General features: G+C 30.9%; 53 protein-coding genes and 1 pseudogene (1 of these 54 running past the window's edge). 25 read left to right on the top strand and 29 right to left on the bottom strand.

The annotated features are described in order from the left end of the window. Positions 1-41, bottom strand: the 5' end (the start) of a protein-coding gene (locus tag HXZ69_RS01955) for a 3'-5' exonuclease (protein ID WP_038334216.1). The gene continues 718 nt to the left of window position 1, outside the view; only the first 41 of its 759 coding nucleotides appear in the window; its start codon is at positions 39-41; its stop codon lies beyond the left edge, outside the window. Beyond that, a complete protein-coding gene (locus HXZ69_RS01950; protein WP_286473582.1) occupies positions 38-778 on the bottom strand; it encodes a CDP-alcohol phosphatidyltransferase family protein in 741 nt (246 codons plus the stop codon). The genes HXZ69_RS01955 and HXZ69_RS01950 overlap by 4 nt, the downstream gene beginning before the upstream one ends. Before the next feature lie 105 nt (positions 779-883). Here HXZ69_RS01950 and HXZ69_RS01945 point away from each other — a divergent pair, with 105 nt between their 5' ends. Next, positions 884-1,984 (top strand): putative type IX sorting system protein PorV2, encoded by a 1,101-nt coding sequence (locus tag HXZ69_RS01945; protein WP_286494835.1) that lies wholly within the window; start codon positions 884-886, stop codon positions 1,982-1,984. A gap of 17 nt (positions 1,985-2,001) precedes the next feature. Here the strand turns inward: HXZ69_RS01945 and HXZ69_RS15280 are convergent. The 3 genes and pseudogenes from HXZ69_RS15280 to HXZ69_RS01935 form a co-directional block, all read right to left on the bottom strand. Then, positions 2,002-2,163: pseudogene (locus HXZ69_RS15280) on the bottom strand (DUF4130 domain-containing protein); the annotation flags it as partial. A gap of 122 nt (positions 2,164-2,285) precedes the next feature. Then, positions 2,286-2,714: a hypothetical protein gene (locus HXZ69_RS01940; RefSeq protein ID WP_286494833.1), complete on the bottom strand. Its 429-nt coding sequence runs from the start codon at positions 2,712-2,714 to the stop codon at positions 2,286-2,288. Between the two features lie 96 nt (positions 2,715-2,810). Continuing rightward, positions 2,811-3,626: a hypothetical protein gene (locus HXZ69_RS01935; protein ID WP_038335805.1), complete on the bottom strand. Its 816-nt coding sequence runs from the start codon at positions 3,624-3,626 to the stop codon at positions 2,811-2,813. A gap of 125 nt (positions 3,627-3,751) precedes the next feature. Here HXZ69_RS01935 and HXZ69_RS01930 point away from each other — a divergent pair, with 125 nt between their 5' ends. The 3 genes from HXZ69_RS01930 (at position 3,752) to HXZ69_RS01920 (ending at position 5,724) form a co-directional block, all read left to right on the top strand. Then, positions 3,752-4,165 (top strand): DoxX family protein, encoded by a 414-nt coding sequence (locus HXZ69_RS01930; protein WP_180904370.1) that lies wholly within the window; start codon positions 3,752-3,754, stop codon positions 4,163-4,165. Beyond that, positions 4,162-4,863: a peptide deformylase gene (gene def, locus HXZ69_RS01925; RefSeq protein ID WP_219034603.1), complete on the top strand. Its 702-nt coding sequence runs from the start codon at positions 4,162-4,164 to the stop codon at positions 4,861-4,863. Before HXZ69_RS01930 ends, def begins: the two co-directional genes overlap by 4 nt. Before the next feature lie 75 nt (positions 4,864-4,938). Then, a complete protein-coding gene (locus HXZ69_RS01920) occupies positions 4,939-5,724 on the top strand; it encodes an alpha/beta fold hydrolase (protein WP_125349375.1) in 786 nt (261 codons plus the stop codon). A 42-nt stretch (positions 5,725-5,766) separates the two neighbouring features. On the opposite strand, the gene trmD is transcribed toward HXZ69_RS01920, so the two are convergent. Then, positions 5,767-6,453: a tRNA (guanosine(37)-N1)-methyltransferase TrmD gene (gene trmD, locus HXZ69_RS01915; RefSeq protein ID WP_286494832.1), complete on the bottom strand. Its 687-nt coding sequence runs from the start codon at positions 6,451-6,453 to the stop codon at positions 5,767-5,769. Positions 6,454-6,705: 252 nt separating this feature from the next. Here trmD and hemB point away from each other — a divergent pair, with 252 nt between their 5' ends. Further along, complete coding sequence (gene hemB / locus HXZ69_RS01910) at positions 6,706-7,701, top strand: porphobilinogen synthase (RefSeq protein ID WP_038334133.1); 996 nt, start codon at positions 6,706-6,708, stop codon at positions 7,699-7,701. Between the two features lie 55 nt (positions 7,702-7,756). Here the strand turns inward: hemB and HXZ69_RS01905 are convergent, their stop codons facing one another. Continuing rightward, positions 7,757-8,119 carry a hypothetical protein gene (locus tag HXZ69_RS01905; RefSeq protein ID WP_219034601.1) on the bottom strand — a complete coding sequence of 121 codons (363 nt, stop codon included), beginning with the start codon at positions 8,117-8,119 and terminating at the stop codon, positions 7,757-7,759. Positions 8,120-8,235: 116 nt separating this feature from the next. Between HXZ69_RS01905 and ffh the strand changes: the two genes are divergently transcribed. Beyond that, positions 8,236-9,597 (top strand): signal recognition particle protein, encoded by a 1,362-nt coding sequence (gene ffh, locus HXZ69_RS01900; RefSeq protein WP_219034600.1) that lies wholly within the window; start codon positions 8,236-8,238, stop codon positions 9,595-9,597. A 644-nt stretch (positions 9,598-10,241) separates the two neighbouring features. On the opposite strand, the gene HXZ69_RS01895 is transcribed toward ffh, so the two are convergent. After that, positions 10,242-10,406, bottom strand: coding sequence for an NUDIX domain-containing protein (locus HXZ69_RS01895; RefSeq protein ID WP_219035308.1), 165 nt, complete (start codon positions 10,404-10,406; stop codon positions 10,242-10,244). Positions 10,407-10,455: 49 nt separating this feature from the next. Here HXZ69_RS01895 and HXZ69_RS01890 point away from each other — a divergent pair, with 49 nt between their 5' ends. The 4 genes from HXZ69_RS01890 to HXZ69_RS01875 are packed head-to-tail and all read left to right on the top strand — an operon-like array spanning position 10,456 to position 17,089. Continuing rightward, complete coding sequence (locus HXZ69_RS01890) at positions 10,456-13,077, top strand: TonB-dependent receptor (protein WP_286494829.1); 2,622 nt, start codon at positions 10,456-10,458, stop codon at positions 13,075-13,077. Positions 13,078-13,104: 27 nt separating this feature from the next. After that, positions 13,105-14,433, top strand: coding sequence for a DUF4876 domain-containing protein (locus tag HXZ69_RS01885; protein ID WP_286494828.1), 1,329 nt, complete (start codon positions 13,105-13,107; stop codon positions 14,431-14,433). A 12-nt stretch (positions 14,434-14,445) separates the two neighbouring features. Continuing rightward, entirely contained in the window at positions 14,446-16,044 is a 1,599-nt protein-coding gene (locus HXZ69_RS01880; RefSeq protein ID WP_286494827.1) for a DUF6850 family outer membrane beta-barrel protein, read from the top strand. Between the two features lies 1 nt (position 16,045). After that, complete coding sequence (locus tag HXZ69_RS01875) at positions 16,046-17,089, top strand: cytochrome-c peroxidase (RefSeq protein ID WP_286494826.1); 1,044 nt, start codon at positions 16,046-16,048, stop codon at positions 17,087-17,089. Between the two features lie 166 nt (positions 17,090-17,255). Here the strand turns inward: HXZ69_RS01875 and HXZ69_RS01870 are convergent, their stop codons facing one another. From HXZ69_RS01870 to HXZ69_RS01855, 4 genes are all read right to left on the bottom strand, one after another. After that, entirely contained in the window at positions 17,256-17,729 is a 474-nt protein-coding gene (locus HXZ69_RS01870) for a TolC family protein (protein WP_286494825.1), read from the bottom strand. Next, positions 17,726-19,873: an ABC transporter permease gene (locus HXZ69_RS01865; protein ID WP_286494824.1), complete on the bottom strand. Its 2,148-nt coding sequence runs from the start codon at positions 19,871-19,873 to the stop codon at positions 17,726-17,728. Before HXZ69_RS01865 ends, HXZ69_RS01870 begins: the two co-directional genes overlap by 4 nt. 5 nt (positions 19,874-19,878) lie before the next feature. Beyond that, positions 19,879-20,589, bottom strand: a complete 711-nt coding sequence (locus HXZ69_RS01860; RefSeq protein ID WP_286494823.1) for an ABC transporter ATP-binding protein — start codon at positions 20,587-20,589, stop codon at positions 19,879-19,881. 117 nt (positions 20,590-20,706) lie between these two features. Next, positions 20,707-21,948, bottom strand: coding sequence for an efflux RND transporter periplasmic adaptor subunit (locus HXZ69_RS01855; RefSeq protein WP_286494822.1), 1,242 nt, complete (start codon positions 21,946-21,948; stop codon positions 20,707-20,709). Between the two features lie 191 nt (positions 21,949-22,139). Between HXZ69_RS01855 and HXZ69_RS01850 the strand changes: the two genes are divergently transcribed. The 3 genes from HXZ69_RS01850 (at position 22,140) to HXZ69_RS01840 (ending at position 27,296) form a co-directional block, all read left to right on the top strand. Next, positions 22,140-23,486, top strand: coding sequence for a sigma-54-dependent transcriptional regulator (locus HXZ69_RS01850; RefSeq protein WP_286494930.1), 1,347 nt, complete (start codon positions 22,140-22,142; stop codon positions 23,484-23,486). A gap of 65 nt (positions 23,487-23,551) precedes the next feature. Next, entirely contained in the window at positions 23,552-24,808 is a 1,257-nt protein-coding gene (locus tag HXZ69_RS01845) for a sensor histidine kinase (protein ID WP_286494821.1), read from the top strand. 85 nt (positions 24,809-24,893) lie between these two features. Beyond that, positions 24,894-27,296, top strand: a complete 2,403-nt coding sequence (locus tag HXZ69_RS01840) for a heavy metal translocating P-type ATPase (RefSeq protein ID WP_286494820.1) — start codon at positions 24,894-24,896, stop codon at positions 27,294-27,296. A 60-nt stretch (positions 27,297-27,356) separates the two neighbouring features. On the opposite strand, the gene HXZ69_RS01835 is transcribed toward HXZ69_RS01840, so the two are convergent. The 3 genes from HXZ69_RS01835 to fumC form a co-directional block, all read right to left on the bottom strand. Continuing rightward, positions 27,357-27,785, bottom strand: coding sequence for an RES family NAD+ phosphorylase (locus HXZ69_RS01835; protein WP_286494819.1), 429 nt, complete (start codon positions 27,783-27,785; stop codon positions 27,357-27,359). A gap of 2 nt (positions 27,786-27,787) precedes the next feature. Beyond that, positions 27,788-28,222: an Xre family toxin-antitoxin system antitoxin gene (locus HXZ69_RS01830; protein WP_038334185.1), complete on the bottom strand. Its 435-nt coding sequence runs from the start codon at positions 28,220-28,222 to the stop codon at positions 27,788-27,790. Positions 28,223-28,350: 128 nt separating this feature from the next. Further along, positions 28,351-29,748, bottom strand: a complete 1,398-nt coding sequence (fumC, locus tag HXZ69_RS01825; RefSeq protein WP_180904387.1) for a class II fumarate hydratase — start codon at positions 29,746-29,748, stop codon at positions 28,351-28,353. A 136-nt stretch (positions 29,749-29,884) separates the two neighbouring features. On the opposite strand from fumC, the gene HXZ69_RS01820 reads away from it, so the two are divergent. Further along, positions 29,885-30,091, top strand: a complete 207-nt coding sequence (locus tag HXZ69_RS01820; protein WP_038334195.1) for a hypothetical protein — start codon at positions 29,885-29,887, stop codon at positions 30,089-30,091. A gap of 50 nt (positions 30,092-30,141) precedes the next feature. Here HXZ69_RS01820 and HXZ69_RS01815 read toward each other — a convergent pair whose 3' ends face one another. Beyond that, positions 30,142-30,594 carry an SRPBCC family protein gene (locus HXZ69_RS01815; protein ID WP_115000556.1) on the bottom strand — a complete coding sequence of 151 codons (453 nt, stop codon included), beginning with the start codon at positions 30,592-30,594 and terminating at the stop codon, positions 30,142-30,144. Positions 30,595-30,698: 104 nt separating this feature from the next. Between HXZ69_RS01815 and pafA the strand changes: the two genes are divergently transcribed. The 6 genes from pafA (at position 30,699) to HXZ69_RS01785 (ending at position 37,246) form a co-directional block, all read left to right on the top strand. After that, on the top strand, positions 30,699-32,345 hold the full coding sequence (gene pafA, locus HXZ69_RS01810) for an alkaline phosphatase PafA (RefSeq protein ID WP_286494818.1): 1,647 nt from the start codon (positions 30,699-30,701) through the stop codon (positions 32,343-32,345). A 406-nt stretch (positions 32,346-32,751) separates the two neighbouring features. After that, entirely contained in the window at positions 32,752-33,813 is a 1,062-nt protein-coding gene (locus HXZ69_RS01805; RefSeq protein ID WP_286494817.1) for a linear amide C-N hydrolase, read from the top strand. A 54-nt stretch (positions 33,814-33,867) separates the two neighbouring features. Beyond that, positions 33,868-35,037 (top strand): porin, encoded by a 1,170-nt coding sequence (locus HXZ69_RS01800; protein WP_286494816.1) that lies wholly within the window; start codon positions 33,868-33,870, stop codon positions 35,035-35,037. A gap of 70 nt (positions 35,038-35,107) precedes the next feature. Further along, on the top strand, positions 35,108-35,884 hold the full coding sequence (locus HXZ69_RS01795; RefSeq protein WP_286494815.1) for a hypothetical protein: 777 nt from the start codon (positions 35,108-35,110) through the stop codon (positions 35,882-35,884). Between the two features lie 21 nt (positions 35,885-35,905). Beyond that, positions 35,906-36,343 (top strand): copper resistance protein NlpE, encoded by a 438-nt coding sequence (locus tag HXZ69_RS01790; RefSeq protein ID WP_286494814.1) that lies wholly within the window; start codon positions 35,906-35,908, stop codon positions 36,341-36,343. Between the two features lie 69 nt (positions 36,344-36,412). Next, the gene (locus HXZ69_RS01785) at positions 36,413-37,246 is read left to right on the top strand and encodes a sulfurtransferase (protein ID WP_286494813.1); all 834 of its coding nucleotides are present in this window, start codon (positions 36,413-36,415) and stop codon (positions 37,244-37,246) included. Positions 37,247-37,308: 62 nt separating this feature from the next. Here the strand turns inward: HXZ69_RS01785 and ctlX are convergent, their stop codons facing one another. The 5 genes from ctlX to HXZ69_RS01760 form a co-directional block, all read right to left on the bottom strand. Further along, complete coding sequence (ctlX, locus tag HXZ69_RS01780; RefSeq protein WP_286494812.1) at positions 37,309-38,256, bottom strand: citrulline utilization hydrolase CtlX; 948 nt, start codon at positions 38,254-38,256, stop codon at positions 37,309-37,311. 1 nt (position 38,257) lies between these two features. Beyond that, entirely contained in the window at positions 38,258-39,172 is a 915-nt protein-coding gene (locus tag HXZ69_RS01775) for a dimethylarginine dimethylaminohydrolase family protein (RefSeq protein WP_286494811.1), read from the bottom strand. Positions 39,173-39,250: 78 nt separating this feature from the next. Continuing rightward, positions 39,251-40,228: an amidohydrolase family protein gene (locus tag HXZ69_RS01770; protein ID WP_125349365.1), complete on the bottom strand. Its 978-nt coding sequence runs from the start codon at positions 40,226-40,228 to the stop codon at positions 39,251-39,253. Between the two features lie 466 nt (positions 40,229-40,694). Beyond that, positions 40,695-40,976: a hypothetical protein gene (locus HXZ69_RS01765; RefSeq protein ID WP_038335788.1), complete on the bottom strand. Its 282-nt coding sequence runs from the start codon at positions 40,974-40,976 to the stop codon at positions 40,695-40,697. Positions 40,977-41,019: 43 nt separating this feature from the next. After that, positions 41,020-43,254, bottom strand: a complete 2,235-nt coding sequence (locus tag HXZ69_RS01760; RefSeq protein WP_286494810.1) for a RelA/SpoT family protein — start codon at positions 43,252-43,254, stop codon at positions 41,020-41,022. A gap of 361 nt (positions 43,255-43,615) precedes the next feature. Between HXZ69_RS01760 and HXZ69_RS01755 the strand changes: the two genes are divergently transcribed. Next, on the top strand, positions 43,616-45,523 hold the full coding sequence (locus tag HXZ69_RS01755; RefSeq protein WP_115000246.1) for an AMP-binding protein: 1,908 nt from the start codon (positions 43,616-43,618) through the stop codon (positions 45,521-45,523). Positions 45,524-45,620: 97 nt separating this feature from the next. Beyond that, positions 45,621-47,492, top strand: coding sequence for an Nramp family divalent metal transporter (locus tag HXZ69_RS01750; protein WP_038335783.1), 1,872 nt, complete (start codon positions 45,621-45,623; stop codon positions 47,490-47,492). A 57-nt stretch (positions 47,493-47,549) separates the two neighbouring features. Here the strand turns inward: HXZ69_RS01750 and HXZ69_RS01745 are convergent, their stop codons facing one another. The 4 genes from HXZ69_RS01745 to recG form a co-directional block, all read right to left on the bottom strand. After that, the gene (locus HXZ69_RS01745) at positions 47,550-48,068 is read right to left on the bottom strand and encodes an ankyrin repeat domain-containing protein (protein WP_286494809.1); all 519 of its coding nucleotides are present in this window, start codon (positions 48,066-48,068) and stop codon (positions 47,550-47,552) included. Positions 48,069-48,129: 61 nt separating this feature from the next. Beyond that, positions 48,130-49,653, bottom strand: coding sequence for a catalase (locus HXZ69_RS01740; RefSeq protein ID WP_180906765.1), 1,524 nt, complete (start codon positions 49,651-49,653; stop codon positions 48,130-48,132). Positions 49,654-49,893: 240 nt separating this feature from the next. After that, the gene (locus HXZ69_RS01735; RefSeq protein WP_181816300.1) at positions 49,894-50,058 is read right to left on the bottom strand and encodes a hypothetical protein; all 165 of its coding nucleotides are present in this window, start codon (positions 50,056-50,058) and stop codon (positions 49,894-49,896) included. 178 nt (positions 50,059-50,236) lie between these two features. Continuing rightward, positions 50,237-52,342 (bottom strand): ATP-dependent DNA helicase RecG, encoded by a 2,106-nt coding sequence (recG, locus tag HXZ69_RS01730; RefSeq protein WP_286494808.1) that lies wholly within the window; start codon positions 52,340-52,342, stop codon positions 50,237-50,239. Between the two features lie 111 nt (positions 52,343-52,453). On the opposite strand from recG, the gene HXZ69_RS01725 reads away from it, so the two are divergent. Further along, a complete protein-coding gene (locus HXZ69_RS01725; protein ID WP_115000253.1) occupies positions 52,454-53,047 on the top strand; it encodes a thioredoxin family protein in 594 nt (197 codons plus the stop codon). Positions 53,048-53,117: 70 nt separating this feature from the next. Next, positions 53,118-53,678: a TlpA family protein disulfide reductase gene (locus HXZ69_RS01720; RefSeq protein WP_115000255.1), complete on the top strand. Its 561-nt coding sequence runs from the start codon at positions 53,118-53,120 to the stop codon at positions 53,676-53,678. 65 nt (positions 53,679-53,743) lie between these two features. On the opposite strand, the gene HXZ69_RS01715 is transcribed toward HXZ69_RS01720, so the two are convergent. Then, positions 53,744-54,295 carry a DUF1697 domain-containing protein gene (locus tag HXZ69_RS01715; protein ID WP_115000257.1) on the bottom strand — a complete coding sequence of 184 codons (552 nt, stop codon included), beginning with the start codon at positions 54,293-54,295 and terminating at the stop codon, positions 53,744-53,746. Between the two features lie 140 nt (positions 54,296-54,435). Here HXZ69_RS01715 and HXZ69_RS01710 point away from each other — a divergent pair, with 140 nt between their 5' ends. Beyond that, on the top strand, positions 54,436-55,008 hold the full coding sequence (locus HXZ69_RS01710; protein WP_115000259.1) for a TMEM175 family protein: 573 nt from the start codon (positions 54,436-54,438) through the stop codon (positions 55,006-55,008). Here HXZ69_RS01710 and HXZ69_RS01705 read toward each other — a convergent pair whose 3' ends face one another. The 3 genes from HXZ69_RS01705 to HXZ69_RS01695 form a co-directional block, all read right to left on the bottom strand. Then, positions 55,009-56,073 (bottom strand): NAD(P)H-dependent flavin oxidoreductase, encoded by a 1,065-nt coding sequence (locus HXZ69_RS01705; protein ID WP_221854445.1) that lies wholly within the window; start codon positions 56,071-56,073, stop codon positions 55,009-55,011. 6 nt (positions 56,074-56,079) lie between these two features. Further along, positions 56,080-56,379, bottom strand: a complete 300-nt coding sequence (locus tag HXZ69_RS01700) for a DUF3861 domain-containing protein (protein WP_221854444.1) — start codon at positions 56,377-56,379, stop codon at positions 56,080-56,082. Positions 56,380-56,506: 127 nt separating this feature from the next. Continuing rightward, entirely contained in the window at positions 56,507-57,256 is a 750-nt protein-coding gene (locus HXZ69_RS01695; RefSeq protein WP_286494806.1) for a GLPGLI family protein, read from the bottom strand. Positions 57,257-57,671: the final 415 nt, after the last annotated feature.

The raw sequence follows: 57,671 nt of genomic DNA, 5'->3' as shown, positions 1-57,671 counted from the left end.
GTTTCTAAATCAAAGAAACAGATATTTTTAGTTAATTTCATTTTGTAATTTCTTTTCTAAAAATGATTGAGATAAGGATGTACAATAAGATGATTAGCGGAATTGCAGCAACTTGCAACCAAGCCACTAAACCTAATGTAATGATTAAGAAAATATATTTATAATAATTTTCTGCCCAACTCAATCCTTTAAATTTTAAGGCAAATAATGGTAAATCGACAATTAATAAAACACTAAATACAATAGAAACGGCAATTAATAAATACGGATCAAGAGATGGATTTATAATTTGTCCATTATTGTAATAGATAGAAAATAATGAGAAAATAAATAAGGTATTTGATGGTGTTGCCAAACCTTTGAAATACGTTGCTTGATCTTCATCTAAATTAAATTTTGCTAATCGTAACGCCGAAAAAGCAGGAACTAAAAAAGCAAATAATGAAATTGCAGCAATTTTTAAATTCTCATTTTCATAAATAAAATCAGTTGAAAAATGATTAAACATCGAAAATAACATCAATCCTGGTACAACACCAAACGAAATACAATCTGCCAAAGAATCCAATTCTTTTCCAATCGGGCTACCAATATTCATTAGTCGTGCAACCATTCCGTCCAAAAAATCAGCAACTAATGAAATCAACATCAAAACCATCACAATTGTAACTGTGGTAGTTGTGATTTGAGCATTGCTCGAAATCATGAAAATGGCTGATAATACACCACATGAAAGATTAAGTAGTGTTAGAAAATTTGGAATTGTAAATAATTTCATAAATGAATTTTTCATCGCAAAAATACAAACAAAAATTAATCTGAATCCTTTTTAAACACAATAAAACCACTATTTTTGAGTTTTTATATTCGTAATTCATCAATTTTGAAAAAGACATTCCTTATATTATCTGTTCTGGCAAGTCAATTTGCTTTTTCTCAAACCACACGCAAATATTCGAACGAGTTTTTGAATATTGGTGCAGATGCGCGCTCGTTTGCAATGGGTAATGCGGTTGTGGCGAATATTGGAAATGCAAATGCGGCTTATTGGAATCCTGCTGGATTAACGGAAATTACCTATGATTGGGAAGCTGCAGCAATGCATGCTGAATATTTTCAGTCGATTGCAAAATTTGATTATGCGGCGGTTGCAATTCCGTTGAGAGAAAGTAATTCTACGATTGCATTTTCGTTTACACGTTTTGGTGTTGATAATATTTTGAATACAACAGAATTGATTGATAATCAAGGAAATATTAATTACGATAAAATCTCTAAATTTTCTACAGCAGACTATGCTTTAACAATGTCTTATGCGGGAAATGTCTTTAATAATAAAGATATTCAGTTTGGTGCAAATGCTAAAATCGTTTATCGACATATTGGGAAATTTGCGCAAGGATTTGGTTTCGGTTTAGATCTTGGTTTGCAATATCGTACCGATAATAAAATGTATTTTGGTTTGATGGCACGAGATATTACAACAACTTTCAATGCGTGGAGTATCAATAAACAAAAGGTAAAAGAAATCACGATTGACGAACCAAATAATGAAGGTGAGCCAACAATTTTGAATGATTTACCTGGAGAGAATATCGAATTAACAATGCCTAAATTGCAATTTGGAGTTGGAAAACGTTTTGATTTTAATGAACGAGTTTCGTTATTGGGAGAGGTTGATATGAATATCGAATTTCAACAAACGAATGCCGCAATTTCTGGAAAAGGATTTTCGATTTCGCCACAAGTTGGTCTTGAATTAGGTTATGATGACATGGTTTTTGTACGTGGAGGATTGAACAATTTACAGAAGATTTCGCAATTTGATGGAAAAGATAAAACTCAAATTCAGCCAAATGTTGGGGTAGGTTTCAAATACAAAGGAATCTCGATTGATTATGCTTTGACAAACTTTGGAGACAGCGGTTTAGGATTATATTCTAACATTTTCTCAGTCCGTTTCGAGATGGATAAATGGAGATAAATAAGTTTTACTCATAATTATATTGATAGGTATATTTTTCTGAATATTGATATTTTATACTCTGTCAAGTGTTTCCAAAAGCGTTTTGGCATCATTTGGATTAGTAACATAGAATTTTTCCTTGTTTCAATTGTTGTCCAATTAAAATAAGACTTCCACAATTCTTGGTATAAATTCTCTTTTACATCAAAATAATAATTAAAGGTAAAACATTATATTTTGGATCAGTTTTCGCAAAAAATAAATCTTAATTAATCTTTTCAAAACGAATAAATATCGCTGAAAAAGTTTAACAAAAAATTTAATCGTACTCCAAATTGATTAAAAGTTCAGTTTTTAATCGGCTGATAAAATTACAATCTAATTCAGCAAGAAGAATATCAATTAATTGAGACAAAAAATCGCGGTGAATATAGTTAAATACAAAGGTTTTTTCATTTGTCATAAAATAAAAATCAAAATGACTAAAATAACCTGAAATTGATTTAATCTCTAGTGTTGGAAGTTCTTCGGGTTGAAAAAAATCACTTAATTTTGCACGATAATCATGCATTTTTTTGATAGAATTTGAATTAATATCAACATATTCCAAATTTAAATCTTCAATTTCATCTGAATAAAATTGAAACAAAAATTCATTTTTAGGATAATCATTTATGTACAAATTGAAACGATTATCTTTTTGGTATAACTGAAAAAGTCGATTAAATTCTTGCACATTATTGATCATAATAGATGAAGTTAAATAATTGATTTGAATAAATTTAAAAACATTTAGTTAAATAATCAAATAAAAAAGAGCCAAATTAACTTGGCTCTTGTATTTCTAGTAACGTATTGTTCTTGTTGTATTTGAAATTGGTTGATCAATATCTTTGACGAATTGTGTTCGTTTGACCCAATTTTTATGATTATCATATTGATATTTAATCGTGGAAATATTCTTTACTTTTCCTGCTTCATCAATCACAGTTTCTTCAATAATATTATTGTTTTCATCAAATTTGCGAATATATTTATTGACTTGTTTATTGTCTTTGTCCACATAATTTTCCTCTATAGGATTGCCTTTCGCGTCGTTTTTATAATTCAACGTATAATTTCCTTGGTTATATTTCACCAATGTTTTGACTAAAAATCCATTTTGATATTGAAACGTTTTTTCGATAAAAACATCAGAATCTTCCAATAAATTAGTTTCTCTTTCGTAAGTTACATTCTGATTTTGGTCTAATTTGTATTCAGTTTTAGAAACATTGACATCATTTTCGCTTTTCGTGACAATGTAACCGTCTGTTGTATATTCATAATCAAAATTGAAAACTAAACTTTCGTCATTGTTTTTCATTTCTCTCGAAATCAATTTATTCGATTCATTATAATTAAATATTTCAGCAAAAGTTTTATTTCCAGCTTCATCAAAATAATCACGTTTTGTCGGATTACCATCTTTATTATACGTTGATTTTGTGTAATATTCCGTTTCATAACCTTCAATAAACTTCATGCGAATACGTGCTTTTTGCATCGATTCTTCGATAAAAGTTGGATTTCCTAAAACATCATTTTGTTGTAATTCAGATTTTTGAGCAAATGCAAAACCTGAAAATAATATGGTAATTAAAGCAATGTTTTTTAACATATGTTGTATTTTTTTTTTTCTTGAATAGAAAGATTAACCAAAATTAATTCAAAAATGTAAATTTCTTGATCTATTTAAAGGTGAACGTAAAAACTAGAACTTATATTTGAAAAAAAAATAAAAAAATGAGCACAAAATTTAAACTTTTAGGAAATCAACCAGCATTTATCGATTTATCATTGTTATTAGTACGTTTAGCTGCTGGTGGATTTATGTTTACACACGGATTCGGAAAATTGCAAAAATTAATCAATGGAAATTTCGAATTTGGAGATCCAATTGGACTTGGACCAGAAATTTCTTTAGGTTTAACTGTTTTTGCGGAAATACTTTGTGCTTTTTTAGTTTTGGTCGGATTATTTACTCGTTTGGCGGTAATTCCACTAATCATTACAATGTTAGTTGCTGTATTTATCGTGCATGCAGATCATGATTTTGGTAAAAAAGAATTGGGATTATTCTACTTAATCAATTATTTAGTTATATTTTTATCAGGCGCAGGAAAATATTCTTTAGACAAATTGATACTTAAAAAATGATAAAAACATTAACCTATAGTTTATTGATTTGTTCTTCTGCATTATTTGCTCAATCAAAAAATATGAAAAACATTGTTTATACGCCATTAGCAAAGGCAGAATTAACATTAATAAAAGAAAAGAAATCCTATGATCCTTTTCGTGTTTTATTAACAACTTCGGATGCAGATACAAAAATCTTAAAATCAACTTCTATTGATATTGATCCAAAAGATCCATTAATCAAATTATTGGCCGATCGTATGTATGCAACGGTTCAAGACGAGGCAAGTAAAGGTGTTGGTATTGCAGCTCCACAAATTGGAATTAATCGCAACGCGGTTTGGGTGCAACGTTTTGACAAAGAAGGCGAACCTTTTGAGTTTATTATCAATCCAAAAATCACGTGGTATTCGGACATTGTTCGTCACGGTCGCGAAGGTTGTTTGTCTATTCCTGATATTTTCGGAAAAGTGTATAGAAGCTTGGTTCTTCGATTGGCATATTATGATTTGGATGGAAATTTTCATGATGAAACAGTTGAAGGTTTTACAGCGGTTATTTTTCAGCACGAATACGATCATTTAACAGGAACGTTATTTACAGATCGAATGAAAGAGCAAGAAAATCTAAATTACGTGAAAGCTGAAGTGATGAACGATGTTTTTTACTTGAAAAAGACTAGTTCTTTTACAGATGACGACGACGATGAAGATTAAAAATTTCTTAAAACCTAGAAATTATTATGCTTGGCATAGTTTTTAGTTTAATTTTGCAAAAACTTATTTAGAAAATTGTTAGCATACACTACATATAATCATCCAACGAGCACAGAATGGGTGACTTTTGTTCATGGAGCAGGAGGAAGTTCTACGATTTGGTTCAAGCAATTGCGTGAATTTCGCAAACATTTCAATGTTTTGTTAATGGACTTGAGAGGACATGGACGTTCTAAGAAAAACTTGAAAGCGCTTTTCGAAAAACGTTATACTTTCAAATCAGTTTCAAAAGATGTGATTGATGTTTTAGATCATTTAAATATCGATAAAACACATTTTGTTGGGATGTCTTTGGGAACGATTGTGATTCGACAATTGGCAGAAGATTATTCGGAGCGATTCAAATCAATGGTGATGGGAGGCGCAATTATGAAAATTAATTTTCAATGTCAATTTTTGATTAACGTTGGAAATACATTCAAACATATGTTGCCTTATTTAATCTTGTATCGAATTTTTGCTTTCGCTATCATGCCAAAGAATACGCACAAAGAGTCAAGGCTATTATTTATCAATGAGGCGAAGAAATTGTATCAAAAAGAATTTTTGAAATGGTTCAAACTTACTGCGGATGTCAATCCATTGCTAAAATGGTTTCGAAAAGTTGAATTGAATATTCCGACTTTATATGTGATGGGAGCAGAAGATCATATGTTTTTGCCTTCGATTCAGGAATTAACAAAAGCACATACCAAACATTCAGAATTGATTGTTATCGAAGATTGTGGACATGTCGTGAATGTCGATCAACCACAAATTTTTAACGATAAAGTAATTGAATATATTCATCGAATTAAATAAAATAAACTAAAAAAAGCTTCCAATTGGGAAGCTTTTTTTAGTTTATTTTGATCTTTTTTCTAACAAATCTGGGCGACGTTCTTTTGTACGTTCAACTGCTTTTTCATACAACCATTCTTCAATTTTAGGAAAGTTACCCGAAAGTAAAACATCAGGAACTTTTAGACCTTTATATTCGGCTGGACGCGTATAAATTGGTGGCGCTAACAAATCATCTTGAAACGAATCTGAAAGGGCAGAAGTCTCATCACCAATTACGCCAGGTAATAAACGAATAATAGAATCAGCCAAAATAATTGCGCCAAATTCTCCACCAGAAAGCACATAATCGCCAATCGAAATTTCTCTTGTAACATACATATCTCGAATACGTTGATCGATTCCCTTATAATGTCCACAAATCATCATAAGATTTCCTTTCAATGACAAATCATTCGCAATTGTTTGATTCAACGTTTCACCATCTGGTGTCAAATAAATAATTTCATCATAAGTACGTTCATCTTTCAATTTCGAAATCATTTTGTCCAAAGGCTCACACATAATCACCATTCCAGAAGTTCCTCCATACGGATAATCATCTACATGACGATAACGTCCTTTTCCAAAATCTCTCAAATCGTGAACATGAATTTCAGCTAAACCTTTGTCTTGTGCACGTTTCATAATCGAAGCAGAAAATGGACTAACTAATAATTCGGGTAAAACAGTGATAATATCTATTCGCATACTGCAAAGATATTTGTTTAGCTACGTTTGCGCAAGTTTAAATCTATTTTTTGAATTTGATTGTTTTAACTGAATTTATAAATTCTTCTTGTGATCCCACAAGAAATTAATCCAAATAATATGATGAATGACAAATATTTTAATTGATTATTCAAATGATTGATTTTCTTTTAAAATTAATAAATACAATTGATATTATTCATTAGCCTTATTCAAATGAAATCGAGTAAATTTGTCTAAAATTTTAATCAAATGTTTTTATATAACAGACATAGACGACTACGCAAAAATGAATCAATTCGTAGTATGATTCGCGAAAATCATTTGTCACCAAACGATTTTATTTTACCAATTTTTATGGCTGAAGGAGAAGGTGTGAAGGAAGAAATTGCTGCAATGCCAGGTATTTACCGCCAATCACTTGACAATACTGTAAAAGAAGTAAAAGAAATTTGGGATTTAGGTATAAAATCAGTTAACATATATTGTAAAGTTAGTGATAACTTAAAAGATAACACAGGTAAAGAGGCTTGGAATCCAAACGGATTGATGCAAAATACAATCAAAGCAATTAAAGATGCTGTTCCAGAAATGATTGTAATGCCTGATGTTGCCTTAGATCCATATTCAATTTATGGTCACGACGGAATCATCAAAAATGGGGAAGTTATTAATGACGAAACTGTTGATGCTTTGGTAAAAATGACGTTATCTCATGCAGAAGCTGGTGCCGATTTTGTTGCACCTTCTGATATGATGGACGGTCGAATAGGAGCGATGCGCGCTGCTTTAGAGGAAAACGGTTTTCATAATGTAGGAATTATGACGTATGCTGCGAAATATGCATCGTCTTTTTATGGACCTTTCCGTACTGCTTTAGATTCTGCACCAGTTGATTCTCAAGAAATTCCGAAAGACAAAAAAACCTATCAAATGGATTACCATAATTCACAAGAAGCGTTACGCGAAGCAATTGCAGATGTAGAAGAAGGTGCAGATATTTTGATGGTAAAACCAGGAATGGCTTATTTAGATATTGTGAAATTAGTGAAAGATAATTTACAAGTTCCAGTTTCTGTTTATCAGGTTTCAGGTGAATATGCGATGATAAAAGCTGCTGTAGAAAAAGGTTGGTTAGATAATGATAAAGTTATTTTAGAGTCTTTAACTTGTTTCAAAAGAGCAGGAGCAGACCTGATTTCAACTTACTTTGCAAAAGAAGCTGCGCGATTATTAAATGATCAATAAATTAGTTCAAAATAGAAATAAAAAACCACTTCATTTGAAGTGGATTTTTTATGCTTTAAAGCGAATAATTAACCATTTTCGCTGTAAATTGTTGTTTTTCTAATGTAGATAGAAAATATTTTTGTTCAGCTTCAGCTTGTTCTTTTTTCTGATAATTCTTTTCGTAACCCGTTTGAATTTCTTTTAAAGAACCAATCGTTCCATTTTTCAATAAATAATTCTGAAACTTTGTATATCTATCTGCCAATTTGCCGTAGATATCTTTGTTATCGATGTTTGCTTCATAAACATCTGTCACATAAACTTCATTATCTTGTCCATAAGCGATGGAAAAAAAATAATAAGTTTGGTTATTCTTTGTTTGACTGAAAACCACCCCAGTAACAAAGAATAAAAATAGTACTAAACCTTTTTTCATTCAACCAAAATTTGAGCACGCAAGTTAATCATTATAACTTAATTAAAACCCTTGTTGTGTGATTTTATATTATTCGGTATAATTTTTTTATATTTGTGTCCTAAAATTGACTCAAAATGTTTCAAAATCTTCAGGATAAATTAGATAAAGCATTACATACCTTAAAAGGAAAAGGACAAATTACAGAAATTAACGTTGCAGAAACCGTAAAAGAGGTGCGTAGAGCCCTTGTTGATGCCGATGTTAGTTATAAAGTTGCAAAAGATTTTACAAATACGGTAAAAGAAAAGGCTTTAGGTGAAAACGTAATTACGTCGCTTAATCCTGGACAATTAATGGTAAAAATTGTTCATGATGAATTAGCAAAATTAATGGGAGGTGAGGTTACTGAACTGAAAGTAGACGATAATCCGACAATTATTTTGATTGCTGGTTTGCAAGGTTCTGGTAAAACAACTTTTTCTGGTAAATTAGCTAATTTCCTAAAAACTAAGAAAAACAAAAAAGTATTATTAGTTGCTGGTGATGTTTATCGTCCAGCTGCCATCAATCAGTTACAAGTTTTAGGAGAGCAAATTGGTGTAGATGTTTATGCTGATTTAGAAAACAAAAATCCTGTAGAAATTGCTCAATCAGCGATTGCACAAGCAAAACAAAATGGAAATAATGTAATTATTGTCGATACAGCTGGTCGTTTGGCGATTGATGAGCAAATGATGGATGAAATTCGTCGCGTTCACCAAACAGTTAATCCTACCGAAACTTTATTTGTTGTAGACTCTATGACAGGTCAAGATGCGGTGAATACTGCAAAAGCTTTCAATGAAGTATTGAATTATAATGGAGTTGTTTTAACAAAATTAGACGGTGATACACGTGGTGGAGCTGCTTTAACGATTAGAACTGTTGTTGATAAGCCAATCAAATTTATTTCTACTGGTGAGAAAATGGAAGCTTTAGATGTTTTCTATCCAGAACGTATGGCGGATCGTATTTTGGGAATGGGTGACGTTGTTTCGTTAGTAGAGCGTGCTCAAGAGCAATTTGACGAAGAAGAAGCAAAACGTTTGCAAAAGAAAATTGCAAAAAATAGCTTCGATTTTGATGATTTCTTAAAACAAATTCAGCAAATCAAACGTATGGGTAATATGAAAGATTTGGTTGGAATGATTCCTGGAGCTGGAAAAGCGTTGAAAGATGTAGATATTGACGACAATGCTTTTAAAGGGGTTGAAGCGATTATTCACTCAATGACGAAAAAAGAGCGTAAAAATCCAAATATTATCGATAATTCTCGTAAGAAAAGAATTGCAGCTGGTTCTGGAACATCTTTACAAGAAGTGAATCAATTATTGAAACAATTCTCTGAAATGGGAAAAATGATGAAATTTATGAATTCTGCAAATGGTAAAAAGATGATGGAAACAATGTCTAAAAATATGCCTGCAGGTGGATTCCCAGGAATGCCAAAAATGTAATAATAATACAATAATTTATAGTATATTAAAACCTCTAATTGTTAGAGGTTTTTTTATTTTAAACTAAATATATTATGTTAAATAGATTTTTCTTAATAGTTATTTTTTTCGGAATTTTTATAAACTGTCTTAATGGAGCTAGAGAGAAAGATGGTATAATAGTATATTATAATTATACAAAAGATGATGAGCTAGAGTGGAAATTAAATGACTATGAATACACATATTCTATAAACTTTATTTAAAAAGTAAATATAGAAATTAATCAATTTGATGATTATGCGGAAACAGAGTATGGAGGTTCATATCAATTTAAATTAGAGAAGAAAGACATAAAATTGTATAAAAGTTTACAAAATAAATTATCAAAAATTATTTTTGTAACAGACACAATAAAAAATAGTTATTATGGACATATTATAGTTTTAAATAGTTTGCAAATTATATTGTTCTAAAATATATTCCTAATCTAAAACCTTCAAAGTTGTATAGATAATCCCAAATAATAGGTAGACGACATTATTCAACTTTACATAATATATATTATAATAATAATATTTCATAGAAATATTATTATTAATAATCTTTATTATGTTAAATAAAGTATTTTATTAAGCTCTTTTATATATCCATTATTTATAATTTTAAATGTTGATTTCCCTAACAACAGTTTCTTCTACTAATTCATTTTGTTCTAATCTTCCTCCAGGCAATTCCCATTCGTTTCTATTGTTTTTAACTAACAAATATTTTCCATTAATTATAACGATTCCTTTTACAGAAATTGGAATTAAATATTCTTTACTCATTTTATTAAAATTTGGTTTTGTAAATGCCCAACGAATTTTAACTGGTACTGTGACGGATGAAAATGGTCAAAAATTATCTAACGTTCAGGTTCAGGATCCTCAAACGAAACGATGGACACAAACAAATTCGGATGGCTTTTTTACAATAGAATTAACGAACGAGAATACTAATTTGTCTTTTTCTCAAAAAGGAAAAGAAACACAAGAAATTGTTGTAGATTCTTCAGAAAATAACGTTTCGATTGTGTTATACAATCAAACTTTACGTTTGGAACAAGTTGATATTTTCCCAAAAAAAAAGAAAGAATATTCCGAGATTACGCTTGGTAAAGAAGCAATAGAAAATGTGCAAGCGTTTTCGTTAAACGAAGTTTTGCAACAATTACCAGGACAAGTAACAATGGATTTTAATAATAACGAGTTCAAAAATGTTGTTTTTAGAACTGCGATTTCTTCAAATAATTTGGGATTATCAGGAAGTTTGTCAAGTAATACAAATAATGATCGCAAAGATTATTTTCAGAATAAAGCGTTTGGGACGTCGATTGTAGTCAACGATATTCCAATTTCGAACAATGAAAATATGCAAGCGTTTACTTCCTTATCTGGTGGTGGTTTCAATGATTTTAATAACCCTAGTTATGGTGTTGATTTACGTCAAATTACAACTGCTAATATCGATGAAGTAAAAATTATTCAAGGAATAGCTCCTGCAAAATATGGTGATTTAACTTCAGGATTAATCATCATCAATTCTAAAGTTAGTGCAACTCCCCTACGCGCTTCCATTTCGATGTTAGATGCGACGACTGAATATAATATGTCAAAAGGTTTTAAAATTAATGATAGAAATTTCTTGAGTTTGTCGGGTAATTATTTGGCTTCTAATGAAGATGTTCGCGATAATTTAAAATCCTATAATCGTATAACAACAAATGCGGCGTGGAAATCATCAAACAAAATCAATACATTGGTTAATACTTTAGAAGGAAGTTTCGCAATCAATAATGATAAAATAAAATATGATCCAGATGATATTTCGGATCCTAAAATAAAGAATGACAAGTTTTCGATTCGATTATCTAATAATCTGAAATGGAACTTGAAAAAAGATTGGATTGATGCTTTGAATGTTGATGCAAATATCAGTTATGAAAAGCAAAATTCGAAAGAAGAACGTTGGAATAATGTCGCAACTGCTGCGGTTACAACTTCTACGGAAAATGGAATTTCGGATGCGATATTTTTACCAAATCAATACACGTTTGTCAAAAATGTAGAAGGAATTCCGATGTCTACTTTCTTAAATATAGAAGGTGTGAAAAATTACGAATCTAAAAATAATTGGAACCATACTTTTTCTGTTGGTTTATCTTCTCGATCAAGCTCTAACAAAGGTCGAGGGACATATACGGACGAAAATACAACGCCTAATTATTATACATTAAGCGGTGCAAAAGGTGGTTTAGGTTATCGTGATTATAATTTCAAAAATACCAAAACGCAATGGCAATTATCTGTCTATGCAGAAGATAGAATTGTGAAATTTGGCGAAAATGACAATGTTTTCAAATTAGATTTAGGATTTAGATTCGATAATCAGTATGGAAATAACACATTTCAACCGCGTATAAATACATCTTATGCGTTCAATAAAGTGTTTAGAATTCGTGGTGGATACGGTATTGCTTCTAAAGCACCTTCGTTAAATCAGCTATTCACGGGAGATCGAATTTATGATCGTTTATTGGGTGATGGAATTTATTATGTCAACAATAAACAATATGGGTGGATTGAAACGTTTCTTTTGGAAGGAAATAACTTAAACTTGAAACCAAGTAGATCTTACAATTCAGAAATTGGTTTTGATGTTAATTTACCTTTTGGATCATTAAATGTAACAGGGTATTATAATCAATTGAAGGATGGAATTTCAAGAGTTGATCATGTAGCAACTTTAGAAGGTTCTACAATTAGTGTCGACACATCTACTTCTAATCCAACTTATTCTGTTATTGGGAAAGAAGCCTATCAAATTATTTATAATACTTTGGAAAATAATTTAGAATCGACAGATAAAGGTATTGAAATGTTTATGAATTTTAACCGAATCAAACCTCTAAATTTAGATATTTCAGTGAACGGTTCGTATACAAAAACTACAAATAATAAGCCTGTTTATGAATATGAAGCTTCTACAAATGTTTTAGCAAAAGAGAAATATGCTGTCTATTATAATCCAAAATCGAATGATGAAGCTTTGATGTTTGGAACAAATTTTAATTATCATTTAAAAAAAGTTGGATTGATTTTATCTCTTCGTACAGAACATATTTTTATTCAAAATCACGGTAAATACAACAATAGAAATCCAATTGGTTACTTAGATGAAAATTCTGTTTATCACGAAATTCCTGTCGAAGATCGAGGAAATACAGAATTATACGGACATTTGATTAAAGCTCCACAAAAAACATTAGCAGAATTACAAAATTCATTGCATAATTTTCATTTACGTATTTCGAAAGATTTCTTAAATGGATTCAAAGTATCTGTTTATACAACAAATGTTTTTGGTTTAAAACCTACTTATATCAACGATTCTGGTGAAAGAATTGTTTCAAAAATCGCAAAATTTTCATTGGGAGGTAAAATTGAATATACTTTCTAATTCTAAACAATTTCAAAAAAGATTATTATGTTAAAAAAATATATACTTCTCACTCCTATTTTAGCAAGTTTATTATTTAATTCTTGTTCTGATGATGATTTTGGAAATTCAGCGGTTCAACCCGTTACATTTACAACAAAGGTTACTTTTGATAGCGATTTTGATGCTTCAAAATTACCTGTAAATGCGAAAACAATTCTAAAAAATATACAAACCGGAATGACGTATGAAGCGGTTACAAATAATAATGGTGAAGCGGTTTTTCCACAATTAATACCGGGAACATATTCAGCAAATGTTAGTTTTTCCTTGACTCCAGCAGAGTTTGAAAATTTATTTGGATATGATGCAGGAACGGAAGACAATATTGAGTTTAATGGATCTGCGCAAAATGTGAGTGTAAATTCATCAAATATTTCAATTGGAATCGAGTTGAATTCTGCTAAAATTATTGGAGGTTTAATCTTGAAACAAATCTATTACGGAGGTTCTGATATCAAAGAAGGCGCTTTGTTTAGAGATCAATTTATTGAGATTTACAACAATTCGAATGAAGTAATTTATGCAGATGGTTTAATTTTTGGGCAATTATTTGGCGCAAATACAGTCGAATCTCAACCATATTCCCAAGCAAATGGACAATTAGATTGGTCCAAAGGTGAAGGAAATACAAAAGGTGCAGAAGCAAATACAGGTTATGTGTATGTAGCGAATGCGGTTCGTATTCCAGGAAATGGAACGACTTATCCAGTTCAACCAGGACAAAGTATTACAATTGCGCAAACGGCGATAAATCACAAAGGAAATTACACCGATGCAAATGGTAAAGTAATCGAAATTCTAAAACCAGAGTTGACGGTCGATTTATCAAATGCAGATTTTGAGGTAAATATGACGAGCTATTTAGGTTCTCAATATTCATATGATATTCAAAATCCTGCTGTTCCAGATTTAGATATTGTTTGGTGGGCAAATGGAAATAAAGATTTATTGTTAGACAATTTAGGTCGTCAAGCTTATATTCTTTTTAGAGCTGATGAAAATGATTTAAATGGTTTTGGAAAAGTTAAAAATCCATCAAATAAAACGACGTATCAGTATTTACAATTGCCGAATGATTTTATTTTAGATGCTGTAGAAACAACACAAGACATGGGAACTAAATTGGTTCCGAAAAAATTACAGAACAAACAAGATGCTGGTTACGCCTACTTAACAGCAGGATCTTATACATCAACATCTATTATTCGTAAAACTCAAAAAACAATTAATGGTCGTATAATTTTGAAGGATACAAACAATTCGACAAACGATTTTGTAAACATCAAAGCTGAACCAAAGATTTTTGCGCAATAGAAATTAAAAAACATGAAATCAATTGATTTAACAACATACGATAACAAATTATTGAAAATTGTTTCTTTTGCTTGTTTACTTTTAGGAAGTACATCATTTGCGCAAGAAAATGATTCGATAAAAGTGACTTCTAACGAAGCTGAACAAGTTATAAAAGATTTGAATTGGCAATTACCTGTTGCAACGCATTCTTTACCGATTAAAGATTATACGCATACGGGAATTTATTTCAGTCATAAAAACAATCAATTTGCGCGTAAACAAACAGCCGAAGAAACAAATCGTTATGGTTTTTTGAGCGAAGGTTTGTACACAACTGAAAATGGTTTTAGAATTTTTGGAATGATCGATTTACAGAAATTCAATGAAAAAAATCTATCATGGAATCTTTCTGACGAGCGCACAGATGAGCAACAAGTGCTTTCTCCACAATATTTCTACGTTCCGCGTGCAGCAGATTGGGATAATCAGCAATATTTAATTCGTGGTGGAGTTTCGAAAAATTTTGAAAACTTAACATTAGCTGCAAAAGCTGAATTGAATGTCAACAAAATGGCGCGTAAATTAGATCCTCGTCCAGAGATTAAAAACAATCAATTAGTTGGAGAAATTCAAGTTGGTTATGAACTTTTTGAGGGACATCAGATTTTTGTGTTAGGTTCATATGGTCGAAAAGATAAAGATTATAGTCTAAAGTATAAAGGTAGAAATCAAGATGTAGAAGAAAATTCGAATACCTATTTGCGTTACATGGCTGGTTATGGTCGCGAAATTAATAATCCATTGAGAAATAAAATAGATAACGAAAAAACAATTTACGAATATTTTACACGAAATATCATTTCTAAAATCGGTGGTGGATATCAATTTAATTCAGACAATACAAAGTTGATTTTAGGTTACAATTACCAAGAAAATCAACAGCGAATGTATGATAGCAAAACAAAAGAAGATAAGTTCTTTATCTATGTTTGGGATATCAACGAGCATTTTGCTTATGCGAATTTTATGACAAAATTTGATAACAATACAATCAATACACGTTTAGATTTTTCGAGAAAAGATGGTGAAAATTACGATGTTTCTATCGGTGGAATGAATTATCAAAATCGTTTACAAAATCTAAATTTTGATGTTAACTTAGCTAATCGTGATGTTACGAAAATGAATTATTTTCTTGGATTCAAAACAAGCTATAATCAGAACAAATATTACGATGCTTTAGCTATTTATGACATGAAAATTAAATCGTTAGATGTTGGTATTTATGGAAATAAAGATTTAATGTTGAATGATAATTCGAAAATAAATATTGGTTTAGCTTTTAATTATTATGCTTTATTGGATTCTTATTTTGATTATACAAAAATGACTGGAATCAACGAAGATACTTTCTATGACAATGTAGCGGCTTATGATTATGCGTACAATACAACCAATCATTTTGATGCTTCAACTTCTATTCGCTACATTTTACCTGTAAAAAACAATAAAACAATCGAAGTATATACGCAGTTAAAAGGTATATTTGCAACAAATAAGAGCAATTTTACCGAAATCAATACAGATAATACGTATTTAATGAATTTCGGAATTCAATTAAATTATTAGAATGAAGATGAAAAAAATGCTTCCAATCGTTGCATTTGGTGCGACTACTCTATTTTATGCGTTTAACAGTAACAAAATAATCGATCAAGGTTATACAGTTACCGAATTACGTGCATTGTATAGTAGCGGAGATCAGTCAAAATGGCCTAAACCAACTGTTGACGAAAGTGTTTTGAAAGATGGTTTTGAAGATATTGGTACATTAGGCGAAGTTCCTTTTCCTAAAGATAATCCGTATTCTAAAGAAAAAGCTGAGTTAGGAAAATCCTTATTTTTTGATCCTCGTTTATCAAATTCAAATCAAATTTCTTGTGCAAATTGCCACGATCCTGAGCTGAATTGGGGTGATGGTCGTCGTGTTCCTTATGGCGAAGATCGACAATTGGGAGCGCGTAATTCGCCGAGTTTGATGAATGTTGCTTACTCAAAAGTGATGTTTTGGGATGGTCGTGCAAAAACATTGGAAGAACAAGCTGAATTTCCGATTCGTGATAAAAAAGAAATGAATCATCATATTGATTTTGCAACAAAACGAATTGCTGAAATTAATGGTTACAAAGAATTATTTAAAGCTGCTTTTGGTGACGAAAAAGTAACGAATGACCGTATTACAAAAGCAATTGCAACCTTTGAACGTACGATTTTATCACCAAAAAATAGATTTGATAAATTTATTTCAGGAAAATCGGATGAATTAACTGATCAAGAAATTGAAGGTTTACATCTTTTCCGTACAAAAGCGCGTTGCATCAATTGTCACAATACAGCATATTTTTCGGATAATAAATTTCATAATATAGGTTTGACATATTATGGTCGAGAATACGAGGATTTAGGATTATACAATACAACTAAATTGGCTAAGAATGTTGGTGAATTCAAAACACCTTCATTACGAGAAGTTCCTCAAAATGCTCCTTATATGCACAACGGACTTTTTCCTACGATTCGTGGTGTAATCAATATGTACAATGCAGGAATGTTCCATTTTCAACCAAATGAGAAACAGAAAATGATTCATTATTTCCGAAAACAACAGAGTTAGTTCAGAAATTGAATTTAACTGCTTCGGAAATGGATGCATTAGAAGCTTTTTTGATGAGTTTGAAACAGAATCAATACAAAATGCGTCCACCGCAATTACCGAATAAATAACAAATTATAAATAAAAAACGACTCAATAATTGAGTCGTTTTTTATTTTGTATAGTTTTAATTTTCAACTAAAATTTTTAATTGATTTTGAATAAATACTTGACTCAAATTATTATTGAGTTCATTATATTTTGATTTTAACACTTGATTTTTAGACGATTTGTAAACAGAAGCATCAACTTTATCAAACTTATATTTTGTTTCTGTGGTTTCAAAAGATTGTTCAGAAGTTTTTACAATTTCAATTAAAGAATTGGTCAAATCTTTCAATAAATTTAATTTTTTTATTTCAAGATTAACGAGATCATTTAATCGTTTTTCCTCTTTATCTTTTTGCACTTCATTTAATTGTAATTCAATTTTTTTCAATTCTCGTTGTTGCGCTGTATTTCCTCTCGAATAAATTGGAATAGAAAGATTCAATCCAATATATTGACTTTTGTTGTCTTTTAATTGATTTCCAAACTGAAAATTAGTATCCGCCAAACTCTTAATTTTCTGCGCATAAAAAGTTCCGTAAGAATAATTCAAGAAATTTCTTTGTATTTACGTTCGATTGTGTAAGATGAAAGCGCAAACAATCCAAATAATGCGATTGTAATCACAATAACATTTAGAATTTTGAACATTTTCTCTTGTTTTGTGTAATTCTCATACGAACGAGCAAATTGCTTATCAACAAATTCATATTCAAATGGATAATCTTGATTAACTTTAGCTTTCCAAAACGTTTCAATGTTATCGATGGTTTCTTTTGTATCTTCTGTGTCTATTTTAATCAGTATATTTTGAAGATTGGAAGGCATCCACTTTACAACTTTAAAATGAAAAAACATCATTGGTCTAATCTTAGCCTGTGGCTCTCCCAAATTAAAATCTTTTATTACTCCAACCAGTTTTAATTTTTGATTATTCCAATCGAACTCGTCATTTAACTTTAATGTTTCTCCAAAATGTTTTTTTGCGGTTTCATTAATAAGAACACTGGAAATTGTATCAGATGAGATTTTAGGATCTAAATCTCGTCCTTCTTTTACTTCAATTTTCATCATGTTTAGAAAGCCAAAGTCAATCGCCATATTATCTGTTACCAATTGTTTATCTTTTACTCTAAAACTTGTGTTGGATATTGCTCCACCGGAACCAAACTTAAATGCCGTTGCATTAATGCTTTGTACGCCTTTAATTTTTGCTAAATCTTGCTGGAAACTTTCGTAAAAATTGAACTTATTTTCTCCTAAATCCTGTCTTTTAAACGGAATACTAATCACTTGATCTCCTGAAAATCCCAAATCTTTTTTTGCAATATGATTCATTTGTTGAATAACAAGAGTTCCAGCTACAATAAAGAATGTAGCAATAGAAAATTGTAAAATCAACATTCCATTTCGTAACCAAATTCCATTCTTGCTTCTTGAAAAATTCCCTTTTAGAACGTTAAGCTCTTTAAAATTTGACACATAAATGGCAGGAAAAATTCCGGCAATAATCACAACTACAATGAAAATCGCTACAAGATATGGGATAAACGGGATAATTTCTATTTCCAGGTTTTTGTCAATCAGCTGATTATAACTGGGTAAACCTACTTCAACCAAAGCCAAAGCAACCACAAATGCCAAAACAGTTGTAATGGTTGTTTCTACAATAAATTGGACAACAATATTTCGTTTGGTTGCTCCAACCACTTTTCTGATTCCTACTTCTTTTGCTCTTCTAATTGCTTGTGCAGTGGAAAGGTTAATATAATTGATGATGGATAAAATTAAAATCAGATAAGATAATCCCAGGTTAATCTGTAAAAACAGTTTGTTTCCCATTCCTTCCGGAAGTCTTGAAACTTTGGCATTTAATCTCGAATCTTTTAAAGGCTGTAATTGTACTTTAACAGGTTCGTATATCTTTGAAAATTCTTCTACTGAAACTCCTTCTCGTTGCGCATTTTTAACTGTATTATTCTCATAAAATAATTGTGTAGCCAGTTTCTCTACTTCTAGTTTGTCTGCAGGATTTTTAAGCTTTATAAATAGTCCTGTGCCATAATTTCCCCAGTTATCCTTAATATCCTCTAAACGTGAATAAATATTAGAAATAACCATTTTAGGTTGAAAGCTTGTGTATTTTTCTGCTTTAAAAACACCATAAATCGGCATCTTTATTCCATCATATGTTGTCAAGATTTTCCCTACAGGGTTTTCTTTACCAAAGATTTTGATTGCTTCACTCTCTTCTATTGCAACACCATATCTGTTTTTGCGAAAATCATCTACACTTCCTTTTATAAACTTGAATGGAATAAAATCAAAAAAATTCTGATCTGTACTAGTAATTCCAGTAACATAAACTTTTTTATTATTGACGTAATAAGTTTCTTGCCCATACCAACCTTCAAACCAACAATAACTTTCTATCTTATCTGATTTTTCTTTTAAGTAACGAGGCAAAGGTTCAACACTTGTAGGCCAAGTTTCTCCACCTCTCTGAAATACAGTTAATGTTTCAAATACGCGACCAATATTCGGATTCCATTGATTGTAACTCGTTTCATCTTTCCAATATAAAGTCGAAAAAATAACACCAGCAATTCCGATAGCTAAACCAAGAATTGTAAGAAATGTAAACCCTTTATTCTTGATCGTATTTCTTAAGTATATTTTAAGCCAATTTTTTAGCATTGAATTTAAATTTTAGTTTTCTCAAAAACATTTACATTTTTCTGATTCATTTTTTCAGAAAGAATTTCACCATCTTTCATGGTAATAATTTTATCAGAGTAAGCCGCATCATGAGCCGAATGTGTCACCATCAAAATTGTAGATCCTTGCGCATGCAAATCGGTCAAAAGCTCCATGACTTCATTTCCATTAATACTATCCAAATTTCCTGTTGGTTCATCAGCCAAAATTATTTTAGGATTAATCACTAAAGCTCTTGCTACTGCAACACGTTGTTGCTGACCACCAGAAAGTTGCTGTGGATAATGTTGCAAACGATGGACAATGTTTAATTTTTCGGCAATTTCTTGCACTCGTTTTTTTCGTTCCGAGTTCGAAACTTTAGAATAAATCAAAGGTAATTCGATATTATCATAAACTGATAATTCATCAATTAAGTTGAAATTTTGGAAGATAAATCCTATGTTTTCTTTTCTAACTTGAGAGCGTTTCGATTCGTTTGCATTAGACATTTCAAGGTTATTCAAGGTATAACTTCCTCCATTGAAAGAATCCAATAATCCAATAATATTCAATAAAGTTGATTTTCCACAACCTGAAGGGCCCATAATGGAAATAAATTCTCCAGAATTGATTATTAAATTAATCTCATTCAACGCTTTTGTTTGAATATCTTCTGTGATAAATATTTTTGATAAGTTTTCTATTTTAATCATGATGTTATTTTTTTAATTTATTTTTTGTCATTCCGAACATAGCTTTTAGCGAAATGAGGAATCTGTATTTTATAGATTTCTCGATAAGCTCGAAATGACAGCTAAAATTGTGTGTTATTATTTTTTTATCGTTAATTCTTGTACTTCTTTATAATCTTCGTAATTCGAAATAATTACTTTTTCATTTACTTTTAATCCTGAGGATATCTCATAAACACTCGGATTTTCTCTTCCTAATTCAATTTTTCTTCGTGTTGCTTTATCATTATTAACAACAAAAATCCACTTCCCTTGTGTGGTTGTATAAAAGGAACCTTTCTGAATCACTAATTTCTTCTCTTTCTCGGATAAAATCGATTTTACTCCTACGGATAAACCTTCTTGTAAATTTTCAGGAATTTTATCAATAAATTCTAATTCTGTTTTAAATTTTCCATTTTTTATTTCTGGAGAAATCTTAGTCACTTTCACTTTTATGATTTTTCCTTTAATTTCGATTTGTCCATATTGATTTTCTTGAATTCTATCCAAATAATATTCATCTACCATTGCAACTAATTTATAACCGCTTAGAATATCCACTTTTCCTATGCTTTTTCCTGCTTCTATTGATTGTCCTAATGTCGCTTCAAAAGAACTTAAACGACCAGTTTCAGGTGCTAAAACCAAGAAATTTTGTTTGTTTTTCCGAAGCGTTACTAGACTTTTTTGCATGATAGCTAAAGCTTCATTAATTTGCTTTAATTGAATCGAATTTGATTCACGTTCCTTTACCAAACTTTTTTGAATAATTGCTTTTCGTTCTTGCTGATAGCGCATTTTTTCCTTCGTATTCTCCCACTCATTTTTTGCTAACACTTCTCGATCATATAACTTTTGATTTAGTTCATAATCTAATTTTGATTGATTAAAATCGTGTTCAATTCCTACAAAATCCTTTGATAGATCTAATTCTTGATTCCGAATAGATAGTTTTGCAACATTTAATTGATTCATTTGTTCAATAATTGCCGTTTCTTGCGTCAAAAAATTAAGTTCCGTATTCGGATTATATAATCGTGCAATTGGTAATCCTTTTGTCACCTTCTCACCATTTTCTACAAATATTTCTTGAACAGAACCACCTTCTATCACATTGATAAAGATTGAATTAATTGGTTCTATTTGTGCCTGAAAAACAACAAAATCTTCAAAATAATCTTCAGAAACGTCTTTTATCATCAATTCATTTGCACTTACAGTTAAAGTTCGCGGTCGATTCATCAAATAAAAACTCGAACCGCCTAAAATTATGGTCGTTACAGCAATTATTCCGAGGCGTTTATATTTTTTATTTTTTTGATTGATTTTCGTATCCATTATTTATTAAATTTACCAAACAACCGTTTATTTATGGTTATTTTACTAATTATCAATACGTAATAAATATGCCCAAAATTTATAATTTCTTAAAGCATTGAAATCAATTCTTTTAAAAAATTATATAAAAAATAGACTGTCCGAAAACGAACACTTATTTGTTCAGAAACGGACACATGACAAAACTGAATATGAAGAAAACTTTAGCCACTATACTGATTTTAGACGATCAAGAAGAAATATTAATTGCAAGTCGACTACTTTTGAAACGCCAATTCGAAACAATTATCACTTGTTCTGATCCTAAAAAGATTCCTCAAATCTTGGTAGAAAATGAAATTGATGTTGTTTTAATGGACATGAATTTTAGAACAGGTTATGAAGATGGAAAAGAAGGAATTTTTTGGCTGAAAGAAATTCAACATGCGCAACCAAAAACGAGAGTAATTTTAATGACTTCCTATGGAAGTGTAGAAACTGCGGTTGAAGGTTTAAAACTTGGTGCGATTGATTATATTTTAAAACCATGGGATAATGATAAATTAGTTAATCTTATAAAAGAAGCGATAAAACAACTTAGAAAATCGAGGAAAATAAAAGAAGCGAAAGAAAATAAGTTGTTTTACGGAAATTCTCCGAGTATCGAAAAAGTATATAAAATCACCAATAAAATTGCAAAAACCGATGCAACAATCTTGATTTTAGGCGAAAATGGTACAGGAAAATCAGTTTTGGCAAAATCAATTCATGAAAATTCTTCTCGAAATACAGAAAAATTTGTTCATGTTGATTTAGGTTCTTTAAACGAAAATCTATTTGAAAGTGAATTATTTGGATATAAAAAAGGTGCGTTTACCGATGCAAAAGAAGATACAATTGGTCGATTTGAAGCAGCAAATAATGGAACAATTTTTTTAGATGAAATTGGGAATTTACCAAATCATTTACAAGCAAAACTTTTGCAAGTAATTCAGAATAAAGAAATTATTCGTTTAGGAGAAAGTTTACCAAGAAAAATTGATGTTCGGATTATTGTTGCTACGAATGCGAATCTTGAAAATGCAGTAAAAGAAGGTCGTTTTAGGGAAGATTTATATTATCGAATCAATACAATTTCAGTTACAATGCCAAGTCTTAGCGAACGAAAAGAAGATATTAAACCTTTGATTGATTATTTTTTAGAACTTTATGTTGATAAATATGAAGTAGAAAAACCTATTATCCATGAACAAATTTTACATCAATTAGAAAACTACGATTGGAACGGAAACATTCGAGAATTGCAAAACAGAATCGAACGTGCAATTATTTTGGCTGAAGAAAATGAAATTACGATTGAAAATATAGGTTTCACAACATTTATTCCTCAAAAAATAACAGATAATTCAAATAATTTGAACGAAATAGAGCGAAATAAAATTGTAGAACGTTTACATTTTTTTGAAGGAAATATTAGTAAAACAGCCGAAAATTTAGGTGTTTCTCGTGCTGCTTTATATCGAAAATTAGAAAAATATAACATTACGAATTATAAATAATGAAACGCAATTCTCTTATTTTTCAGTTAGTACTCAGAATACTTTTTTTAGCATTTCTTTTGTTTATGTTGGCTTTTATTGGAATCAAAAATTATTGGTTTTCATTTACATTTGTATGTATTATTACAATTGTTTCGATTACGGAAATAATTCATTTTTCTAAAAATTATCTTTCTAAAAATCAGAAAATTATAGATGCTTTATTGTACAATGACTTTAGCTTAAATATTAATCAAAATCAATATAAAAAAGACAATTCTGTATTAAAATTATATCATAAAATTAGAGAAGAACATGTTTTAAATTCGTCTAAAGAAATCATTTATCATCAATTATTGAATGCAGTTCCGTTTGGCTTTTTGATTCTTAAAAAAGAAGAAAATGATCGAAAAATTATATTTATCAATCATCATTTTCAAAAGATATTTAGCGTTCCAAAATCAAGTTCGTGGAATTATCTAAAAAAATTGATTCCACAGTTTTGTGAAACTTTAGAAAATAAAGAATTTGATGATTTTAAAAGTACAATTGACATACAAATTAATGATGAAGAGCGACAAACTTATCTGATTCAGAACACAAAAACGTTGATTGCTCATGATGAATATGCGATTATTTTTATTGATTCGATTCAGCGCGTGATTGATTCCACTGAAAAAGAGGCTTGGATGAATATTATGAAAGTTATTGCGCATGAAATCATCAATTCTTTGACGCCTATTTATTCATTAGCAAATACCACAAAAACTTATTTTGAAGCGAATCATTTAGACAAAAATGATTATGATGATATTCGTTTGAGTTTGGATACAATTATGAATAGAAGTCAGCATTTACAGACGTTTGTAGAGCAATATCGTAAATTGACCATGTTACCAAACCCTGTTAAATCGTTACAAAATTTGTATGAAATTGTCCAAGGAATTGAACAATCTTTTTCGGCTGAATTTCATCAAAAAAATATTGTTTTTCAGAATTTAATTCCACAAAATATTGAAGTTGAAATTGATCGTATCTTATTTGAACAAGTTTTGATTAACTTAATCAAAAATGCGATTTATTCATTAGAAAATGTAGAAACTAAATCTATTGAAATTTCATCGAAACAAACTGATAATCGATTGCAAATTATTATTCAAGATTCTGGACAATTGATTGATGAAGAAATCATTTCCAAAATATTTTTACCTTTTTATACAACTCGAAAAGATGGTGCAGGAATTGGCTTAACACTTTCCAAAAACATTATAGAAGCGCACAAAGGTTATTTGTATTATCAACAAAATGATGGCGTGAAACGTTTTAATATCATCTTAAAGTAATTAGTAAAAAGTGTAACTTTAACCTCTAATTATATAATACTTTCTCGCCAAAATCTTTGGAAATTTGTCCCATAAAATTACTGTTATGAATGCACTAACACTTACTATACCGATTATCAATTTGAATTCAGAAAAAGATGTTGAACTCATCAATAAATTACTTTCTGAAATAGAAAATCTTGATGAATATGCTGTGAATTTAGATGCTAAAACGATTAACGTTTCGGCAAAGAAATTATGGAAAGTTTCCCCTAAAATCTACGAAACTTTAAAGCAAAATAACTTCAAAATAGATTCTGTCGAAAAATCGTATCCCGTTCTCAATATGACGTGTGCTTCGTGTGCGAGTAGTTCTCAAGCGAATCTTAATCGTCAGTTAGGTGTTGTAAATGCGGAAGTGAATTACGGAAATGGAATGGGAAAAATAGAGTACATTCCTACTCTAGTTTCTCCAGAAAATTTGAAAAATGCTTTAGTAGAAGTTGGCTATGATTTGGTGATTGATGAGTCTAAAAATCAAGATGAAGAAATAGAACAACTTCACGAAGAAAAATACAAAACGCTGAAAAATAAAGTGATTTGGGCTTTAATTTTTGGAGTTCCTTTATTTATTATTGGAATGTTTTTTATGGATATGCCTTACGGAAATTACATTATGTGGGCACTTTCTACGCCAATTCTTTTCATTTTTGGGCAACAATTTTTCGTCGGTGCTTGGAAACAATTGAAAAATAAATCGGCTAATATGGATACTTTGGTTACTTTGAGTACAAGTGTAGCCTATCTTTTTAGCGTTTTCAATACATTATTTCCAGAATATTGGCACAGCAAAGGTTTGCATGCGCATCCTTATTTTGAAGCTGCTGGTTTAATCATCGTTTTTATCTTGATTGGTAAATTGATGGAAGAACGTGCGAAAGGAAATACTTCCGAAGCGATCAAGAAATTAATCGGATTACAACCTAATACTGTGTTGGTTGTGAAAGATGGAGATCAGGTTGAAGTGAAAATTGAAGATGTACAAATTGGTGATTTGATTATTGCAAAACCTGGAGATAAAATTGCGGTTGATGGAATTATTGTTTCGGGAGAATCTTTTATCGATGAAAGTTCATTGACAGGAGAACCAATTCCAGTTGAAAAAGGAATTGATGCAAATGTTTTTTCAGGGACCTTAAACCAAAACTCTCCTATTCAATATAAAGCCTTGAAAGTAGGGAATGATACACTTTTGGCTCAAATTATTCAATCGGTTAAAAATGCACAAGGAAGTAAAGCGCCAGTTCAACAATTGGTAGACAAAATTGCAGGTGTTTTTGTTCCGATTGTAATTATTATTGCAATTCTAACGTTCATTACTTGGTTAGTTTTAGGTCAAGAAAATGCTTTTACAATGGCCCTTTTATCGATGATTACTGTCCTTGTTATCGCTTGTCCTTGTGCGCTTGGTTTAGCAACACCTACCGCGATTATGGTTGGAATGGGAAAAGGTGCTGAGCAAGGAATTTTGATCAAAAATGCTGAAAGTTTAGAATTAGCGAAGAAAATTGATACAATTATTTTAGATAAAACAGGAACAATTACAGAAGGAAAACCAAAAGTACAAGAATTGATTTGGTTTGATGATTCAGCTAAAAATATGCTTTATACAATCGAAAATAATTCGCAACATCCTTTGGCAAAAGCGATTACAGAACATATTGGAAAACAAGATATTTTACCTGAACTAAAAATTGAAGATATATCTGGAAAAGGATTGAAAGCTAATATTTTAAATGACACTTATTATGTTGGAAAAACAAGTTGGATTACTGAATTAAATATTCAAATTGATGAAAATGTAAAACAAGCTATTCAAGATTTTTCGATTAAAAATTATACTACTTCTTTCTTTGGAAATGATAAAAAAGTTTTGGGATTAATTGGAATTTCTGATGAAATAAAAGCAACTTCTGTTGAAGCTATTAAAGCTTTTCACGAAAAAGGAATTGAAGTTTGGATGGTGACTGGTGACAACGAATTTTCGGCAAATGCAATTGCAAAACAAGTCGGAATTGATCAAGTTGTCGCAAATGCTTTACCAAATGATAAAATGAGTATTATCAAAGATTTGCAGCAAAAAGGAAAAGTTGTTGCAATGGTTGGTGATGGAATTAACGACAGTGCAGCGTTGGCTCAGGCGGATGTTTCGATTGCGATGGGAAATGGTTCTGATATTGCGATTGATGTGGCAGAAGTTACCTTGATTGGCGGAGATTTGACAAAAATCGATCATGCAATTAATTTATCTACGCAAACGGTCAAAACAATTCATCAAAATTTATTTTGGGCATTTATTTACAATGTAATAGGAATTCCAATCGCTGCTGGAGTGCTTTATCCAATTAACGGATTTTTGTTAGATCCTATGATTGCTGGTGCTGCAATGGCTTTGAGTAGTGTAAGTGTTGTAACAAATAGTTTATTGTTAAAGTATAAAAAGATTTAAAAAAGATTTAAAAAAACTTTAAAATATTCATAAAAAAATCGGCTAAATATTTAGTCGATTTTAATCTTCTAATTCTTTGATTTTAACCTTTGAAGAAAAATCAGGATGTTTTGTATTGATTAAATAATTATATTCTTTTGGAATGATTGACGATGGAACTTTGATAACCAAATATTTAAAATCCTGATACCAAGCAGAACCAATCTCTTGTAACTCGGGATAAGCCTCTACAGATTGCCAATTCTTAGGTAATTTAGACTTTTTAATTTCATAAATTTCATCTTCTTCGCAATCAATTTCTATCACTAATAATTTGTACGAGTTATCAATGCTAATAGAACTTCTATGCACCACCAATTTTAAGGTTGAAAGCGCGCGAGAACTTCCTGCATAAATAACAAATTCATCATTTTTATTCCATCTGTTGGCAACTCCAGAAGCTTGTAATGATTTTGAATATCTCGCTTTACGAATATTGTAAACTAACATTGTTAGACGTTTTCTCCGTATTCTATCGCAGTCAAACGATTATCGATAAATTTCAGACCTGAAACTGTATCAAGAAAATCTGCTGGCGATTTTTTATCTAACAAAACATTAGGCGTCGTTAACCATTTCTCGAAATCATCTTTTGTATTGAAAACCTCCAAACCGTGTTTGTATAAAGAAATCAATAAAACAATATGCTCTTTTGTATTATCTTTTAGAGAAACATCTTTCGTTTTATAATTTCTGTATGTACGCGTTGTGATATTTAACCAACTTGAGATTATTTCGTCTTTTAACGTTGATAATTCATCAAGATATTGAATATATTTTTGATCAATATTATAACGATTTACGTAAAAATAAACACTCGTAAAATCTCTTACTTCAGGGATTTCATTTATGATTTGTTCGTATTTTTTTAGTTTAACAGTTGCCATAATTCTAAACTTTTATTAAAGTTACAATTTTTCCACTTAATAAAGGAACTTTTTCTCAAATTTAAATAAATTTAACAAAAAAAGAGGTTGCCTAAGCAACCTCTTCCTATATAATGATTTAAAAATTCTTATTTCAAAGAACCAACCATATCTTCTGGTTTTACCCATTCGTCAAATTCTTCAGCAGTTACATACCCTAATGCGATTGCAGTTTCTTTTAACGTTGAGTTGTTTTTGTGAGCTGTTTGAGCAATTTCAGCAGCTTTGTAGTAACCAATTTTCGTATTAAGTGCTGTAACTAACATTAATGAATTATCAACTAATTCTTTGATACGAGCATAATTTGGCTCAATACCTTGCGCACAATGCTCATCAAAAGACACACAAGCATCTCCTAATAAACGTGCAGATTGTAAGAAGTTTGCAGCCATAACTGGTTTGAAAACATTCAATTCATAATGACCTTGAGTTCCTCCAATTGTAATCGCAACATCGTTACCCATAACTTGAGCTGCAACCATTGTTAACGCCTCACATTGAGTAGGATTTACTTTACCTGGCATGATAGAAGATCCTGGTTCGTTTTCTGGAATGATAATTTCTCCAATACCTGAACGAGGTCCAGAAGCTAACATACGAACGTCATTTGCAATTTTGTTTAATGAAACAGCTAATTGTTTCAAAGCTCCGTGAGTTTCTACGATTGCATCGTGAGCAGCTAATGCTTCGAACTTATTTTCTGCTGTTACAAATGGATGACCTGTAAATTCAGCAATGTATTTAGCAACTAAAACATCGTATCCTTCTGGCGTGTTAAGACCTGTACCTACAGCAGTTCCACCTAAAGCAACTTCAGATAAATGCTCTAGTGTATTTCTTAAAGCTTTTAAACCGTGATTTAATTGCGCTACATATCCAGAAATCTCTTGACCTAATGTTAATGGCGTTGCATCCATTAAGTGTGTACGACCAATTTTTACAACAGATTTAAATTCTTCAGCTTTCTTAGCTAATGTATCACGTAATTGCTCAACACCTGGAATTGTTACTTCAACAACTGCTTTGTAAGCAGCAATGTGCATACCTGTTGGGAAAGTATCATTAGAAGATTGAGATTTGTTAACGTCGTCATTCGCTTTAAGAACTGGTTCACCTTCTCCAATTTTGAATCCAGCTAAAACTTGCGCACGATTAGCAACAACTTCATTCACATTCATATTAGATTGAGTTCCTGAACCTGTTTGCCAAATTACTAAAGGAAATTGATCATCTAATTTTCCTGCTAAAATTTCGTCACATACAGCAGCAATAGCATCACGTTTTTCAACTGGTAAAACACCTAATTCAGCATTTGCATAAGCAGCAGCTTTCTTAAGATAAGCGAAACCTTCTACAATTTCGTGAGGCATAGAAGCCGCAGGACCAATTTTAAAGTTGTTACGAGAACGTTCTGTTTGAGCACCCCAGTATTTATCTGCAGGAACTTTTACTTCCCCCATGGTGTCTTTCTCAATTCTGTATTCCATTTTGGTATTTTTTATTATTTATATATTGTTTACTTATCTCACAAATTTAAGAAATCGTTTGATGAAAGAAAAGTGATTAATGTTAGTATTTCTATAAATTTTATTTACTAAGTTTGTATCACATAAAAATAAAATCATGATTCAATTTTTAGGTTTCTTATTATTCTTAACAATCGCTTTATGCGGATTCTGGGGTATCATCTTTTTTGCAACGATGGCTATTTCTTGGATTCCATTTTGGGTTGCGAATTTAAGAAAAGAAAAAGCTGGAATAGTAACAGCAGAAGATCCTCGTCCGATTTTACCAAATCAAGAAGGAATCACAGTATTATTCAAAAAATAATAAGCTGTAAAAAAAAATTAAAAGGAACTTGACGAAGTTCCTTTTTTTATTTATTCGACTTTCGAATCTTCTTCATAATTTCCTTCCAAATAATTTTTCAAACTAATTCGGATAATTTCTGTCCAACCAGCTTCAAAACTTTCGCGCGAGAAATTTTTATCATCAGGCGGAAAAGTTTCAATTCCTTCATGAATCAACGTTAATTTTGTTTGCGGAACAATTTCATCTGTTAATTCATCCAAAATAAATGTAACAACAGAATTTCCTTCGTAGACAGGATATTTCCATGTATAAGCTAACAATTTAGTCGGCTCTACTTCTACTATTTTACAGTGATGTAAATACGATCCGCCATAAAACTCAAATTCGAATCCAACTTCTGGAACAAACTTCTTAATATCAAAATACCATTTATCAAAAGCAGATTTTGTCGTTAAGGCATTCCACACTTTATCAATTGAAACATCAAAAATTTCTACTATTTCTACAGGCTTTGCACTCATATTCTATTTTTTTATGATTTTGTTTAATTTACTAATTTTTTAATTATTATTTAAATTTAGCCCAAAATTTAATTGTTACATTTGCTATGTGTAAAATTTTTAAAATGAAATTTAATAAAACTTTTTTAAGTGTTTTAGGGTTATTTGCTGGTCTTTCGCTATATGCGCAACAAGAGGTTAGCCGTCCAAAACTAGTAGTTGGTATCGTTGTCGATCAAATGCGATGGGATTATTTATATCGTTACCAAGATAGATATTCTACAGGAGGTTTCAATCGTATGTTAAACGAAGGTTTTAGCAACGAAAATACCTATATTCCTTATATACCTACTTATACAGCTATCGGTCATAGCACTATTTATACAGGTTCTGTGCCTGCTATTCACGGAATTGCTGGGAACGATTTTATCATTCAAGCAACAGGACAAGAAATGTATTGTACGCAAGATGATGCTGTAAATGGGGTTGGAACTTCATCAAAAGCAGGAAAAATGTCTCCAAAAAACTTGTTAACTTCTACAGTTACTGATCAATTAAAATTATCAACAAATTTCCGTTCAAAAGTATATGGAGTTTCGTTAAAAGATCGTGGAGGAATATTACCTGCAGGTCATTTTGCTGATGCTGCTTTTTGGTTTGATGGAGAATCTGGTAACTGGGTTTCGAGTACATTTTATATGAATGAGTTGCCAAAATGGTTACAAAAATTCAACGATAAAAAAGTTCCTGAAAAATATTTAGACAAATGGAACACACTTTATCCGATTGATACTTATGTACAAAGTGAAAAAGATGGAAATCCATATCGCGAAAATTATAAAGGATTAGATAAAATGCAATTTCCTTATGATTTGAAAGCGTTGAAAAAAGAAAATGGTTTAGGTTTGATTCGCTCTACTCCTTTCGGAAATTCGTTAACAAAAGATATCGCGATTGAAATTATTGATAACGAAAAATTAGGTCAAAATGAGAAAGGAATTACAGATTTTTTAGCGGTTAGTTTCTCTTCTACTGATTATGTTGGACATCAATTTTCTCCAAATACAATCGAAGCCGAAGATACTTATTTGCGTTTAGATAAAGACTTGGAACAATTATTTAATCACTTAGACCAAAAAGTTGGAAAAGGGCAATATTTAGTTTTCTTAACTGCAGATCATGGTGGAGCTCATAATCCTAAATATTTCCAAGATAAAAAAGGTAATGCAGGATACTTTCCAACTGGAGAAGTAAAAAAAGCATTAAATGCTAAATTACAAGAGAAATTCAAATCTACTGATATTGTACGCTCATTGACAAATTATCAGGTTCATTTGAATTATCAAACGATCGAACAAAATAAATTAGACGAAGAAGATATCAAAGAAGAAATCGTAAAGTTTATGCAAAAAGTTGATGGTGTTTCTTTCGTAGCTGATATGGATAAAATTGGAGAAGCTTCTATTCCTGCGATTATCAAAGAACGAATGGTTAACGGTTACAATCGTAAACGTAGCGGTGCTATTACTTATATTTTAGAACCACAATGGTACGGCGGAAAACAAAATGCTGGAGGAACAACACACGGAACTTGGGGGGCTTACGATGCTCACATTCCATTTGTTTTGATGGGTTGGGGTATAAAACATGGTAAAAATAATAACCGTGTTTATATGACAGATATCGCACCTACAGTTGCCGCTTTGCTACATATAGAAGAGCCAAACGGAAATATTGGCGAACCAGTTTCTGAAGTAACAAATCCAAAATAATCTTATAAAAGATAATTCTAAAAACGCAACTTAATTAGTTGCGTTTTTTTTTGTTTCTATAATTATTATTTACTCTATTTCAATTGTTTAAATTTTATAATTAAAGAAATTAACGATTAACATCTATAACATTATTTTGATAAATAATAAGCTCATATTATTGATAATGAGAAAAATATAAATAAGAGGGGGTAATGAGGGATTTGTTTTAAGAGGAAAATCAGCATTTTTCGTTGATTTGTAATAGAAGATAATTATACAAAATCATGAGAAATTATAGAACGTTATAATATTCCAAAAACAACATTGTATAAATGGATAATTTTTAATATTCTGCACAATATTAGTAAAAGAGTATAATTTTCTCCAATTAAATTAATAACTTTAATATTCTAAATACATCATAATGAAAAAGACTTTTTTAAGTAAATTAACTTTGACATTATTTTCTACCAACCTATTTTTTTTATTATCTCCACAACTAGATGCTTGCACAAGAGTTGTCTATAAAGGTCCAGAAAATACTGTAATCACAGCTCGTTCTATGGATTGGAAAGATGAAATTGATGCAAATATTTGGGTTTTTCCTAGAGGTATAGATCGATCTGGCAACGTTGGAAATGCTTCGGAAAAATGGACTTCAAAATACGGAAGTGTAATTGCAAGTGCTTGGGACATTGCGACAACAGATGGCATGAACGAAAAAGGACTTGTTGCGAATGTTTTGTGGTTAGTAGAAAGCCAGTATCCTCAATTTAATCCAAAAGGAACAAAGCCAGGTGTTACAATTGCAGCTTGGGCACAATATGTTTTAGATAATTATGCTACAGTAAAAGAAGCTGTAGATGATTTGAGAAAAGAAAAATTTGTAATTGTTTCTGACTACATTCCAGGTACTCAAAAATTTACAACTTTACATCTTTCAATTTCTGATGCAAATGGAGACAATGCAATTTTCGAATATGTAAACGGGAAATTAAAAATACACCATGATCCTTCATATACAGTAATGACAAATTCTCCAGTTTTTGATGAGCAATTAGCAATTAATCAATATTGGAAAGGGATTCCAGGAACAATTATGTTACCAGGAACTAACAGAGCTGCTGATCGTTATGTAAGAGCATCATATTACATTAATGCAATTCCGCAAACCGCTGATACTCGCACTTCTACTGCAAGTGTTTTTAGTGTTATCAGAAATGTATCGGTTCCGTTAGGAATTTCTTCAGAAGCAGAACCTAACATATCGTCTACAAGATGGAGATCAGTTTCTGATCATAAAAATCTTGTTTATTACTTTGAAACTACAAAAACTCCAAATACATTTTGGGTTGATTTAAAGAAAATTGATTTTGGTAAAAATGCAAAAACAAAACGATTAAGCGTAAGTAAAAATGAAACGTATGCTGGCGAAACTTCACAACTTTTTAGTGATACAAAACCATTTACATTTGTTGGAATTTAGATCGAAAAATTAATCAATATTTTTCTTGCAAATAGTTCTAAATCAACATTCAATATGATTGCCAATAACAAACATTTTATATCTGCCTTTTTATTATTAGGATCTATTGTTTATGCTCAAAAATCAAATGATACAATTGATATTTCGATAAGACCTTACACTAGTTTGAGAGGTCATCTTGCTGTGCATGATAAAGTAATGGAGCTACAAGAAAATGCCTCTCGTGCTGGAATTGAAATTAATCTAAAAAAAGGAAATATTGCATTTGTAGCTGGTATTGAACTCCAAATAAATATGTTCAAAGGTAACTCGTCGTTTAATGTTGATGGAAATTTAGATAGTGATCTTTTGACAATTGTTTCAGAACAAAAACAACAAGTTTTTGGTAATCGCTTGGGTTACTTAGGTATTGATTTGTCTAAATATGGTAAAATAACATTTGGTAAACAATGGAGTGTTTACCGTGATGTTACAGCTTATACAGATCGTTTTAATGTATTTGGAGGACGCGCTTCTGCAACTTTTACAGGTGGAACAGATGGTGGTTTGCTAGGAACAGGACGAGCAGATCAATCAATAATTTATAGAAATAAAATTAAAGCTTTTCAATTTGGTGCTCAAATCCAAACAAAAGGTGGAAATGATGATAAGATTATTGATGGTTTTGGTTTTTCAGCTCAATTAGAATTAAATCAAAATATTAGTATTGGAGCTGCATTTAACCGTGCTTTTATAGCTCAAAACTTAATTGATGATAATCATATCTTAGGTTTATCAGGACATCCAACTTTTTATTCAATTGGTTTAAAATATACGAGTAAACAATTTGATGTTAGTCTACTTGGAATTTTACAGCAAAATGGTGATTTTATACCTATTTCATATCAATCTGAAAATACAATTAATCCTTCATATGTTTTTGATGCAAAAGGTTTTGAGACAGCGTTGAAATATAAACTAAATAAATTTTCAATTTTAGGAGGTTATAATTTATATGTTCCTGAAACAAAGAAATCTGTAGAAAATATAATCATTGATAAAAATTTCAGACGAAGTGATTTCATTACAGGATTAGAATATTATCCGATGAAATATGTACAATTATATACAGAACAGCGTATCTCTTTTGGTAAAAATTATATTGGTAAAAAAGAACAAAGTGTTTTTACATTGGGAATGAAACTAGATTTATCTAGACAATTTAATAAGAAACTTAACCTATAATAAAACCACAACTAACTTAACTTTTCTCTCTATCATTTGAAATAATTAATAAAACGAAACTTAAAAAATTATGTTTAACTTTTTTCAAAAAAGCACATTTTTAATTCTATTAGCATCAAGTACGCAAACTTTTGCTCAAGACTCAATTCAGCCAGATGATTCTTGGCATTTCAAAGTAGAGCCAAATATGATGTTGCCTCATATGAAAGGAAAAGCGAGTGTTTCTCGACTTCCGAATGTACATGTAAGTCAATCCCCTTCAGACTTTTTTGAGCATTTGAAATTTGCTGGAATGTTAATTTTTGAAGCCGAAAACAAAGATTGGGTGATTACATCTGATATTATTTATGCTTCTTTAGCTGCAAATGTTAAAAAAGACCCTTTAGTTTTGGATGGTAAATTAACAGCAAAACAATTCTCTTTTGAAGCAGGTTTATTGAGAAAAATTACACCTTGGCTAGAAGCTGGTATTAGTATGAACCTTGTAAATATTAAATCTGGATTTGATGTAAATCTAATCAATCCAGTTTCTTTAAAACCAATGCATTTAGATCGTAGTATTTCTAAAACTTGGGTAGATCCAATGTTAGTTGCAAGAACAAGAAGTTTACCAAACAAAAAGTTTTTGTATAATGTTTCTGGAGAAATTGGAGGATTTGGAATCGGCTCAAAATTAGCATGGCAATTAGAAGGATTGGCTGGTTATCAATTCTCTGATTTATTTTACGCAATGGCGGGCTATCAAATCATAAGTATGGACTACGAGAAAGGAAGTAACAATTCCAACTTTGTTTATGATATGGATATGTTTGGACCAATGATAAAAATTGGCTTTAACTTAAAATAATAACCTTAAAATAAATATATTATGAAAAAATTATTTGTATTATGTGCTTTTACAAGCATATTATTCACAGCTTGCGAAAAAAAGACTGAAAGTACTCCTGCCACTGAAAATAAATCATCACAAAAAATCGATGACTCCACTTCTCAATCTGCTTTAGATTGGGACGGAACTTATGAGGGCGTGATCCCTTGTGCTGATTGTGAAGGAATTAAAACAGAATTAACTTTAAATCAAGATAATACATATACCTTAACAGAGGAATATATCGACAAAAACCTAAAGGTTGAAAATCAAGGTAATATTACGTGGACTGATGATGGTAATTCAATTTCATTAAAAACAAAAGACGATGAATATAAACGTTATAAGGTTGGAGAGAATATTTTATTCCAATTAGATTTAGAAGGAAATGAAATTACTGGAGCTTTAGCACAAAATTATCAGTTAAAGAAAAAATAAATAAGATAGATAAGAAAACGTAACCAAAAATGGTTGCGTTTTTTTACTTTTATAAAAAATAAAACAGAAATGACTTTCAATTCACCAATCATATCAACACAAGAATTACATGATAATCTATATCTTAAAAATTTAATTATTTTAGATTGTACGATTGATAAAGTTGGACAATCAATAAAAGATCAAGAATTAAAATTAATTCCGAATTCTCTTTTCTTTGATTTGGAAGGAAAATTTTCTGATCATTCTTCGCAATTTCCTCATACATTTGTTGATGAAGAAACTTTTACAAAAGAAGCTCAAAATTTGGGCATTAATCAAGATTCTATCATCGTTTGTTATGATCGTTGGGGAGTTTATTCGAGTCCGAGAGTTTGGTGGATGTTCAAAGTAATGGGACACAATGAAATATATGTTTTAGATGGCGGATTACATGTTTGGATGGATAATAATTTTGTCACAACTTCTACTTATTTTCTACCTACTATAAAAGGTGACTTTATTGCTGACTTTCAATCGAATTGGTTTGCTGATACACAAGTTATGTTAAATGCAATAAATGATGATTCAAAAATGATTATAGATGCTCGATCAGAAGGGCGTTTCAAGGGGACTTCTCCTGAGCCAAGACAAGGTTTACGAAGCGGACATATTCCAGCTTCTAAGAATTTATTTTTTGAAAATGTTTTGGCTGATACATCATATAAATCAAAAGAAAAACTGAAAGCAATTTTCGAAAAATTGACAGATTCATCCAAAGAAAATATTTTTTCGTGCGGTTCTGGTGTTACAGCTTCCATCCTAGCCTTGGCTTCGACAATTGCAGGTTTTGATAAGGTAAAAGTTTATGATGGTTCTTGGTCTGAATGGGGCGCTGACGAAAATTTACCGATTGAAAGATAGTTTAAAACTATTTTGCATGATTTACAAATCCGAGTAAAAAACTCGGATTTGTAAATTTTAAGCTAAATGTTTTTATTTTTTGGTAAGAAAACTTCCGCCATCATACAGCGAGCGCTTCCTCCTCCTAATTTTTCAATCAAATCTATCTTAACAGGTAATATTGGATTATAAGCCTCAATTTTAGAAATTTGTTCTTGATTAAGCGAATTATAAGCCGTTTGTGACATCACCAAATATGATTGTCCTAAACCTCCAACTTGCAACATATTGCCAGCAAATTGATGCACTTGTGCTTCTGTAATTGCAATTATTTCTTTTCCAGCTTCTAATAAATACTCACAAACTGTTTTCTTTTCTTTTTTATCATCGATAGAATCCAAACAAATAATCGCATACTTATCTGCAATACACATCATTACATTTGTATGATAAATTGGTTTGCGTTCTCCATTTACAGTTTGATTCGCATGAAAAATAACTGGCGTATATTCTAATTCCTCACAAAATTCAATCAATAAATCTTCATCAGTTCGTTGAGAAATACATGCATAAGCCAATTCATGCTCGCGATCAAGAATAATACTTCCTGTTCCTTCCAGGAAAATTTCGTCTTCTTCTGCCGATGTAAAATCAATCACATCATCAATATGAAAACCTTTTTCTTCCAACAAACTCAATACATCTTCTTCACGACGCTCTTGTCTCCTATTTTTTGCAAACATAGGATATAACACAACATTTCCGTTATCATGAAAAGAAATCCAATTGTTTGGGAAGATTGAATCTGGCGTATGCGGTGAAGCAGTATCTTTGATCGTGATAACATTTACACCTTTTGAACGCAAAGCAGAAACCATTCCTTGAAATTCTTCTAACGCTTCTTTCTGAATATCTTCTTGAGAATCTGTTGTTTCTGTTTGGAAATAATTGTTAACAGCCGTTTCTGGATTGTAATAAAAAGCTGTTGGCTCAACCATCAAAATAGTTGACGTATATTGTTTTTGTTTCATGTTATTTTCTGATTAATGGCATTGTAGAACATCTTAGTAAACCTCCCATTTTAGAAACTTCGCGGTAATTAATTCGTTCCACTTTTATGTTCCATACATTTTCTAAATGATCATTTAAACGTATAAAATTTTTCTCAGAAACAACAACTTCAGGAGAAATTGAAAACACATTTGGATTCATCCAATACATTTCTTCTTTTGTTACTTCGAATAAATATTCTTTTCCAAAAATATCGACAATTTGCTGATATTCATTCTCAAATAAAAAGCCATCTTTGTAAATAATTGCTTTGTCTTTCCCAACAGGATTGAAAGTGCAATCTAAATGTAAAATTCCTTCATATGGATTTTCATCATTCTTTTTCAATTCAAAATCCAATACTTTTTTATTCGGAAATTTAGCTTTGATATACTTTACAAACTCAACATTTGTACGTCCTGTTTTATAATTTTTGAAATCTGCTTGTTTGTACGTTCCAACAAAAATATAATCGTTATACAAAATCACATCGCCACCTTCTACATAAACTTCTTCTGGTAATGCATTGATTTTATTTCCTTTGAATTGACGTTTTATTTCGCGATACGCTTGCAATTCTTCTAAACGATCTGGAATAATATTCGAGATAAAGAATTCATCATCAATAACAAAACCGACATCTCGAGAGAAAACTTGATTGCAATCTTCGATCAATGTTGGACGTAAAACTTCAACATTATATTTCTTCAAAACTTGTTCAAATTCTGACATTTCCGCAATCAAATCTTCTTCTTTTGGATAATCATAATTCTTTACGGTTTCATAAGATTTGGCATCGAACGTCTGATCAAGTGTTGGATTAGCTCCGTTAGATTCTGCTCGACCCAAGACTACAGTTTGCAGTTGAGCCGTTTCATTCTGTACATTTAATCGCATAATTTATTGTAGTTTTTAATTTTATGTTCCAAAAAAAATCCCGCAATAGCGAGATTTAATTTTGTATAAATATACATTTTATTTTTGAATTCCTAAAGCTTTCAAACCATTTACTGTTGCAATATTTGAAAGTTGTTCCACATCATAAAAGTGACAAGACTCTAGCATTACTCTCAATTCTGTAAGTAAATGACCATCAGAAAAAGGTTTATAAATATCATTAATATTATCTGTTCCGAAGGCAACGTTAATTCCTCTTGGAATCATTTCATCAACTGGCGTTACCGAGTTGTGCGAAGGCGCCAAACGCTCTGTACGATTGTGATCTATCCAAGCAGTTGGACAAGAAACAATGTGCATATCTGCTTTTTTAATTAAATCATATAATTCGTAACGATATTTTCTTGGATGAGCCGCTACAGAAATTGAGTGAACCGCAGAAACTTTTCCTTGCATTCCGTGTTCAATCGTTTTCAAAGCTAATTGTTCCGTTTCTTTTTCTTCGTCTGTGTTAAATTGATCAACATGAACGTGAACCAATTTATTTTTTGCTTTTGCAGTTGATAATAAAATATCTAAATGCTCATCTTCTCGACCGAAATCTTTTGCAGGTAAACCTCCGATAATATCCACAAAATCAGAAGACATATCAAACCATTCGCGCGCTTTTGGATCGATAACTCCTTTCAGTACTTGATTTGCAAAACGCATTTCGATGTCTTTTCCGTAATTATCTTTTAAGCGTTGAGCAGCTTGTATACTACGATCTTCAATCACTTCATCCGCATCAATAAAAGAACCAATTGCTTGACAACCTTGCTCTAACATGAAATTAATCGCTTTTTCCATTCGGAAATAAATATCATCAACAGATGAATTACGTTTCATATCATCAACTAAATGCCATTTTTCTTTTAAGTAAGAATTTGATAATGCGAAAGTGTCCGAAGTCAATGAATAAGCTCTATCTAAGTGTGAATGCGTATTAACCCAACCTCCTTTTTCGTTGATTTTTTCAAGTACTTCTTCAATTGGATTATAGTTCTGTTTGTTCATCGTGAGTTTGTTTGTTTTCGGGATGTAAAATTAACAAGATTATTCAATAGAAATGAAGCGATATTATCAAAAAGATTTCTGTAACTTTGTGCCTTTGTTAGTAACATGAGCAAGCAAAAAAAATCCAACAATAGTTGGACTTTTTTGTTTGTTTATTTTTTTTAAGAAAAAGTTCTATTTTACCATCTGGATATTTTGAATTAGGCTTTGTAAATTTTAAATCATCTACTAAATCCATATTTACTGCAATAAAACTTGCATAATCAACATCTTTTCCGTCAATTGAATAACCTATTTTTAAATCTTTTTTTGGTTAAGAAATGATTAATTTAGAATTTTTAATTCCAGGAATTGTATCATTCAAAGTTTTAGATTGTGCAAAACTCAACAATGGAAGAAATAAAAAAGCTAATAGTAATTTTTTCATATCATTAATATTTGTTCCATAATTTCTCAAACTTTTATGTTATGATTCTTTCTCTTTTTTGGAAACAATATCAATTTTTCCGTTTGGATATTTTTTATCTGTTTTGATTACTGTAATATATTTAATTTCATCTGGACTCATTTTCGTAAAAATACTTTTATCAACTCTCTCTCCATCAATAAAAATTGCAGGTCTACTATTTTCATATTCAGAAATAGATATAGAACTTGGTACAATTCTATTTAAAACTTTTTCATTTGAATTTTCTTGTGCAAAACTCAACATTGGAAGAAATGCAAAAGCTAATAATATTTTTTTCATAAATCGTTAATTTATATAAAGTTAATTAAATATTTTATAAAAACTAATTTTTGTATGTTCGTTTTACAGATTGAATTCCTTCAATATTTTTCATTTCCATCATGATTTTTTCTAATTCGGCTTTATTTTTAACTGAAACTGTAATCTTTCCATCAAAAATACCTGCATCCTCAGATAAATTAATACTATGCATGTTCAACGAGTTATTTTTTGAAATAACTAACGTAATATCACTCACCATTCCAGCTCGATCCAAACCTTGTAACTCAATCAACGCTTTAAATTCTTGTTGAGAAGAATCAATCCATTTCGCTTTTATAATTCTGTACGCATAATTTGCTTGTAACGAAACTGAGTTTGGACAATCTACCTTATGTACTTTTATTCCTTTTGAAACTGTGATAAAACCATATACTTTGTCACCCGGAATTGGATTACAACAACTCGCTAATTCATAATCTAAACGCTCTTCATCATTCCCAAAAACAAGACTATCTAATTTCGTTTTGTCGATAGAAATATTATCTTTTTTAGTTGTATTGAATGTTGATTTTCTGAAACGGTTAATCAATCCTGTGAAACCAGTATTTCGTTCTGCAAATTTACGTAAATCATTGTTGTCAATAATTCCCATTGCAACATTATAAAATACATCTTGACTCGAACTTAACTTAAAGTATTGCTGTAACTGATTAATCGTATTTTCACTAAAATCAACCTTTAAATGTCTTAATTTACGTTGAATAATTTCTTTTCCATCTTCTGCAACTTTACGTTTATCTGAGTTTAAAGAAGCTTTAATTTTACTTCTCGCTTTACTCGTTACAACATATTCTAACCACTCTAATTTTGGTTTTTGTTGTGTTGATGTAATGATTTCTACTTGATCACCACTTTGCAATTGATGCGACAGCGGATACAATTTTCCATTCACTTTTGCACCCAAACAATGGTCACCAACATTGGTGTGAATAGAGTAAGCAAAATCCAACGAACTCGCTCCTTTTGGTAACGAATGCAAGTCTCCTTTTGGCGTAAAAACATAAATCTCTTTGGAGTACAAATTGAACTTGAAATTATCCATAAACTCAATCGCATCCTTAGTATCTTCTTGCTCCAACATTTCACGAACTTGATGAATCCATTCATCAACTTTCGTTTCGTCGTCCGATATATTTTCTTTGTATTTATAATGTGCTGCGATACCCATTTCGGCAACTTCGTCCATTCTTTCGGAACGAATTTGTACTTCTACCCAAAGCGCTTGTGGTCCCATAACCGTTACGTGAAGCGATTCATAACCAGTAGTTTTGGGTTGAGAAATCCAGTCGCGCATACGTTTTGGATTTGGAATAAATAAATCCGTCACCAACGAATAAATTTTCCAAGCTAAGAATTTTTCATTCTTTTTATCTGAACGATAAATTACACGAATCGCAAACAAATCAAAAACTTCCTCGAAAGGAATTCCTTGATTAATCATTTTTCGATAAATTGAATTGATTGATTTTGAACGACCTTTGATCTCAAATTCTAAACCTTCGGCTTCAAGTTTTTCTGAAATAGTCTTACAGAAATCATCAATGTATTTTTTTCTTTCGGCTTCAGTTTCTGTTAATTTATGTTCAATATTAAAATATGCATCTGGTTTAGTGTATTTCAAACTCAAATCTTCTAGTTCAGATTTGATGTTATACAATCCCATTCTGTGAGCCAAAGGCGCATATATAAAAATAGTTTCGGATGCTATTTTTAACTGTTTATCCTCTCGCATACTTTCTAACGTACGCATATTGTGTAAACGATCGGCAATTTTGATCAAAATCACACGCACATCTTCAGATAAAGTCAGTAATAATTTTTTATAATTTTCAGATTGTATCGAAACATCTTGTTTATTTAAGACAGCAATTTTTGTTAATCCATCTATAATTTTTGCAATCTTTTTTCCAAAAAGTTTCTCAATATCTTCTAACGTATATTCAGTATCTTCTACTACATCATGCATTAAAGCCGCAGAAATTGATGTAGCACCAAGCCCAATTTCGTCAGCAACAATTTTGGCAACAGCAATCGGATGATAGATATATGGCTCGCCTGTTTTTCTACGCTGATCTTTATGCGCATCAACAGCCAAATCAAAAGCTTTACGAATCAGCTTTTTATCTTCATCTGATAAAGTGACATATGTATTTTGAAGCATCTCTTTATAACGTCTCGTTATCTCAATGTTCTCTCTCTCTAATTGTTCGTCTGTAATAACATGAGGCGTATCCATCTTTCTTATGTTTTTGTTGATTTAGAAAAAAGCTTTAATTCCCTTTATTTATCTGCTTTCTTCGAAGGATTAAATATACAATATTTTATTTTTTATTGACTATAATATTCAACTGATTTTATCACGTTTTTTAAGTCTTTATTTTTAATCAATCTAATTTATAACGTACTTTTTACACTATTAATTTAATAATAAAAGTTGATTAATATAATCTGATTTTATCAATTTACAATTATATACTACTTTTTATTGTATAGTTGATAAATAATTAACTGTCCTAAAACAAACATTTTAAACTTTATTATTAATTCTAAACATTTTTCTAACTTAACAAAACAAATAAAACACAGCACACACATAAATGGATTACAAAACTTTATACTCAAAAAGTATTGAAGAACCTGAACTTTTTTGGAAAGAAGAAGCGCAGAAATTAGCATGGTCAACTTACCCTGAACAAATCTTAAAACAAAATGAAAACGGATATTATTCGTGGTTTGTTGACGGAAAAATAAATATGAGCCGTTTGGCTTTGGAGGAAAATATAAAAGCTGGACGCGGAGAACAATTTGCTTTAATTTACGATTCTCCTGTTACAGAAGTTGTTCAAAAAATTACGTACAATCAGCTTTTAGAAAAAGTAAGTCGTTTTGCAGGAGGTCTTACATCCTTAGGATTATCAAAAGGTGATACAGCAATTATTTATATGCCTATGATTCCAGAAGCAATTGTTGCGATGCTTGCTTGTGCGAGAATTGGTGTAATACATTCTGTTGTTTTTGGAGGTTTTGCAGCGCCAGAATTAGCTATTCGTATTGATGATGCTCAACCTGATGTTATTATTTCTGCGTCTTATGGAGTAGAAATTAATCGTCAAATCAACTATAAACCATTGATTGATGAAGCAATTGAATTAACACTTTACAAACCAAAAAACATTGTCATTTTTGAACGTCCAAATCACACCGATGATTTATCAGCAGAAAACGTTCATACCTATGATGAAATGTATCAACATCAACCTATAGAACCTATCGAAGTTCCAAGTACACATCCATTATATATTTTGTATACTTCTGGAACAACTTCTACGCCAAAAGGTGTCGTACGCGATACAGGAGGTTATGCAACTGCACTAAATTCGACAATGAACTATTTTTATGATTTAGAACCAGGTGATACAATTCTTACTGCAAGTGATATTGGTTGGGTTGTTGGACATTCCTATATCGTTTATGCGCCGTTAATTTATGGTGTTACAACGGTTATTTATGAAGGAAAACCAATCAAAACTCCTGACGCTGGAGCTTTTTGGAGAATGGTTGAAGAACATAAAATCAAAAATGTTTTCACAGCTCCAACAGCAATTCGAGCAATTCGAAAAGAAGATCCAGAAGGAAAATTATTCCAAAAATACGATACGTCAAGTCTGAAACGTTTATTCTTAGCAGGAGAACGTTGTGATACATCTACTTATTATTGGTTAAAAGAAATTTCAAAATTACCCGTTATTGATCATTGGTGGCAGACAGAAAGCGGCTGGCCAATGTTAGGAATTTGTGTTGGAATCGAAAATATAATGCCTGAACCTGGCGCAGCTGGATTACCTGTTTTTGGGTATAATATAAAAATTGTAAATGAAGAAGGACAAGAAAATGATATACGAGAGGAAGGTTCTATCGTGATTCAGCTTCCACTTCCTCCTGGTTGTATGACAAGTTTATGGCGAAATGAACACCGATTTATAAAAGGTTATTTTCAACAATTTCCGAATCATTATTTAACTGGTGACGGAGGTTTTAGAGATGAAAATGGTTTTGTATTTATTACAGGTCGAACTGATGATATTATTAATGTCGCTGGTCATAGGTTAAGTACTGCAACAATGGAAGAATTGGTTTCTTCTCATCCTGATATTACAGAATGTGCGGTTGTGGGAATTAAAGATGAATTGAAAGGTCAAATTCCAATAGGTTTGATTGTTACAAAAGAAAACGCATCAAAATCGGAAGAAGAAATCGAAAAAGATTTGATTGCTTTATTACGCAAAGAAATTGGCGGAATTGCCTGTTTCAAAACATCTATAATAGTTAACAGACTACCAAAAACACGAAGCGGAAAAATATTACGCAAAACTTTATCTCAAATTGCAGACGGAACACCATTCACAATTCCATCTACAATTGATGATGCTACAGTTTTAGATGAATTAATTCACGAATTTTCAAGAAGAAACGTAGGTCTAGCCTTTGCGATTTCGTCAATATAATCCATTTTATTCATTCACTATTTCAAAAGCAGTAATTCCTACTATTACTGCTTTTTTTATTCATTTTTACATAAATTTGAATTAGAAATATCATTCAATGCCAAATCAATCCAAATCATTAGAAGATGTGCACGAAAGTGTTCAAATCAAAAAAGGAAAGTTTAGAAAAATCCTAAGTTTTTTTGGACCTGCCTACTTAATAAGCGTTGGTTACATGGATCCGGGAAACTGGGCAACCGATTTAGCAGGCGGCAGCCAATTTGGTTATACTTTGATTTGGGTTTTATTGATGAGTAACATAATGGCTTTGTTATTACAAAGTTTATGTACACGTTTGGGAATTGTTCGACGAAAAGATTTGGCGCAATGTAACCGAGAAACTTATCCGAAAGGAATGAATCTCATCTTGTATATTTTAGCCGAAATAGCTATTGCAGCTTGTGATTTAGCAGAAATTTTGGGAATGGCAATTGGTCTAAATTTACTTTTTGGAATAGATTTGATCTATGGTGTTTTAATCAGTTTCTTAGACACTTTTCTCCTACTTTATCTTCAAAAATTAGGCATGCGAAAAATGGAACTTTTCATTGTTGGTTTAATCACGATGATTGGTTTATGTTTTTTAACCGAAATGTTTTTAGCAAAACCAGATTTTGGAGAAGTTGCAAAAGGATTTATTCCATCTATTCCAAATAGCGCTGCATTGTATATCAGCATTGGTATTATCGGCGCAACTGTAATGCCGCATAATCTTTATTTACATTCTGCACTCGTCCAAACGCGGCAAATAAAACGCGATGATTTTTCAATCAAAAAAGCCCTCAAATATAACTTTTGGGATAGCGCAATTGCTCTGAATTTAGCCTTCTTTGTCAATGCTGCAATCTTAATTTTAGCTTCATCCGTATTCCATAAAAACGGCTATCACGATGTTGCAGAACTGAGCGATGCTTATAGATTATTGGGGACAACTTTAGGAACAGATTTGGCTCCAAAATTATTCGCAGTTGCTTTAATTTTAGCTGGACAAAGCTCTACAGTTACAGGAACTTTAGCTGGACAAATTGTGATGGAAGGATATTTACATCTACGTATTAATCCTGTTTTGAGAAGAATTTTGACACGATTATTAGCCGTAGTTCCAGCAGTTGTAGTCATTCTTATTTTTGGAGAAAAAGAAGTCGGTTCTTTACTAATTTTCAGTCAAGTTATCCTAAGTATGCAATTGGCTTTTGCGGTAATTCCGTTGATTCATTTTGTGAGTGATAAAGCGAAAATGGGGAATTTTGCAATCAATACAACAACCAAATTTTTTGCATGGACAATCGCTTTTATTATTTCATTTCTGAATGCGCAATTGGTGTATGAAGAAGTTAATAAATGGATGGCAAATAGTGAATCTTACACTTTAAATATTTTTCTTATAGCGTTAGAAATAGGACTTTTAGTTTTATTATTGCTGACATTTTTTATTCCAATTATGTTGAAGAAAAATGAAGAACATCAAAAGGAAATTCATGAACCATTTGAGAAGTTTACGTTAGAAGAAATTTCGAATCAACATTTCAAAAAGATTGTTGTTGCGTTAGATTTTTCGAAAACGGATAGAAAAGTGATTAATTATGCGACACAATTAGCTACTACAGAATCTACCATTATTTTGGTTCATATTGTCGAAAGTGCTTCTGCAAAATACACGGGAGAGCGTACGAATGATGAAGAATCTCTGTCAGATTTGAAACGTTTAGAACAATATGCAGAGATCATTCGACCTTTGTTTAATGAAACTAAAATCGAATTAGGTTACAATAATCGAATCAATTCAATTGCTGAAATTTGTAAACGAAATCAAGCAGATTTGTTGATTGTTGGTTCGCACGGACACCGAGGTTTTATGGATTTTATTTTTGGAGAAACGATTAATAAATTAAGGCATCGCGTTAATATTCCGGTCTTTATTGCAAAATAATAAAAAGCCATTCAGAATTTTTCTGAATGGCTTTTTGATTAGATTAAAATATAAAAATTATTTGATCGATAATAATTCAATCATTTCTTTATTTTCTTGTAAAATAGCATGATCTAAAGCAGTTTTACCATTATTATCTTTAATGTTTAAATCTGCACCAGCTTCGATTAGTTTTTTGGCTTTTTCATTTTGACCAAATGTTACAGCAAAAATCAAAGCAGAAGCTCCATTAAAATTCACTTGATTAACATCAGCCTTATTCGCAATTAGTAAATTTACCATTTCAGGAAATCCTCTAAAGACGGCTCCCATCAACGCATTGTTTCCAGATAAATCTTGCGCATTAGGATTTGCTCCTTTTGATAATAATACTTTCGCAGCGTCTGAACTGTTATTATAAATCGCTAAAATTAAAGGTGTAAATCCACGTTGATTTGCTTCATTTACATGTTTTCCATTCGAAATTAATTCTTCTATTTGCTTCACATTATTTTCTCTCGCCGCACTAAACAAATCTTGTGCATAAATTGAAGAAAAACTGAATAGAAATAAGGCTAAAAATATATACTTTTTCATGATAATATTGATTTTATGAAAGTCATGGAGCCAAACTCAATCGACTCCAATCCAATAGAAATTATTTTGGTAAATATTGCTTTACATCGCTCATAGAAGTATTTGTAGCCTTCATCAAACGTGTTCCATATTCTGTATTTGCTTGGTAAAAATGTGCAATCATTTTATGAACAATTACTTTATTTTTAACCGAATTTAAAGCTCCAGATAAATTTTTGATTAAGTTATCTTGATCTTTTTTAGAGAATGATTTGTACAAATCTCCAGCTTGTACAAAGTTATTTTCTTTATCAATGACATGCTGAGTTGTTATAGCTCCTGCAGGAAAAACAGATTTTGAATACTTGAATTTTGCATTATCTACAACCTCAGGAAGATTAGTTGAAGGTTGATAATTTACATCACCTTTTTGCTCACGGATCGACATATAACCGTCTTGATTATATGTTTTTACACTATTTTTTGGTGCATTAACAGGAATTTGTTGGAAATTACCCGTTAAACGATGACGTTGTGTATCAGAATAGGAAAACAAACGACCTTGTAACAATTTATCTTCAGAAGCTTCAATTCCTGGAACCAACGTAGCTGGAGCAAATGCTGCTTGCTCAACTTGTTGAAAATAATTCGTTGGATTCTCATTCAATGTCATTGTTCCAACTTTAACTAACTTTACAACAGATTCTGGCCAAATTTTCGTTACATCAACAGGATTGAAATCTAATTTATCAAAATCTTCTCGTTTCAATAATTGAACATATAAATCCCATTTCGGAAAGTTTCCTTTGTCGATTTCATTACGTAAATCTAATGTTGCATGTTCTATTTCAGTCGATTGAATTTTATTCGCTTCTTCTTGTGTTAAATTTTTCGTTTCTTGTTGAGGAACCCATTTGTATTTCACATAAGTTACTTCACCTTTTGCATTTACCCATTTGTAAGCATGTACACCATTTCCTTCCATTTGACGAAAATTTGCAGGAATTCCATAATCTGAAAACAACCACGTTAACATATGCGTAGACTCTGGTAAATTAGAGAAAAAATCAAATACACGATTTGGATCAGATGCGCCATTTGTTACAGGAGATGGCCTGAAAGCATGCACCATATCTGGGAATTTGATCGCATCTCGAATAAAGAAAACAGGTAAATTGTTTCCAACTAAATCGTAATTTCCTAGTTCTGTGTAAAATTTAACAGCAAATCCACGTGGATCACGATAAGTTTCTGGCGAACCTTGTTGATGCGTTACAGTTGAAAAACGTACAAATAATGGTGTTTTTTTACCAGCTGTTGACAAGAAATCAGCCATTGTCACATCAGAAAAATCTTTATCAGCTACAAATTCTCCGAAAGCTCCAGCTCCACGCGCATGAACAACACGTTCTGGAATACGTTCGCGATCAAATGCTGCTAATTTTTCAATTAAATGAATGTCCTCCAACAAAACTTGTCCGTTATTTCCGATTGTTTTAGAATTTTGATTATCTCCAACTGGAGCGCCTGTGTTTGTTGTTAATTGTTGGGCAAATCCAATCGTAGAAAGGAATGCTAAACTTAATACTAAACTTCTTTTGATCATTATTATAGTTTTATTCTTTATTTATCATTTTAAGACAGAGCAAAACTAAATCTGTTATAATTATAAATCAAATCTATAAAATCTATTAGATATAATTAATTTTTATAATAATTATAACCCAATCCTTTACAAGGAAGAAAAAGGTGATATATTATTTCGCAATAAATGAATAAATAAAAATGATGAAGAATTTTAGAAATAAAAAAAAACCACTTATTTAGCGGTTTTGAGAGATATTATTTAATTTTTTCTAAATCGTTGAAAAGACATAGAAGGTTTAATTTTTATCGATTCATTAGCTATTAATACCATTAAATTCAAATGCTGATTGAACATCCATAGTGAATTTCCTTCAACCTCTACTCCTTGTGGAGTTCTGATAAGTTCTAAATTTGTGTACATCATAATCTATAATTTTTTGGTTGACGCTAATATTGTGTTAAAAATAATTTTTAATGTTAATTTCATTTAACACAACTGATAAAATTAAAAGTTTCTAATAAAATTCAGTATTTTGTATTTGTTTTTTAATAAACATAAATTATACCAAAAAATATACAAATGGTTTCCTTCATGTTAAATTTTAAGAAATTTGACTCCAACCAACTTTATCTTTATGATTTTCAATAAAATATTTTTTTGTTGGCTCATAAATCGAAGAAGAAAGTGTCGGATCTTGTGAAAGAATAGCTTCTACACATTTTCTTGCAGCATACAAAACTTCTTTGTCTTTCGCTAAATCAGCAATTTTAAGATTGAGAACTCCACTTTGTTGCGTTCCCATCATATCACCAGGACCACGCAATTCCAAGTCAACTTCTGCTACCTGAAAACCATCATTAGTTTCACACATTGTCTGAATTCTACGTTTCGAAACTTCATTCAATTTCCCTCCCGTCATCAAAATACAATACGATTGTTCCGCTCCACGACCTACGCGGCCACGAAGTTGATGCAATTGAGAAAGTCCAAAACGTTCAGAATTTTCAATAATCATCACCGACGCATTTGGGACATTAACACCTACTTCTATCACAGTTGTCGCCACCAAAATTTGAGTTTCATTATTTTTGAAACGATTCATTTCAAATTCTTTATCCGCAGGTTTTTGACGACCATGCACAATACTTATCGCATATTCTGACAACGGAAAAGCACGAGAAATACTCTCGTAACCATCCATCAAATCTTTCAATTCTAACTTTGCTGATTCTTCAATCAGTGGATAAACCACATAAATTTGACGACCTTTCGCAATCTCATCTTTCATAAATTTGAAAACGCTTAAACGATGCGCATCTGTTTTATGAAGTGTTTTGATAGGTTTTCGTCCTTTTGGCAATTCATCAATCACCGAAACATCCAAATCGCCATACATTGTCATCGAAAGTGTACGTGGAATTGGCGTGGCTGTCATCACTAAAATATGTGGTGGAAGTTTAGCTTTTCTCCAAAATTTAGCACGTTGAGCGACTCCAAAACGATGCTGTTCATCAATAATCGCTAATCCTAAATTCTGAAAAATCACATTATCTTCCAACAAAGCATGCGTCCCGATAATGATTTTAAGTTTTCCATTTTCAAGATTTTCTAAAATTGGTTGACGCTTTTTCTTTGTCACCGAACCCGTTAATAACTCAACCGAAACATCCAAACCATTCAATAATTCTGTAATACTTTCGTAATGTTGTTGCGCAAGAATTTCTGTTGGTGCAATTAAAGCTGCTTGAAAACCATTGTCGACAGCAATCAACATCGTTAATAATGCAACCATCGTTTTTCCAGAACCAACATCACCTTGCAACAAACGATTCATTTGCGCAGGTTGACGAAGATCAAAGCGAATTTCTTTCATCACTCTTTTCTGTGCATTTGTCAATTCAAAAGGTAAATATTCATTGTAAAATGTATTGAAATAATGACCAATTTCTGGGAAAGGATTACTTCTATTCTTTTGTTTATTGACTGCTTTTTGAGAGAGATTTGCAAGATTTAGAAAGAAAAATTCTTCAAATTTCAGACGACGAATTGCTGCATTTAATTCTGTTACATCTTTCGGAAAATGAATTGCTTTCAACGCGTCATTTCTTCCAACTAATTTATAATGATCGAGAACATTTAAAGGTAAATTCTCAGGAATATCAATATTTTCAGCAAAAAGATTCATCATCATTTTTTGAAGAACACGATTCGTAATTCCTTTTTTCGTCAACTTTTCAGTACTCGGATAAACAGGAAATAATCCAAGCGGAATATTTTTAGCGTCTTCAACTAATTCAATTTCAGGATGTGTAATACTAAAATTATTATTGAACACATTTGGTTTTCCGTAAATCACAACTTCTTTGAAAAGATCATTTCTTAATTTCTCCTTTTGCCAAGAAGAAACTTTAAACCAAACTAATTCTAAAGTTCCAGTTCCATCTTGAAATTTCCCAACTAAACGTTTTACTTTTCCTTGGTTAATTTCTTCTAAACTAACAATTTTACCTTTCAATTGTATTTCGGCTGCTGTTGATGAAATTTCTGAAATTTTATAGAATTTCGATTTATCAACATAACGAAAAGGAAAATGCTGTATCAAATCTTCGTATCTAAAAATTCTGAATTCACTTTGCAGTGTTTTAGCACGCTCAGGTCCAGCACCTTTTAAATATTCTATTGTTTTTTTTAATGGATTTTGATACATTTTTCTACTTTCGAAAGTCGCAATTTACCAAATTTTAACGATAAACAATGTCATCATTGTTACAAAATAAGCTCGTAGAATTGCTTTATATTTGTAACAAATTAGAATCAAATGAATTTAACAGAATACATCAACAAAGGTTTATCATACGAAGATTATATCACACGCGTTGAAGATGATTTGGAAAACGAAATCGAAAACGATGATCCGAAAGAATATGTACAATATTATGCTTTGGGATTGCAACGCATGAACAGAATTTTTAAAACATTCAGTTTAAATCCTGCTCAAGAAATACGCGTTAAATCAACTACAAATAATTTAAAATTATTAGTAATTACAGAAGGTTGGTGTGGAGATGCATCTCAAATTTTACCTGTTGTGGAGAAATTGGCAAATGCACTTCAAGTTTCGACGCATTATGTTTTACGTGATGAAAACATGGAGTTGATGGAAAAATACAAAACAAATGGTGCAGCTTCTATTCCGATTATTATTGGAGTGAATGATGAAAATGAAGAAGCTTTCCGTTTTGGTCCTCGTCCACAAGCTGGAATGGAAATGTTGGCGCGTTTCAAAAGTAATCCTGATACGTATTCAGCAGATGATTTTCACGAAGATTTACAAAAATATTACAACAATAATAAAGGTGAAGATATTGTAAATGAAATTTTAGATTTGATTGACGAAAACATCGGTAATTAATCATTTTTTTCTATTTGTTCAACTTGATATTTGTTCGCATCTTTGTGTAAGATTTTATTGAAAAAGAAAAATGAAAGGAAATAAGCAAATTATTTTTGCCATCGTTGTAGTTGTCGCTTTAGTCGCTATTATGTTTACGCCAATTGGTACATTTTTTAAAAGTAAAATGGAAGATAATAGCCACGTTGCTGGTTCTGATATAGAATTAACAGAAAGTGATTATGATATTGATTTAATTGGTCATAACGGCGCTGCGAATACAAACTTGATTGATTTCAAGAAAAGTGGTGAAGTTGTTTTCCTAAATTTTTGGGGAAGCTGGTGTCCTCCTTGTGTTGCAGAAATGCCAACAATTCAGAAATTGTATGAAGCAAAAGGACAAAAAGTAAAATTTGTATTGATTGCTATTCAGGATAAACCGACAGTTTTTAATCCTTTTTTGCAAAAAAATAATTATACAATGCCAGTTTATGAGCCAAATAGTCCAATTTCGAATAATATGTTACCAAAGGTTTTTCCAACAACTTATATCTTAAATAAAAAAGGTGAAGTTGTGTTGAAAGAAACAAAAACGAGAGATTGGAACGATAAAGAAATTAATGATTTATTAGATAAATTAATCGCTGAATAATTTCATTCAAAAAGATAAAAAACCGTTATTAAATGATTAATAACGGTTTTTTTTATATCTGTAATTTAATTTTCTCTCATCAATGCTAATTGCAATAAAGCAGTTGTTGTATTTTGATTACGTGTAGTAGCACTTACATTAAATAGATTTTCGAAAAAATTATTGGTCAATTTTGTTTTTCCGTAACCAGAAGGACAATACAAATAAACGACATCATCAGCAATAAAATATTGTTCATCTTCAGTTTTCGAATTTTCAACTTTTTCAGTATTTATTTCCTCAGGTTTATTGGCTAAAAATGTATAATGCAAAAACTCTTTATCGATGCTAAAATCCTTTAAGAATGGATTATTTTCGATGATGTTTTTTAATTTTTCGATGGTTAAAATCAAAATTGGAACTTCAAAAGATAAACTTTCTACAATTTTATCGTGAATTAAATCTCCAATTTCTTTGATATCAGTCAAATTTGTCGAAAAAACTGCATTTCCACTTTGCACGTAAGTGGTAACATTTTCCAGTCTAAGTTCCTCTAAAAGTTTGGTTAAAACATCCATTTTGATGATTTTTTTACCACTCACATTTATACCTCTCAGAATTGCAATAAAAGTATTCATAAAACTATCTCTATTTACGAGAAACTTTGTTTAAAATTATGAAAATAAATATAATAGAAATTTTAAAACAAATCCCTAATTGTTACGATAATTTTGATAAATTAGCATCATTCTGAATAATAAAAAAACTAATAAAACCTATGACTACAAACAGATTAGAAGCTTTTAGCGATGGCGTCCTTGCAATTATTATTACCATTATGGTTTTGGATCTGAAAGTTCCGCTTGGAGATGATATAATGAGTTTGAAACCTTATATCCCAAAATTTCTGAATTATTTGTTCAGTTTTATTTATGTTGGAATTTATTGGAACAATCATCATCATCTTTTTCAGGCGATTGAGAAAGTAAATGGCGGAATTTTATGGAGTAATTTGCACTTGCTTTTTTGGTTGTCTTTATTACCAGTTTCCACAGGTTGGATGGGCGAAAATTACGACTCAACTTTTCCAGTTGCTTTTTATGGATTTGTCTTATTTATGAGCAGTGTAGCATTTATGATTATTGAAAAAATCGCTGTAAAACAAGAAGGAAAAGAATCAATAATTGGGAAATCTGTGAGTAGAAGTTTTAAAGAAATTTCTTCGAGTATTGGTTATTTGGCTGGAATCGGAATTTCATTTGTAAAACCAGAAATTGGTATTGTCATTTATGCTTTAATTGCTTTACTATGGCTAATTCCAGATAGAAGAATTGAAAAATCGATGCGATAATTATTGATAATTTTCCACAGAATCAATTAATTTTTGAAGAAGATTAGATGTAGAATCTTCTTCAAAATTTTTAAAAGATTGTCCTAACCATAAATTAGTAAACGCTGTATTTTCGTTCAATTTAGAAGCATTTCTCAACGGATTTGTTAATTTATTTTGATAAGGATAAGGTAAAACAAACTCAGAGTTTTCAAATAAATGAATAAATTCATTCTCAATTCCTCGTGCATATCTTCCAGAAAAACTTTTCGTCAAGATAATTTCACTTTCCCTTACATTTTTTAATCGTTCTTTTTCGAAGGATTTTAAAGCACTTTCATTGGAACACAAAAACAAACTACCAATCTGAAAAGCATCTGCACCCAATTGTTTAGCAGCCAAAAGTGTTTTCGTATCATAAATTCCACCAGCAAAAATCAACGGCTTTTTTACAACATCCTTTACTTGCGAAAACAATGAAAAGCCACCAATTTGAGGCAAAATATCTGGATTAAATGTTCCACGATGCCCACCTGCTTCAATTCCTTGTACACAAATCACATCAATATTCGATTTTTCCAATTGTATCGCTTCTTCCAGCGTTGTACAAGTCCCTATTAATGTCACATGATGTTCTTTAAGACGATTAATAGAATTATCGTCAAAATTGCCAAAAGTAAAACTCAAGATTTTGCACTTTTCTTGTAAAATTACTTCTATTTGTTCCTTATAACCATTTGGTTTTACAGCTTCAATCTCAGGAAAAACGATATCAAAGTTTTGTAGACGCGCAAGCTCAATTAACTTATTTTTTGTTGCATTATACTTTTGCTTTAATTCTGGTGTGATTTCAGGAATATCGTTCGCAAAAATATTGATAGCAAAAGGTTTATTCGTTAATTTTTTGGTTTGATAAATTCGCTTCAATGAATTTTCTGCATCCAAATCAGCAATTGGCAAAGAACCTAAACAGTTACAATTACTTGCTGCAGCAACCATTTCTGATGTCGTTACTCCAAACATTGGCGCTTGAATAATCGGATATTTTACGCCAAATAATGCTGTTAGTTCATTTTGCCAAATCATCTTTTTTTACTTTAAATTTTCTTTCAATTTAGGCATAAAAACTTTTATCGCAGGAAGTAAATCCTCAAAAATTGGATTGTTTTTATTCTTCATAACCACTTCCAAAAACAACTTTAAACCTATTGCAAATTCTACTGATTGATTTTCATTTTCGAACGGATTTTTAGATTTTATCATTTCAATAATCTTAAAAATCTCATCATGATTCATAAAATCTAAAACGATTGGAGCCTGTAATGGTGCATCTTTGTCTAATAATTCGGTCTGTTCTAACGTTAATTTGTAGTGATTTCCTTTCTTTGTCATATATCTAATTTTTCCAAAAGTAACAGATTAGAATTATCAAAAATTAAAATGATTATTCGTTTAATTGATTGATTAAATCAATAATATTTATTCAAAAAAAGAGTCACATTTCTGCAACTCTCTTTTGTTATTTATCAACTCCTTGATTTACTTGCTTATGACGTTCATTCATTGCTTTCATTTCCGCCATAAATTCTTTGTCTGTCACAACTTTTCCCTTTGTTGGCAAAGTAATCACAATATCTTTATCTAAAATTTCGATTTCTTTCATTGTAAAAATAGCCTTGAACTCATCTTCTGACATTTCTGCTTTCACAATCAATCCTGGTAAATTTGCATAACGATAAGGACCATCTCTATAAGGTAAACTTGTTGTATACCACGCTATCACCTCTCTTCCTTCCTCATCTATTCCAACTGCTTTTGTCGCGTTATAACCTGCTATTTCTGTTTTTTCTTTTGTGATTTTCCATTGATAATCAAAGATTTTATCTTTAATCAAAAAGGTTTTCACGCCAAAATCTTTCACATTATAAAATTCATTTTTTTCATAATCTTTATATTGTGGATTTGCTTCTGCAGCAATAATCATCTGCACAATAGAATTGTCATTGGATTGATTATTATCAATTTTAATTTCAGGTTTGAAAGAAGACATTTTACCATTACTCTCCAATACAAATTTCACCGAAATTCCGCGATCTATTTCACTTTTGAAACTCGCTTGATACGCAGCAGGGATACTACTTTTGATCTTATCGAAATCTAAAATAAAATCTGTGTTGTAGATTACTTTTATGTTCTCCTTTTTAGTTTGTGCAAAAGAAATAATAGACGAAATAGTTGTAAAACATACCGAAAATATAAGTTTTTTCATGTTATAATAATTTATGGTTTTGTTATTCTCAAAAGTAAAGAAACAAAGGTAATGAATTTGTTAAATAAGGCACAATAAATCATATCAGATTCATAAAATATAATTTAAAAATTTAACAATTTCCTAAAATTGAGAATCAAATAAATTGAAAGAATAAATATTACTTTTAAAATATATTGACGACCAAAATTTATGAAATTACAAAAAGGAATTACAGGTTTTGACTCCACTCCTAATATACAACAGAAGATTTAGAGAAAATTCTGAAAAGAATTAAATATCCATTTACCAAGACAGAAGTTATTCTGAAAATGAATGATTCTTACCCGTTGTGCATATTAAATAATTTGAGTTTTTAGATTATTAATATTTCGATTAAAGTATGTTTTATTAATGTACTGAACCACAGTAAGTG

The sequence above is a fragment of the Empedobacter sp. R132-2 genome (assembly GCF_030324375.1).
GTDB classification, from domain to species: domain Bacteria; phylum Bacteroidota; class Bacteroidia; order Flavobacteriales; family Weeksellaceae; genus Empedobacter; species Empedobacter falsenii_B.
Note: the sequence above shows the minus strand (reverse complement) of the source record. Positions and strands in the feature narration are given on the sequence as shown.

Coding starts and splice junctions, on each gene's coding strand:
- HXZ69_RS01950 (WP_286473582.1), bottom strand. CDS start 778: ATGAAATTATTTACAATTCCAAATTTTCTAACACTACTTAATCTTTCA.
- HXZ69_RS01940 (WP_286494833.1), bottom strand. CDS start 2,714: ATGATCAATAATGTGCAAGAATTTAATCGACTTTTTCAGTTATACCAA.
- HXZ69_RS01935 (WP_038335805.1), bottom strand. CDS start 3,626: ATGTTAAAAAACATTGCTTTAATTACCATATTATTTTCAGGTTTTGCA.
- HXZ69_RS01930 (WP_180904370.1), top strand. CDS start 3,752: ATGAGCACAAAATTTAAACTTTTAGGAAATCAACCAGCATTTATCGAT.
- def (WP_219034603.1), top strand. CDS start 4,162: ATGATAAAAACATTAACCTATAGTTTATTGATTTGTTCTTCTGCATTA.
- trmD (WP_286494832.1), bottom strand. CDS start 6,453: ATGCGAATAGATATTATCACTGTTTTACCCGAATTATTAGTTAGTCCA.
- hemB (WP_038334133.1), top strand. CDS start 6,706: ATGTTTTTATATAACAGACATAGACGACTACGCAAAAATGAATCAATT.
- HXZ69_RS01905 (WP_219034601.1), bottom strand. CDS start 8,119: ATGAAAAAAGGTTTAGTACTATTTTTATTCTTTGTTACTGGGGTGGTT.
- ffh (WP_219034600.1), top strand. CDS start 8,236: ATGTTTCAAAATCTTCAGGATAAATTAGATAAAGCATTACATACCTTA.
- HXZ69_RS01895 (WP_219035308.1), bottom strand. CDS start 10,406: ATGAGTAAAGAATATTTAATTCCAATTTCTGTAAAAGGAATCGTTATA.
- HXZ69_RS01885 (WP_286494828.1), top strand. CDS start 13,105: ATGTTAAAAAAATATATACTTCTCACTCCTATTTTAGCAAGTTTATTA.
- HXZ69_RS01880 (WP_286494827.1), top strand. CDS start 14,446: ATGAAATCAATTGATTTAACAACATACGATAACAAATTATTGAAAATT.
- HXZ69_RS01875 (WP_286494826.1), top strand. CDS start 16,046: ATGAAGATGAAAAAAATGCTTCCAATCGTTGCATTTGGTGCGACTACT.
- HXZ69_RS01865 (WP_286494824.1), bottom strand. CDS start 19,873: ATGCTAAAAAATTGGCTTAAAATATACTTAAGAAATACGATCAAGAAT.
- HXZ69_RS01860 (WP_286494823.1), bottom strand. CDS start 20,589: ATGATTAAAATAGAAAACTTATCAAAAATATTTATCACAGAAGATATT.
- HXZ69_RS01855 (WP_286494822.1), bottom strand. CDS start 21,948: ATGGATACGAAAATCAATCAAAAAAATAAAAAATATAAACGCCTCGGA.
- HXZ69_RS01850 (WP_286494930.1), top strand. CDS start 22,140: ATGAAGAAAACTTTAGCCACTATACTGATTTTAGACGATCAAGAAGAA.
- HXZ69_RS01845 (WP_286494821.1), top strand. CDS start 23,552: ATGTTGGCTTTTATTGGAATCAAAAATTATTGGTTTTCATTTACATTT.
- HXZ69_RS01840 (WP_286494820.1), top strand. CDS start 24,894: ATGAATGCACTAACACTTACTATACCGATTATCAATTTGAATTCAGAA.
- HXZ69_RS01835 (WP_286494819.1), bottom strand. CDS start 27,785: ATGTTAGTTTACAATATTCGTAAAGCGAGATATTCAAAATCATTACAA.
- HXZ69_RS01830 (WP_038334185.1), bottom strand. CDS start 28,222: ATGGCAACTGTTAAACTAAAAAAATACGAACAAATCATAAATGAAATC.
- fumC (WP_180904387.1), bottom strand. CDS start 29,748: ATGGAATACAGAATTGAGAAAGACACCATGGGGGAAGTAAAAGTTCCT.
- HXZ69_RS01820 (WP_038334195.1), top strand. CDS start 29,885: ATGATTCAATTTTTAGGTTTCTTATTATTCTTAACAATCGCTTTATGC.
- HXZ69_RS01815 (WP_115000556.1), bottom strand. CDS start 30,594: ATGAGTGCAAAGCCTGTAGAAATAGTAGAAATTTTTGATGTTTCAATT.
- pafA (WP_286494818.1), top strand. CDS start 30,699: ATGAAATTTAATAAAACTTTTTTAAGTGTTTTAGGGTTATTTGCTGGT.
- HXZ69_RS01805 (WP_286494817.1), top strand. CDS start 32,752: ATGAAAAAGACTTTTTTAAGTAAATTAACTTTGACATTATTTTCTACC.
- HXZ69_RS01800 (WP_286494816.1), top strand. CDS start 33,868: ATGATTGCCAATAACAAACATTTTATATCTGCCTTTTTATTATTAGGA.
- HXZ69_RS01795 (WP_286494815.1), top strand. CDS start 35,108: ATGTTTAACTTTTTTCAAAAAAGCACATTTTTAATTCTATTAGCATCA.
- HXZ69_RS01790 (WP_286494814.1), top strand. CDS start 35,906: ATGAAAAAATTATTTGTATTATGTGCTTTTACAAGCATATTATTCACA.
- HXZ69_RS01785 (WP_286494813.1), top strand. CDS start 36,413: ATGACTTTCAATTCACCAATCATATCAACACAAGAATTACATGATAAT.
- ctlX (WP_286494812.1), bottom strand. CDS start 38,256: ATGAAACAAAAACAATATACGTCAACTATTTTGATGGTTGAGCCAACA.
- HXZ69_RS01775 (WP_286494811.1), bottom strand. CDS start 39,172: ATGCGATTAAATGTACAGAATGAAACGGCTCAACTGCAAACTGTAGTC.
- HXZ69_RS01770 (WP_125349365.1), bottom strand. CDS start 40,228: ATGAACAAACAGAACTATAATCCAATTGAAGAAGTACTTGAAAAAATC.
- HXZ69_RS01765 (WP_038335788.1), bottom strand. CDS start 40,976: ATGAAAAAAATATTATTAGCTTTTGCATTTCTTCCAATGTTGAGTTTT.
- HXZ69_RS01760 (WP_286494810.1), bottom strand. CDS start 43,254: ATGGATACGCCTCATGTTATTACAGACGAACAATTAGAGAGAGAGAAC.
- HXZ69_RS01755 (WP_115000246.1), top strand. CDS start 43,616: ATGGATTACAAAACTTTATACTCAAAAAGTATTGAAGAACCTGAACTT.
- HXZ69_RS01750 (WP_038335783.1), top strand. CDS start 45,621: ATGCCAAATCAATCCAAATCATTAGAAGATGTGCACGAAAGTGTTCAA.
- HXZ69_RS01745 (WP_286494809.1), bottom strand. CDS start 48,068: ATGAAAAAGTATATATTTTTAGCCTTATTTCTATTCAGTTTTTCTTCA.
- HXZ69_RS01740 (WP_180906765.1), bottom strand. CDS start 49,653: ATGATCAAAAGAAGTTTAGTATTAAGTTTAGCATTCCTTTCTACGATT.
- HXZ69_RS01735 (WP_181816300.1), bottom strand. CDS start 50,058: ATGATGTACACAAATTTAGAACTTATCAGAACTCCACAAGGAGTAGAG.
- recG (WP_286494808.1), bottom strand. CDS start 52,342: ATGTATCAAAATCCATTAAAAAAAACAATAGAATATTTAAAAGGTGCT.
- HXZ69_RS01725 (WP_115000253.1), top strand. CDS start 52,454: ATGAATTTAACAGAATACATCAACAAAGGTTTATCATACGAAGATTAT.
- HXZ69_RS01720 (WP_115000255.1), top strand. CDS start 53,118: ATGAAAGGAAATAAGCAAATTATTTTTGCCATCGTTGTAGTTGTCGCT.
- HXZ69_RS01715 (WP_115000257.1), bottom strand. CDS start 54,295: ATGAATACTTTTATTGCAATTCTGAGAGGTATAAATGTGAGTGGTAAA.
- HXZ69_RS01710 (WP_115000259.1), top strand. CDS start 54,436: ATGACTACAAACAGATTAGAAGCTTTTAGCGATGGCGTCCTTGCAATT.
- HXZ69_RS01705 (WP_221854445.1), bottom strand. CDS start 56,073: ATGATTTGGCAAAATGAACTAACAGCATTATTTGGCGTAAAATATCCG.
- HXZ69_RS01700 (WP_221854444.1), bottom strand. CDS start 56,379: ATGACAAAGAAAGGAAATCACTACAAATTAACGTTAGAACAGACCGAA.
- HXZ69_RS01695 (WP_286494806.1), bottom strand. CDS start 57,256: ATGAAAAAACTTATATTTTCGGTATGTTTTACAACTATTTCGTCTATT.